Source organism: Actinokineospora fastidiosa, from assembly GCF_014648415.1.
GTDB classification, from domain to species: domain Bacteria; phylum Actinomycetota; class Actinomycetes; order Mycobacteriales; family Pseudonocardiaceae; genus Actinokineospora; species Actinokineospora fastidiosa.
Window position 1 is genome coordinate 1,172,907 of the sequence record NZ_BMRB01000002.1, and the last position, 55,675, is coordinate 1,228,581.

At 72.7% G+C, this 55,675-nt stretch carries 54 protein-coding genes (2 of these 54 only partly in view); 27 read left to right on the forward strand and 27 right to left on the reverse strand.

Annotated elements, in window-relative coordinates; genetic code table 11:
- On the forward strand, nt 1-14 hold the final stretch of the coding sequence (locus tag IEY98_RS15315) for a MoxR family ATPase (protein ID WP_229786931.1). 1,558 nt of this gene lie to the left of the window's left edge; only the last 14 of its 1,572 coding nucleotides appear in the window; the start codon falls outside the window, past its left edge; it ends in the stop codon at nt 12-14.
- Nucleotides 1-961, forward strand: partial view of a hypothetical protein gene (locus tag IEY98_RS15320; protein ID WP_189211095.1) — the 3' portion only. Its footprint begins 8 nt before the window's first position; 961 of the gene's 969 nt are visible here — the last part of the coding sequence; the start codon falls outside the window, past its left edge; it ends in the stop codon at nt 959-961. Before IEY98_RS15315 ends, IEY98_RS15320 begins: the two co-directional genes overlap by 22 nt.
- Entirely contained in the window at nt 958-2,640 is a 1,683-nt protein-coding gene (locus IEY98_RS15325; protein WP_189211096.1) for a vWA domain-containing protein, read from the forward strand. Before IEY98_RS15320 ends, IEY98_RS15325 begins: the two co-directional genes overlap by 4 nt.
- Nucleotides 2,637-3,176 (forward strand): hypothetical protein, encoded by a 540-nt coding sequence (locus IEY98_RS15330; protein ID WP_189211097.1) that lies wholly within the window; start codon nt 2,637-2,639, stop codon nt 3,174-3,176. Before IEY98_RS15325 ends, IEY98_RS15330 begins: the two co-directional genes overlap by 4 nt.
- Nucleotides 3,173-4,480 carry an AMP-binding protein gene (locus IEY98_RS15335; RefSeq protein WP_189211098.1) on the forward strand — a complete coding sequence of 436 codons (1,308 nt, stop codon included), beginning with the start codon at nt 3,173-3,175 and terminating at the stop codon, nt 4,478-4,480. The genes IEY98_RS15330 and IEY98_RS15335 overlap by 4 nt, the downstream gene beginning before the upstream one ends.
- On the opposite strand, the gene IEY98_RS15340 is transcribed toward IEY98_RS15335, so the two are convergent.
- The 3 genes from IEY98_RS15340 to IEY98_RS15350 form a co-directional block, all read right to left on the reverse strand.
- Nucleotides 4,477-4,839, reverse strand: coding sequence for a ribonuclease domain-containing protein (locus tag IEY98_RS15340; protein WP_229786932.1), 363 nt, complete (start codon nt 4,837-4,839; stop codon nt 4,477-4,479). The genes IEY98_RS15335 and IEY98_RS15340 overlap by 4 nt on opposite strands.
- Nucleotides 4,840-5,371: 532 nt before the next feature.
- Nucleotides 5,372-7,528, reverse strand: coding sequence for an excinuclease ABC subunit UvrB (gene uvrB / locus IEY98_RS15345; RefSeq protein WP_189211100.1), 2,157 nt, complete (start codon nt 7,526-7,528; stop codon nt 5,372-5,374).
- Between the two features lie 29 nt (nt 7,529-7,557).
- On the reverse strand, nt 7,558-8,754 hold the full coding sequence (locus tag IEY98_RS15350; RefSeq protein WP_189211101.1) for a DUF5685 family protein: 1,197 nt from the start codon (nt 8,752-8,754) through the stop codon (nt 7,558-7,560).
- A 123-nt stretch (nt 8,755-8,877) separates the two neighbouring features.
- Between IEY98_RS15350 and IEY98_RS15355 the strand changes: the two genes are divergently transcribed.
- Entirely contained in the window at nt 8,878-9,447 is a 570-nt protein-coding gene (locus IEY98_RS15355) for a DUF402 domain-containing protein (RefSeq protein ID WP_189211102.1), read from the forward strand.
- 144 nt (nt 9,448-9,591) lie between these two features.
- On the forward strand, nt 9,592-10,110 hold the full coding sequence (locus IEY98_RS15360) for a ribonuclease FAU-1 family protein (RefSeq protein ID WP_189211103.1): 519 nt from the start codon (nt 9,592-9,594) through the stop codon (nt 10,108-10,110).
- On the opposite strand, the gene coaE is transcribed toward IEY98_RS15360, so the two are convergent.
- The 3 genes from coaE to rpsA form a co-directional block, all read right to left on the reverse strand.
- The gene (gene coaE / locus IEY98_RS15365; protein ID WP_189211104.1) at nt 10,107-11,270 is read right to left on the reverse strand and encodes a dephospho-CoA kinase; all 1,164 of its coding nucleotides are present in this window, start codon (nt 11,268-11,270) and stop codon (nt 10,107-10,109) included. The two genes, IEY98_RS15360 and coaE, sit on opposite strands and share 4 nt — an antisense overlap.
- A 12-nt stretch (nt 11,271-11,282) precedes the next feature.
- A complete protein-coding gene (locus IEY98_RS15370; protein ID WP_189211105.1) occupies nt 11,283-11,876 on the reverse strand; it encodes a hypothetical protein in 594 nt (197 codons plus the stop codon).
- Between the two features lie 106 nt (nt 11,877-11,982).
- Nucleotides 11,983-13,485: a 30S ribosomal protein S1 gene (gene rpsA, locus IEY98_RS15375; protein WP_189211106.1), complete on the reverse strand. Its 1,503-nt coding sequence runs from the start codon at nt 13,483-13,485 to the stop codon at nt 11,983-11,985.
- A gap of 190 nt (nt 13,486-13,675) precedes the next feature.
- On the opposite strand from rpsA, the gene IEY98_RS15380 reads away from it, so the two are divergent.
- The 6 genes from IEY98_RS15380 (at nt 13,676) to IEY98_RS15405 (ending at nt 19,643) form a co-directional block, all read left to right on the forward strand.
- A complete protein-coding gene (locus IEY98_RS15380) occupies nt 13,676-14,506 on the forward strand; it encodes a class I SAM-dependent methyltransferase (RefSeq protein ID WP_189211107.1) in 831 nt (276 codons plus the stop codon).
- Nucleotides 14,494-15,414: a GNAT family N-acetyltransferase gene (locus tag IEY98_RS15385; protein ID WP_229786933.1), complete on the forward strand. Its 921-nt coding sequence runs from the start codon at nt 14,494-14,496 to the stop codon at nt 15,412-15,414. Before IEY98_RS15380 ends, IEY98_RS15385 begins: the two co-directional genes overlap by 13 nt.
- 23 nt (nt 15,415-15,437) lie before the next feature.
- On the forward strand, nt 15,438-16,403 hold the full coding sequence (locus IEY98_RS15390; RefSeq protein ID WP_189211108.1) for an aldo/keto reductase: 966 nt from the start codon (nt 15,438-15,440) through the stop codon (nt 16,401-16,403).
- An 87-nt stretch (nt 16,404-16,490) separates the two neighbouring features.
- Entirely contained in the window at nt 16,491-17,072 is a 582-nt protein-coding gene (locus IEY98_RS15395; protein ID WP_189211109.1) for an ABC transporter ATP-binding protein, read from the forward strand.
- A gap of 70 nt (nt 17,073-17,142) precedes the next feature.
- Complete coding sequence (locus tag IEY98_RS15400) at nt 17,143-19,071, forward strand: YhgE/Pip domain-containing protein (RefSeq protein WP_189211110.1); 1,929 nt, start codon at nt 17,143-17,145, stop codon at nt 19,069-19,071.
- On the forward strand, nt 19,068-19,643 hold the full coding sequence (locus tag IEY98_RS15405) for a TetR/AcrR family transcriptional regulator (protein WP_229786934.1): 576 nt from the start codon (nt 19,068-19,070) through the stop codon (nt 19,641-19,643). Before IEY98_RS15400 ends, IEY98_RS15405 begins: the two co-directional genes overlap by 4 nt.
- Nucleotides 19,644-19,763: 120 nt before the next feature.
- On the opposite strand, the gene IEY98_RS15410 is transcribed toward IEY98_RS15405, so the two are convergent.
- Nucleotides 19,764-20,195, reverse strand: coding sequence for a hotdog fold thioesterase (locus tag IEY98_RS15410; RefSeq protein WP_189211112.1), 432 nt, complete (start codon nt 20,193-20,195; stop codon nt 19,764-19,766).
- An 83-nt stretch (nt 20,196-20,278) separates the two neighbouring features.
- Here IEY98_RS15410 and polA point away from each other — a divergent pair, with 83 nt between their 5' ends.
- The 4 genes from polA to IEY98_RS15430 all read left to right on the forward strand — a co-directional run bounded on the left by polA (nt 20,279) and on the right by IEY98_RS15430 (nt 24,759).
- On the forward strand, nt 20,279-22,999 hold the full coding sequence (gene polA / locus IEY98_RS15415; protein WP_189211815.1) for a DNA polymerase I: 2,721 nt from the start codon (nt 20,279-20,281) through the stop codon (nt 22,997-22,999).
- Nucleotides 23,000-23,626 carry a 5,6-dimethylbenzimidazole synthase gene (bluB, locus tag IEY98_RS15420; RefSeq protein ID WP_189211113.1) on the forward strand — a complete coding sequence of 209 codons (627 nt, stop codon included), beginning with the start codon at nt 23,000-23,002 and terminating at the stop codon, nt 23,624-23,626.
- Nucleotides 23,627-23,651: 25 nt separating this feature from the next.
- A complete protein-coding gene (locus IEY98_RS15425; protein WP_229786935.1) occupies nt 23,652-24,155 on the forward strand; it encodes a Rossmann-fold NAD(P)-binding domain-containing protein in 504 nt (167 codons plus the stop codon).
- Between the two features lie 145 nt (nt 24,156-24,300).
- Nucleotides 24,301-24,759, forward strand: a complete 459-nt coding sequence (locus tag IEY98_RS15430; RefSeq protein WP_189211114.1) for an NUDIX hydrolase — start codon at nt 24,301-24,303, stop codon at nt 24,757-24,759.
- A gap of 376 nt (nt 24,760-25,135) precedes the next feature.
- On the opposite strand, the gene IEY98_RS15435 is transcribed toward IEY98_RS15430, so the two are convergent.
- The 12 genes from IEY98_RS15435 to IEY98_RS15490 form a co-directional block, all read right to left on the reverse strand.
- Nucleotides 25,136-25,849 (reverse strand): ABC transporter ATP-binding protein, encoded by a 714-nt coding sequence (locus tag IEY98_RS15435; protein WP_189211115.1) that lies wholly within the window; start codon nt 25,847-25,849, stop codon nt 25,136-25,138.
- A complete protein-coding gene (locus tag IEY98_RS15440; RefSeq protein ID WP_189211116.1) occupies nt 25,846-26,673 on the reverse strand; it encodes an ABC transporter ATP-binding protein in 828 nt (275 codons plus the stop codon). Before IEY98_RS15440 ends, IEY98_RS15435 begins: the two co-directional genes overlap by 4 nt.
- Entirely contained in the window at nt 26,670-28,436 is a 1,767-nt protein-coding gene (locus tag IEY98_RS15445) for a branched-chain amino acid ABC transporter permease (RefSeq protein WP_189211117.1), read from the reverse strand. Before IEY98_RS15445 ends, IEY98_RS15440 begins: the two co-directional genes overlap by 4 nt.
- The gene (locus tag IEY98_RS15450) at nt 28,433-29,347 is read right to left on the reverse strand and encodes a branched-chain amino acid ABC transporter permease (RefSeq protein WP_229786936.1); all 915 of its coding nucleotides are present in this window, start codon (nt 29,345-29,347) and stop codon (nt 28,433-28,435) included. Before IEY98_RS15450 ends, IEY98_RS15445 begins: the two co-directional genes overlap by 4 nt.
- A gap of 87 nt (nt 29,348-29,434) precedes the next feature.
- Nucleotides 29,435-30,670, reverse strand: coding sequence for a branched-chain amino acid ABC transporter substrate-binding protein (locus tag IEY98_RS15455; protein ID WP_189211119.1), 1,236 nt, complete (start codon nt 30,668-30,670; stop codon nt 29,435-29,437).
- Between the two features lie 629 nt (nt 30,671-31,299).
- A complete protein-coding gene (locus IEY98_RS15460) occupies nt 31,300-31,902 on the reverse strand; it encodes an ANTAR domain-containing response regulator (protein ID WP_189211120.1) in 603 nt (200 codons plus the stop codon).
- Nucleotides 31,903-32,049: 147 nt separating this feature from the next.
- On the reverse strand, nt 32,050-32,538 hold the full coding sequence (locus IEY98_RS15465) for an ATP-binding protein (protein WP_189211121.1): 489 nt from the start codon (nt 32,536-32,538) through the stop codon (nt 32,050-32,052).
- A gap of 7 nt (nt 32,539-32,545) precedes the next feature.
- Nucleotides 32,546-32,968, reverse strand: coding sequence for an anti-sigma factor antagonist (locus IEY98_RS15470; RefSeq protein WP_189211122.1), 423 nt, complete (start codon nt 32,966-32,968; stop codon nt 32,546-32,548).
- 22 nt (nt 32,969-32,990) lie between these two features.
- A complete protein-coding gene (gene ctaD / locus IEY98_RS15475; protein ID WP_229786937.1) occupies nt 32,991-34,763 on the reverse strand; it encodes an aa3-type cytochrome oxidase subunit I in 1,773 nt (590 codons plus the stop codon).
- A 119-nt stretch (nt 34,764-34,882) separates the two neighbouring features.
- On the reverse strand, nt 34,883-35,797 hold the full coding sequence (locus tag IEY98_RS33125) for a glycosyltransferase family 9 protein (RefSeq protein WP_189211124.1): 915 nt from the start codon (nt 35,795-35,797) through the stop codon (nt 34,883-34,885).
- Nucleotides 35,794-36,942, reverse strand: coding sequence for a glycosyltransferase family 9 protein (locus IEY98_RS15485; protein WP_229786938.1), 1,149 nt, complete (start codon nt 36,940-36,942; stop codon nt 35,794-35,796). The genes IEY98_RS33125 and IEY98_RS15485 overlap by 4 nt, the downstream gene beginning before the upstream one ends.
- Nucleotides 36,943-36,980: 38 nt before the next feature.
- Entirely contained in the window at nt 36,981-38,333 is a 1,353-nt protein-coding gene (locus tag IEY98_RS15490; RefSeq protein WP_189211125.1) for an NAD(P)/FAD-dependent oxidoreductase, read from the reverse strand.
- A 131-nt stretch (nt 38,334-38,464) separates the two neighbouring features.
- Between IEY98_RS15490 and IEY98_RS15495 the strand changes: the two genes are divergently transcribed.
- The 3 genes from IEY98_RS15495 to IEY98_RS15505 are packed head-to-tail and all read left to right on the forward strand — an operon-like array spanning nt 38,465 to nt 39,630.
- A complete protein-coding gene (locus tag IEY98_RS15495) occupies nt 38,465-39,085 on the forward strand; it encodes a Rho termination factor N-terminal domain-containing protein (protein ID WP_189211126.1) in 621 nt (206 codons plus the stop codon).
- Entirely contained in the window at nt 39,082-39,261 is a 180-nt protein-coding gene (locus tag IEY98_RS15500) for a hypothetical protein (protein ID WP_189211127.1), read from the forward strand. The genes IEY98_RS15495 and IEY98_RS15500 overlap by 4 nt, the downstream gene beginning before the upstream one ends.
- A gap of 15 nt (nt 39,262-39,276) precedes the next feature.
- Nucleotides 39,277-39,630 (forward strand): DUF8129 domain-containing protein, encoded by a 354-nt coding sequence (locus IEY98_RS15505; RefSeq protein WP_189211128.1) that lies wholly within the window; start codon nt 39,277-39,279, stop codon nt 39,628-39,630.
- Nucleotides 39,631-40,334: 704 nt separating this feature from the next.
- Here the strand turns inward: IEY98_RS15505 and IEY98_RS15510 are convergent.
- Nucleotides 40,335-40,769 carry a MarR family winged helix-turn-helix transcriptional regulator gene (locus IEY98_RS15510; RefSeq protein ID WP_189211129.1) on the reverse strand — a complete coding sequence of 145 codons (435 nt, stop codon included), beginning with the start codon at nt 40,767-40,769 and terminating at the stop codon, nt 40,335-40,337.
- A 71-nt stretch (nt 40,770-40,840) separates the two neighbouring features.
- On the opposite strand from IEY98_RS15510, the gene IEY98_RS15515 reads away from it, so the two are divergent.
- Entirely contained in the window at nt 40,841-41,350 is a 510-nt protein-coding gene (locus IEY98_RS15515) for a hypothetical protein (protein ID WP_189211130.1), read from the forward strand.
- On the opposite strand, the gene IEY98_RS15520 is transcribed toward IEY98_RS15515, so the two are convergent.
- Together IEY98_RS15520 and IEY98_RS15525 are read right to left on the reverse strand one after the other, a co-directional pair.
- Nucleotides 41,316-42,233, reverse strand: a complete 918-nt coding sequence (locus IEY98_RS15520) for a ribonuclease Z (protein WP_189211131.1) — start codon at nt 42,231-42,233, stop codon at nt 41,316-41,318. The genes IEY98_RS15515 and IEY98_RS15520 overlap by 35 nt on opposite strands.
- A 243-nt stretch (nt 42,234-42,476) precedes the next feature.
- Nucleotides 42,477-44,288 (reverse strand): S8 family serine peptidase, encoded by a 1,812-nt coding sequence (locus IEY98_RS15525; protein WP_189211132.1) that lies wholly within the window; start codon nt 44,286-44,288, stop codon nt 42,477-42,479.
- 127 nt (nt 44,289-44,415) lie between these two features.
- Here IEY98_RS15525 and IEY98_RS15530 point away from each other — a divergent pair, with 127 nt between their 5' ends.
- A complete protein-coding gene (locus IEY98_RS15530) occupies nt 44,416-45,387 on the forward strand; it encodes a helix-turn-helix transcriptional regulator (protein ID WP_189211133.1) in 972 nt (323 codons plus the stop codon).
- Between the two features lie 3 nt (nt 45,388-45,390).
- On the opposite strand, the gene IEY98_RS15535 is transcribed toward IEY98_RS15530, so the two are convergent.
- Entirely contained in the window at nt 45,391-45,798 is a 408-nt protein-coding gene (locus IEY98_RS15535; protein WP_189211134.1) for a PPOX class F420-dependent oxidoreductase, read from the reverse strand.
- Between the two features lie 33 nt (nt 45,799-45,831).
- Nucleotides 45,832-46,479: a transcriptional repressor LexA gene (gene lexA, locus IEY98_RS15540; protein ID WP_189211135.1), complete on the reverse strand. Its 648-nt coding sequence runs from the start codon at nt 46,477-46,479 to the stop codon at nt 45,832-45,834.
- 195 nt (nt 46,480-46,674) lie between these two features.
- Between lexA and IEY98_RS15545 the strand changes: the two genes are divergently transcribed.
- Genes IEY98_RS15545 through IEY98_RS15560 form a run of 4 tightly spaced genes read left to right on the forward strand, consistent with a single transcriptional unit; the run spans nt 46,675 to nt 50,166 of the window.
- Nucleotides 46,675-47,958 carry an extracellular solute-binding protein gene (locus IEY98_RS15545; RefSeq protein WP_189211136.1) on the forward strand — a complete coding sequence of 428 codons (1,284 nt, stop codon included), beginning with the start codon at nt 46,675-46,677 and terminating at the stop codon, nt 47,956-47,958.
- Entirely contained in the window at nt 47,955-48,836 is an 882-nt protein-coding gene (locus IEY98_RS15550) for a carbohydrate ABC transporter permease (protein WP_189211137.1), read from the forward strand. Before IEY98_RS15545 ends, IEY98_RS15550 begins: the two co-directional genes overlap by 4 nt.
- Entirely contained in the window at nt 48,833-49,666 is an 834-nt protein-coding gene (locus IEY98_RS15555) for a carbohydrate ABC transporter permease (RefSeq protein ID WP_189211138.1), read from the forward strand. The genes IEY98_RS15550 and IEY98_RS15555 overlap by 4 nt, the downstream gene beginning before the upstream one ends.
- Nucleotides 49,667-49,719: 53 nt before the next feature.
- Complete coding sequence (locus IEY98_RS15560; RefSeq protein ID WP_189211139.1) at nt 49,720-50,166, forward strand: hypothetical protein; 447 nt, start codon at nt 49,720-49,722, stop codon at nt 50,164-50,166.
- Between the two features lie 3 nt (nt 50,167-50,169).
- Here IEY98_RS15560 and IEY98_RS15565 read toward each other — a convergent pair whose 3' ends face one another.
- On the reverse strand, nt 50,170-52,497 hold the full coding sequence (locus tag IEY98_RS15565) for a hypothetical protein (protein WP_189211140.1): 2,328 nt from the start codon (nt 52,495-52,497) through the stop codon (nt 50,170-50,172).
- 103 nt (nt 52,498-52,600) lie between these two features.
- Between IEY98_RS15565 and IEY98_RS15570 the strand changes: the two genes are divergently transcribed.
- The gene (locus IEY98_RS15570; protein WP_229786939.1) at nt 52,601-53,281 is read left to right on the forward strand and encodes a DJ-1/PfpI family protein; all 681 of its coding nucleotides are present in this window, start codon (nt 52,601-52,603) and stop codon (nt 53,279-53,281) included.
- A gap of 261 nt (nt 53,282-53,542) precedes the next feature.
- On the opposite strand, the gene IEY98_RS15575 is transcribed toward IEY98_RS15570, so the two are convergent.
- Together IEY98_RS15575 and IEY98_RS15580 are read right to left on the reverse strand one after the other, a co-directional pair.
- Nucleotides 53,543-54,328, reverse strand: coding sequence for an RICIN domain-containing protein (locus tag IEY98_RS15575; protein ID WP_189211142.1), 786 nt, complete (start codon nt 54,326-54,328; stop codon nt 53,543-53,545).
- Nucleotides 54,329-54,553: 225 nt separating this feature from the next.
- Nucleotides 54,554-55,627: an FAD-dependent oxidoreductase gene (locus IEY98_RS15580; protein ID WP_189211143.1), complete on the reverse strand. Its 1,074-nt coding sequence runs from the start codon at nt 55,625-55,627 to the stop codon at nt 54,554-54,556.
- Between the last annotated feature and the right edge of the window lie 48 nt (nt 55,628-55,675).

Below are 55,675 nucleotides of genomic sequence, written 5' to 3' on the forward strand. Positions count from 1 at the left end.
GGTGGAAGGGCTGACGCCGTTCCAGCGGGTGCTGGAGGCCCGCCGCGAGCAGTACAACGCGCGGTTCCGGATGGCCAGGCACCGCAACCGGTCCCTCTCCCCCGCCGACGTGCTGGCCCACCTGCACACCCGGGTTGGCCCGGTGGTCGCCGCAGCGGGCGGGGACCCGGTCGAGGTGACCGACGCGCTGGTCGAGCTGTCGTTCGCCGCCGCGGAGCGCGACGCGCTGTCCTCGCCGGTGTTCGACGTGCTGCCCGCGCTGGCCGGATTCGTCGGCGCGGCGCCCCGGCGGGTGCCCGCCGCGGTGTTCAACGCCGCGCTGCACCTGGCCGACGCCGACCTCGCGGGCTGGCTGCGCACGCTCGGCACGCTGGGGCGGCTGATCGCGCCGTCGGCGCCGGACCGGCTGCTGGCCGCGGGCGCGGTGGCGGCGTGGCGGCACGGCCTGGCCCGGCTGCGCGCGTCGGCGCTGACGGCGGCGGCCGGGTTGGCGCCCGACCTGCGGGCGGTGGCGCTGGGGGTGTCCTCGCCGGTCTCCGACGCCGCGCTGGCCGCGCTGGCGGCCGACCCGTGGGCCGAGCCGAACGCGCGGGGCGCGGTCGCCGTGCGCGCGGTGCGGCGGGTGGGCGCGTTCACCGGGTTCGGCGGGCGGTTCCGGCGGCCGCCGGTCGTGCAGGCCGTCGGCGGGCGCTGGTTCGCCGTGGCCGACCAGACGTGGGAGCTGGTGGCCGACCGCTTCGGCGCCGCGCTGCTGCCGGTGCCGGGGCTGCCGCCGGGCCCGCCCGGGGTGCCGGAGCTGTCGCTGCGGCCGGGCGGGCTCGTGGTGGACGACGCGGGGCCGGGCGGTGCGCTGGCGCTGCCGGAGCTGGCGTCGGCGACGAGCGTGGCCGGGCACGGCGGGACGCTGGCGGTGACCACGGCGTACTCGCACGCGGTGGTGTTCGTGGCGAGGACGACATGAGCGACCAAGCGGCGGCGGACGGGGCCGTGACGCAGTGGGCCGCGCTGTGGCCGGAGGCGCTGCGGGCGTGGGGCCGGTTCGTCGCCGTGCACCCGCCGATGCTGTGCGAGACCGGGGACGAGGCCCGCGCGGCGGGGCTGACCGGCAGCTTCGCGATGTTCCGCCTCGACGACCGCACGGTGGTGCTCGACCTGGCCGCGCTGTCCGCGCTGGGGCTGTCCGACCTGGGGCTGGAGGTGCTGGCGCACGAGGTGGGCCACCACGTGCTGTGCCCGGCGGACCTTGCCGACAACGGCAGGCTGCTGGCCCGCGTCCGGCGCGGGCTGCCCGAACTGGAGCGGCACGCGCCGATGGTCGCCAACCTCTACGCCGACCTGCTCGTCAACGACAGACTGCAACGCAGCAGGGGCTTGCGGATGGACGAGGTGTACCGGCGGATGCCGGGGCCCGCGAGTCCACTGTGGTCGTTCTACATGCGCGTCTACGAGATCCTGTGGGCGCTGCCGACCGGGACGCTCACGCCCAGGGTGGCCGCCGACGTCGACGCCGACGCGCAGCTGGGCGCCCGGCTGGCCCGGGTGTACGCCGCGGACTGGCTCGCGGGCGCGGGCGGGTTCGCCATGCTGTGCTACCGGTACCTCACCGACGCCGAGGCGCTGGTGGCGTTCACCTGCCGCAGCGCGGTCGGCGCGGACGCCCAGGTCCCGGGGCTGGCGCTGGACGACGACGGGCCGCTGCGGCACCCGGCGTTCGACCCGCTGGTCAACGACTTCACCGAGCCGCCTGCCGAGGAGCCGGAGCTGCCGTCGGGCGGGCAGTACCGGGAGCCGTTCGAGTACGGGCAGATCCTGCGGCAGCTCGGCGTGGACGTCTCCGATGAGGACGCCGCCACGCGGTACTACCGGGAGCGGGCCGCGCCGCACCTGGTGCCGTTCCCCACGCGGGAGCGGCCGGTGGTGCGCGAGCCGCTGCCGGAGGGGACGGCGGCCTGGGACGTGGGCGAGCCGCTGGACCGCGTCGACTGGCTGGCCACGGCGCTGCGGTCGCCGCACGTGGTGCCCGGGGTGACCACCGAGCAGCGGGTGATGGGCTGGATGGACGGGCAGGCCGCCGACCCCGAGCCGGTGGACCTCGACCTGTACGTGGACTCCTCCGGCTCGATGCCCGACCCGCGGCGGACGGTGTCGTACCTGACGCTGGCGGGCGCGATCCTGGCGCTGTCGGCCCTGCGCGTGGGCGCGCGCGTGCAGGCGACACTGTGGAGCGGCACGCGGCAGGTGCTGCGCACCGACGGGTTCGTCCGCGACGAGCAGGCGGTCCTGCGCGTGCTGACCGGCTTCTTCGGCGGCGGCACGGCGTTCCCGCTGCCGGTGCTGCGCGACACGTACCTGGAGCCGCGCAGGCCGACGCACATCGTGGTGATCTCCGACAACGGCGTCGACACGATGATCAAGGCGGTCGATGAGCGGGGCAGGCCGGGCGGCGACATCGCCGCATCGGCGCTCGCCGCGGCGGGCGCGGGCGGGACGCTGCTGCTCAACCTGTGGTCGGACGCCGAGGAGGCGCGCATCGCCGCGCTGACGCCCGGGTGGGACCTGCACCGGGTCGCCGACTGGGCCGACCTTGTCGACTTCGCCGCCGCGTTCGGCAGGCGCGCGTACGAGAGGAGCCCGGGGTGATCCCCTGCACCGTGGCCGACATGACCCGGCGGCTGGCCGACACGCCGCCGGACTTCCTGGCCGACCCGGCGGCGCTCGCGCCCGCCGCGATCGTCTCGGACACGCTGGTGCGCCTCGGCGGCAGGCCGCTGACCGACCGGCTGGCCGCGCGGTTCGCCTCCGGCGAGCCGAACTGGACGCGGCTGGTGCTGGTGACGTGCTGGCTGGCGGCGGACTCCGGCGGCTCGCCGGAGCGCCTGCACGACCTGCTGGCCACCGGTCTGGCCGACCTCGCCGCGCTCGTGCCCGCCGAGCGGTTCGCCACCGACCCGGACCGGCGCGAGGAGCTGGCCCGGGTGCTGCTGCGCGCGCTGGGCGTCGTGCCGCTGGGCGAGACCGCCGAGCAGGCAGCGGACCGGCTGGACACCGTCGACAGCGTCCGGCGGCACCGGCTGCTGGCGGACGCCAAGGCCGCCGAGGAGCGCGCCGAGGCGATCCGCAGGGCGATGGCGGAGAAGCGGGCCCGCGAGGCGGCGGCGCGGTACAGCCAGGTATGAGCGACTACCCGATCCCGGCGTACGAGCCGATGGCCGCCGCGGTGCTCAGCGACGCGGAGCGGTGGCCCGCGATGACGGCCGAGGGGGCGCGCCGGTTGGCCTGGCTGCGGTCGCACCCGCGCGCGCCGCTCTACAACCACGCGTGCGGGGACCGGCTCTCCGCCGAGGCGGTGGCCCGGTTGCGGGCGTATCCGCTGGAGTACGGGCCGCCGGACTGGGTGCCGTCGCTGCTGGCGTACGCGCGGGAGCGGGTGCCGAGGTATCGGGGCCGCACGTGGACGTCGTTGGCCGATGTGCTGCCGATCGGGCGCCATGAGCTGCTGTCGCAGGTGGAGCTGTCGGTGCCGGACGACGTCGATCTGGACGAACTGATCGTGCACAGCACGTCGGGTTCGCGGGGTCCGGCGGCGACGGTGCCGATGACGCCGGAGTTCTGCGCGCTGGACCTGCCGCTGCTGGAGCACGTCGTGGGGCGGGCGGGCATCCGGGTCCGGGGTGACGGGGTCGCGCTGGTGACGGTGTACCTGATGCCGGTGACGTACCAGTTCGCGTCGGTGTCGTCGTACTGGGGCGGGGCGGGGGTGGTGAAGGTCAACCTGCACCCGTCGGCGTGGCGGTCGCCGTCGGACGCGGTGGCGTTCCTGGAGGACTGCGACCCGGAGCTGTACTCGGGGAACCCGGTGTCGCTGGCGGCGCTGGCGGACCTGGGGCTGCGCACGCGCCCGTCGGCGGTGATCTCGGGCGCGATGGCGCTGGACGACCCGGCCGCGCTGTCGTCCCGCCTGGGCGCGCCGGTGTTCGACGTGTACGGGACGACGGAGACGGGGCTGATCGCGTACCGGGACGGCGACGCGCACACCCTGCTGCCGCGCCGCATGCACGTCGAGGTCCTGGACCCGGCTGGGCAGCCGTGCCCGGACGGCGTGCGCGGGGAGATCACCGTGACGTGCGGGGAGAACCCGATGCTGCCGCTGCTGCGCTATCGGACCGGCGATCACGCGTCCCTGGAGTGGCGGGACGGGGTGCGCGTGCTGGTGGGCCTGGAGGGCAGGGCGCCGGTCCGCTTCCGCGCGGCGGACGGGCGGTGGGTGGAGTCGATCGAGGTGACGCAGGTGCTGTCGCCGTTGGGGCTGGTGGCGTACTCGGTGCACCAGAACGGGGACGGCTCCGTGGTGGTGACCGTCCCCGTCGACGCGCCGGTCGGCCTGGTGTCCGCCGCGGCCGCGTCCCTGCTCGGCCCGGTGTCGGTGGTGCGGGCGGAGATCGGCGGCAAGGCCCAGCGGTACAGCAGCGACCTGGTCTAGACGATCCGGTAGAAGTTCCCGTAGTGGTCGGGCGAGTACCAGACCACCCCGGTCGTCACATCCCGCACAATCCGCCGCGCGTCCCGCGAGGCGCCGTAGGGGCGGGGGTGGGTGTCGTACTCGTAGAAGGTGTGGCCGGAGGGGAGCTGGCCCTCCCGGTTGTAGAACCGCCCGCCCGCGAAGTTGTACTGCCCGTACGGCCACGCATACCACCCGCGGGAGGTGGGGAAGCCCAACTCCCGCCACCCGCTGTACGCGGTGCGGGCGGCGTCGCAGCCGGAGATGGTGCAGCTGGAGTAGACGGCGGCACTGGCAGGCGCGACCACAGTGGACAACAGCGCGGCCAGCAGGGCAAACAACGCAACACCCCGACGAAACACGACAACCTCCCCGATCCGATGTTGATCGGCACCATCGTGACCATGCACCTGGAAACCGATCAACATCCGGGAGGTGAACCACGGGAAACTGTCGGACCTCTGAGCTACGTTACTGCTCTGAACGGCCTAGCTTGATGTTCCCTTTGGGCGAACGCCAGTTCGATAATGAAACCAAGATCGACAACGATGGCGAGAAAGGAGGTCGCGGTCGCCGGGCCAACGGCAGCCGTCCGCAGGGGTTCGGGAGAGCTGAAGCGCCCTACTGGTTGGCCTTGGTGAGACCGGTCGCAGCCGCACACCAGCCGACCAGAAGACGACGATCACGCACCGGCAGACATAGGAGCACGCACCGGTCGACGGAGGAAGAAGGGGAGGCGGCCGGGGGACACGAATGGTCAGGCAGACGCCCGCCGGACACGGATGGCCCGAGCCGTGGGCGGTGTGGGCGAGCCCAGCAGGCGGACTCGTCGCAAGGGCGGTCCGCCTGCTGGGGGCGTGTGGGATGCGCGGATTACTTGATGCCTGCGGCGTCCATGCCGCGGAGTTCGCGTTTGAGGTCGTGGATCTCGTCGCGGAGGCGGGCGGCCAGTTCGAATTGGAGGTCCCGGGCGGCGTTCATCATCTGGTCGGTCATGGATTGGATGAGGTCTGCCAGTTCGGCGCGGGGCATCTTGGAGGGGTCTTTGCCTGTGATGCCCGCGGACTTGGCGGCGCCCGGTTCGCCTGCGGCTCGTTTGCCTCGGGAGGTGTTGCGGCCGGAGCCGCCGACGGGGACGGTGTCGTCGGGTTCGGCCTCGGAGTAGACGCGGTCGAGGATGTCGGCGATCTTCTTGCGGAGCGGCTGGGGGTCGATGCCGTTGGCCTCGTTGTACGCGCGCTGCTTCTCGCGCCTGCGGTTGGTCTCGTCGATGGCGTGGCGCATCGAGTCGGTGATCTTGTCGGCGTACATGTGGACCTCGCCGGAGACGTTGCGGGCGGCGCGGCCGATGGTCTGGATCAGGGACGTGCCGCTGCGGAGGAAGCCCTCCTTGTCGGCGTCGAGGATGGCGACCAGGGACACCTCCGGCAGGTCGAGGCCCTCGCGCAGCAGGTTGATGCCCACCAGGACGTCGTAGTCGCCCAGGCGGAGCTGGCGCAGCAGCTCGACCCGGCGCAGGGTGTCCACCTCGGAGTGCAGGTAGCGGACCCTGATGCCCAGCTCCAGCAGGTAGTCGGTCAGGTCCTCGGCCATCTTCTTGGTCAGCGTCGTGACCAGGACGCGCTCGTCGCGGTCGGCGCGGAGGCGGATCTCGTGGACGAGGTCGTCGATCTGGCCCTCGGTCGGCTTGACCACGACCTCCGGGTCGACCAGGCCGGTCGGGCGGATGACCTGCTCGACGAACTCCCCGCCGGTCTGGCCGAGCTCGTACGGGCCCGGCGTCGCCGACAGGTACACCGTCTGCCCGATGCGGTCGGCGAACTCCTCCCAGGTCAGCGGCCGGTTGTCGACCGCGCTGGGCAGCCGGAAGCCGTGCTCGACCAGGTTGCGCTTGCGGGACATGTCGCCCTCGTACATGCCGCCGATCTGCGGCACCGTCACGTGCGACTCGTCGATGACCAGCAGGAAGTCCTCGGGGAAGTAGTCGAGCAGGGTCGCGGGCGCCGACCCGGCCGGGCGGCCGTCGATGTGCCGGGAGTAGTTCTCGATGCCCGAGCAGAACCCGACCTGGCGCATCATCTCGATGTCGTAGCTGGTGCGCATGCGCAGCCGCTGGGCCTCCAGCAGCTTGCCCTTGCGCTCCAGGTCGGCCAGCCGGGCCTCCAGCTCGCCCTCGATGCCCTTGATCGCCCGCTCCAGCCGGTCGGGACCGGCCACGTAGTGCGTCGCGGGGAAGATGCGCAGCTCCTGCTCCTGCCGCACTACGTCGCCGGTCAGCGGGTGCAGGTAGTACAGCGAGTCGATCTCGTCGCCGAAGAACTCGACCCGGACGGCCAGCTCCTCGTACGCCGGGATGATCTCCACCGTGTCGCCGCGCACCCGGAACGTCCCGCGCGCGAAGGCGATGTCGTTGCGGCTGTACTGCACGTCGACCAGCGCGCGCAGGAACACGTCGCGCTCGACCGTGTCGCCCACGCGCAGCGGGATCGAGCGGTCGAGGTACGACTGCGGCGTGCCCAGGCCGTAGATGCAGGACACCGACGCGACCACCACGACGTCGCGCCGCGACAGCAGGCTCATGGTCGCCGAGTGGCGCAGCCGCTCGACGTCGTCGTTGACCGAGGAGTCCTTCTCGATGTAGGTGTCGGTCTGCGGGATGTACGCCTCGGGCTGGTAGTAGTCGTAGTAGCTGACGAAGTACTCCACCGCGTTCTCGGGGAAGAACTCGCGCAACTCGTTGGCCAGCTGGGCGGCGAGGGTCTTGTTCGGCGCCATCAGCAGCGTGGGCCGCTGCAGCCGCTCGATCAGCCACGCCGTGGTGGCCGACTTGCCGGTGCCGGTCGCGCCCAGCAGCACCACGTCCTGCTCGCCCGCCCGGATGCGCCGCTCCAGCTCGTCGATGGCCGCGGGCTGGTCGCCCGCGGGCTGGTAGGACGCGCGCATGCGGAAGCGCCCGCCGGTGCGCGGGATGTCGCCCACCGGCCGGTACTCGGAGTGGGCCAAGACGGGGTGCTCGGTCGCGAAAGCCACGTCCCGAGGCTACGCCCGCCCACCGACAATCAGCAGTCGCAGCCGCAACAGTCACAATCGCAGTCGCAGCTGTCGCACCACGCGTCCCGCCGCTTGTCCGACCACGGCCCCGGGTACGGGTCGCGGCAGCACTGCTGGCACGTTCCGCACTCGTACAGGCACGCGCCGCAGCCCACGAACACTCCGCGCGGCCTGGGCTGCGGGTTCAGCCTGGGCCAGCGCCAGCACAGGCACCGCGACGGCCGGTCGGCGCGGTGCCGGTGGCCGTGCGGCGGCACCGGCCCGTGCGGGCCGTGCCCGTGCGCGGCGGGCGGCCTGCCCTCCGGCGGCAGCCACTGCGGGTGCAGGTGGCCCGGCTGGTGCCCGCCCGGCGGGTGGTGGGCCGCGAAGGCCCGGTGCACGGCCATGCCCAGCTCGTGCACCAGCAGGGCGTGCACCAGCTTCTGGTCGCGGAACTCCGCCTCGGCCAGCGCGAGCCGCACGCCCATCACGGCGTCGTCGCAGAGCCTGCGGATCTCGCCGAGGTCGGACCCGGTGGCGGTGATCGGGTTCCACTGGCCCGCGGCGCGGTCGGCGTCGAGGTCGTCCACGGCGTCGAGCAGGTGGGCGATGCGGCCGAACAGGCGCCCGGCCTCGGCCAGCGGCCCGGTGTTGCCCGGCCTGCCCGCCAGCACGGCGGTGTGGGCGAACGCGGCGGCCGTCGCCGTCTCGGTGGGCTCGGTGGCGGTCAGCACGGACGACCCGACGCCGACCGCGGCCTCGACCTCGCCCTGGCGGCCGACGGCGTCGAACAGGACCGCGGTGCCGAAGCCGAGGTCGGCACCGGTCCGGGCGCCCTGCCGCGCCCAGCGCCGGGCGACGGTGCGCGCCGCGGCGGCGACGGGCCTGCTGGCCAGCACGCCGTCGCGGTCCTCGACGTGGTCGCGCACCTTGGCCGAGGCGAGCACGAGCGACACCGCCGCGGCGAGCCGCGCGCCCGCCCCCTCGGCGACGGGCGTGCTGCGCATCGCGCGCAGCGGGCACGGCCCCGCGACCCGCCGGTCGTCGCGCTCGGCCTGGGCCTCCACGAGCGCGGAGATCGCGAGTCCGTCGTAGTTGGTCACGGTGCGGGCGAACTGGCCGTGGTCGTCGCGCAGGGCGAGGCAGAGGCCGCAGAGGTGGGCGAGCCACGACGTGGCGAGGTCGCCGGGCAGGCGGTGGCGGCAGGGCCGCAGGATTCCGAACATCGGGGGGTGGCCCTTTCCGGCACGGTGATCGCGCGGGAGCCTAGCCGGTATTCACCCGTTCGGGTGGGCAGTTCGGCGCGAAAGGACTGGGCTGCCGCGGGTCCTTGTGGGCACGATGGCGGCATGTCCGCCGAAACCTCGGTCCCGCTCGCCCGCCGGGACCACACGACCCACGCCCCCAAGGTCGAGGTGTTCGATCCGGCCGCGAGGACCAACGTCGATCCGAAGGGCTTCGTCCGCCTGGTCGACGAGTACCGGCACATCGGTCCCGGGCTCTACATGGCCCGGCCGGTGGACGGCCACCGCCGCATCGCCTACTTCGAGTCCGCCCTGCTGCCCGCGATGGGCCTGCGCGTCTCCCGGTGGCGCGGCCACCCGGGTGTCGATCTCGGACACGACTTCTACATCGACGTCGTCGACATCTCCGTGCACGGCGACCCCGCCAAGCACACCGACATCTGGCAGACGGTCGACCTCTACCTCGACGTCCTCGTCCGCACGGGACGGTCGGTGTGGGTGGAGGACAACGACGAACTGCTCGCCGCCGTGCGCGCCGGGGTCCTCGACCTGGGCGCTGGCGAACGCGCCCTGTCCCGCGCGCAGCGGGCGGTCGCGGGCATCGCGCACGCCGGGTACGACGTGAACCGCTGGCTTGCCGGTCACGAGATCGTGGTGCCCTGGCATCCCCTTTAGTGGGGGATGCGCGCCACGGTCAACCGCGGGTATTCGGTCGAGTCCGATTTTCGCTCGACCGATACCGCAGAGCGCACGAGTCGTGACATAACGAATCGGTTGGCGTGGTCACAGTCAGCGCGCTTGCGGCTACCCTCGGGCGACGTGGGCACGACCATCACGCCGCAGCTGGTCGACATTGTCGACACGGTCACCGCGGTTCGCAGCTACTCGTCGGGAACCTCGCGCAGCCTGCGGGTCTGCCAGATCGAACGGTGGGGCCTGCGGTTGGAGTGCCCGACGCCGGAGGACCCGTTCGCCGACTCCGAGGTCACCTGGCTGCTGCCGGAGCTGAACCTGCGGCTGACCCAGCAGCGGCCGAGGTCCCGGCACGCCCGCACCGGCCCGAGCGTGCTCAGCGCCGTCCGGGTGCGCACGGACGGCAGGCTCTGGCGCACCACCGACCTGCTGCTCGGCCTGGCCGCGCCGGGCGGCACGTCCGCGCGGATCGTGCGCTCGGAGGAGTTCGCCGCCGCCGTGGCCGGGCGCGTGCTGCGCGCGGCCGACGCCGACCTGGCGCTGTGCACCGTCCACAAGACGCTGGAGGAGCTGAGCCGCTTCCGCCACGACCTGTCGGCGTGGTTGGCCTACAAGCACATCTTCGAGGTGTGGCCGCCCTTCTAGGGCGTCCAGCCGGTCTCCCGCGCCCACGCCTCGGCGCGTCCGTGGGCCTGCTCGAACCAGGGCGTCTTGGCGTCGCCGTACTCGATGATGGTCCCGGCCCGGGCCGCGAGCGTCCGCTTGAGCTCCTCGTACTCCGCGCGCGCGGCGGCGTCGGCGCGCAGCCAGGCGGGGAACAGCAGGCCGTAGCGCCAGTTGGGCATGCCCTCCTGGCGGATGTGGACGTTGACCCACCGGTCGGGGTCGGCGCCGACGTGGGTGCGCTTGCGCCAGCGGGCCGGGTCGTCGTCCGCCGGGTACGGGGTGTCCTCCAGGCCGGGGTAGTGCGGGAAGCCCGCGTCGGCCAGCGGCGTCTCCAGCGCCTCGGCGGTGGCCGGGTCGGCGGTGACCTGGAAGTCGAGGACGTCCTTGGCGGCCAGGCCGGGCACCGACGTGGAGCCGACGTGGTCGACGCGGCAGCCGGTGGCCGCGGCGAGCCGGGCCCGGACGCGCTCGGCCTGCGCTGGCCAGGTCGGGTCGTACTCGACCAGCCGGGGCGCGCCGCGCGGGGTGTGGCGGCGCAGCCGCACGTTGGCCTCGTAGCGGACGATCCGGTCGGCCCAGAGCGCGTCGACCTCGGCGAGCACGAGGTCGGGGGTGCCGGAGTTGTCCAGCCAGACGTCGGCGAGGGCGCGCCGGGCCGCCTCGTCCGCCTGGGCGGCGATGCGGGCGCGGGCGTCGGCCTCGGCGAGGCCGCGCCCGACGAGCCGCTCGACCCTGGTCTCGACGGGAGCGTCCACGATGATCACCAGGTGGTAGAACGGGGCGAGGCCGTTCTCGACGAGCAGCGGCACGTCGTGCACGACGACGGCGTCGGCGGGGGCGGTGGCGATCAGCTCGGCGGTGCGGGCGGCCACGCGCGGGTGGACGATCGCGTTGAGCCGCTTGCGGGCGTCGTCGTCGGTGAAGACGCGGGCGGCGAGGGCGGCGCGGTCGAGCGCCCCGTCGACGATGACGTCCCGGCCGAACTCGGCGGCGATCTCGGCGAGGCCGTCGGTGCCGGGCTCGACGACCTCCCGGGCGACGCGGTCGGCGTCGATGACGAGCGCCCCGTGTTCGGCGAGCCTGCCCGCCACCGTCGACTTGCCTGACCCGATCCCGCCGGAGAGCCCGATGCGCAGCACCGGGGCATTGTGTCAGGAGCCGCCGCCGGGCGCGGTCAGCGCCCGGTCCGCGATCGCGGGCAGGACGCGTCGGGCCTGGTCGTCGGGCAGCAGCCTGGGCGAGGCGTCGACGACCACGGTCACGCGCCCGTGGCGGGCCACGACCATCCGGGACGCGCCCTCGATGTAGTGGCCGCGGCCCGCGCCGACGGCGACCTCGGTGACGGCCGCGCCCAGCTTGCGCTCGTCGCCGATGGTCAGCTCGACGCGCGCCTGCGCGGCGGCGGGCGTCTCGTAGGAGGCGAGGGTGACGATGAGCGCGGCCTTGGACCGGTCACCCGAGGGGACGCCGAAGTAGCAGTCGACGCGGGCGGTGCGCTTGATGTCGGGGACGGGCACGCCCGCGACCTCCTGCGTGCCGCCGCCGACCTTGACCTTGAGCGCGGCGAGGTCGTCGTCGGTGATCACCAGCCCGCAGTCGCGCGGCACCTTCCGCTCGGCCCTGGGCGTCGGCTTCGGGGTCGTGGTGGTGAACAGCGGGATCTCGGGCATGGTGGCGGGCTCGGTCGGGCCGGACCCGCAGCCCGCGAGCAGCAGGAGCGGTCCCCACAGCCACCTGGCGCGCATGGCACAACGGTAGGCCCGAGCCCGGGCTGTCCGCGACGGATCGACCGGGTGAAACGGCCAGTGGCCCCGCACCGGATCGGTGCGGGGCCACTGGCGGTGGAAACGATCAGACTCCGCCGGAGAGCTTCTCGCGGAGCGCGGCGAGCTGCTCGTCGCTGGCCAGGGTGCCGCCGCTCTGCGCGGCCTGCTCCCCGCCACCGGACGAGTAGTTCTGCTCGCCACCGGCGCTGCCACCCGTGGCCGCCTCGGCCGCCGCGGCGGCGTCGAGCTCGGCGGCCTTGGAGACCTGGCGCATGTGGGCCTCGTAGCGGGTGTGGGCCTCGGCGTACTGCCGCTCCCACTCCTCGCGCTGCTTCTCGAAGCCTTCCTGCCACTCCTGGGTGTCCGGGTCGAAGCCCTCGGGGTAGATGTAGTTCCCCTCGGTGTCGTACTCGGCGGCCATGCCGTACTGGGTCGGGTCGAACTCCGAGTCCGGCGTGAAGCCCTCGTTGGCCTGCTTCAGCGACAGCGAGATGCGGCGGCGCTCCAGGTCGATGTCGATGACCTTGACCATGACCTCGTTGCCGACCTGCACGACCTGCTCCGGGATCTCCACGTGGCGCTCGGCCAGCTCGGAGATGTGGACCAGGCCCTCGATGCCCTCGTCCACCCGGACGAACGCGCCGAACGGCACCAGCTTAGTGACCTTGCCCGGCACGATCTGGCCGATCGCGTGGGTGCGGGCGAACTGGCGCCACGGGTCTTCCTGGGTGGCCTTGAGCGACAGCGACACGCGCTCGCGCTCCATGTCCACGTCCAGGACCTCGACCGTGACCTCCTGGCCGACCTCGACGACCTCGGAGGGGTGGTCGATGTGCTTCCAGGACAGCTCGGAGACGTGCACCAGGCCGTCGACGCCGCCGAGGTCCACGAACGCGCCGAAGTTGACGATCGAGGACACGACGCCCTTGCGGACCTGGCCCTTCTGCAGCTGGTTGAGGAACTCGCTGCGGACCTCGGACTGGGTCTGCTCCAGCCACGCCCGGCGAGACAGGACCACGTTGTTGCGGTTCTTGTCCAGCTCGATGATCTTGGCTTCGAGCTCGCGGCCGACGTAGGGCTGCAGGTCGCGCACGCGGCGCATCTCGACCAGCGACGCGGGGAGGAAGCCCCGCAGGCCGATGTCGAGGATCAGGCCGCCCTTGACGACCTCGATGACCGTGCCACGAACCGGCTCGTCCGCCTCCTTGAGGGCCTCGATCGTGCCCCACGCCCGCTCGTACTGCGCGCGCTTCTTGGACAGGATGAGGCGGCCCTCCTTGTCCTCCTTCTGGAGAACCAGGGCCTCGACCTCGTCGCCGACCGAGACAACCTCGGCGGGGTCGACATCATGCTTGATCGACAACTCACGAGAGGGGATGACACCCTCGGTCTTGTAGCCGATGTCGAGCAGGACCTCGTCCCGGTCGACCTTGACGATCGTGCCCTCGACGATGTCGCCATCGTTGAAGTACTTGATCGTCGCGTCGATCGCGGCGAGGAACTCCTCCTCAGTCCCGAAGTCGTTGATGGCGACCTGCGGCTTGTTCGCCTGCGCGGCAGTCGGGACGGTGGTGGTGTCGGTGGACATCAGGTAGGTGGCTCCGCTACGGATTTGGGGTCGTTGTGGACAATGTGCGGCGCGCGGCGGACAACACGTCGCCGACGGACACCCAAATGCATGGAGATAGGCAGGCCAGCACGAAATCCACTGCGCGGGCGATATCCTACGCGGCTGGCCGCTGCCTGGGCAAACCTGGGGTGGCTGCGAAGATGGACCGGTGTCCAGCGACAGCCACGTCAGCGCGGAACGGGCCCTCGGCACCGCCGGGATCGCCCGCAGGCCGGTCGGGTCGACGGAGTCCCAGGCGGCGAATATCGCCTGGTGGGACGCCGACGCCGACGATTACCACGCCGAGCACGGCGAGTTCATCGGACCGGCGGAGTTCCGCTGGTGCCCGGAGGGGCCGACCGAGGCCGAGGTCGGCTTCCTCGGAGAGATCGCGGGCCGGTCGGTGCTGGAGGTGGGCTGCGGCTCGGCGCCGTGCGCGCGCTGGCTGACCGCGCAGGGAGCCTATGCCGTCGGGCTGGACCTGTCCGCGGGGATGCTGGCGCACGCGCGCCGGATGAACGCGGCGACGGGCATCGCCGTGCCCCTGGTCCAGGCGAACGGCGAGCGGCTGCCGTTCGCCGACGGCTCCTTCGACCTGGCCTGCTCGGCGTTCGGCGCGGTGCCGTTCGTGCCCGACGTCGGGGCGGTGTTCGCCGAGGTGGCGCGCGTCGTGCGGCCGGGCGGGACGTGGACGTTCGCGGTGACCCACCCGATGCGGTGGATCTTCCCGGACGACCCGGGGCCGGACGGGCTCACCGCGCGGACCTCCTACTTCGACCGGACGCCGTACGTCGAGGTGGACGCGGAGGGGCGCGCGACGTACGTGGAGCACCACCGGACCCTGGGCGACTACATCAGCGCGCTCGACGACGCCGGGTTCCACCTGTTCGACCTGGTGGAGCCGGAGTGGCCGGAGGGGCACACCCGCGAGTGGGGCCAGTGGAGCCCGCTGCGCGGCAGGCTGTTCCCCGGGACCGCGATCTTCCGGTGCGTGCGGTGATCCTGGACGCCCTGACGCGCGCGCAGGCGGCCCGGTTCGCCGCGCTGGACCCGCTGCTGCCCGAGCCCGCTCCCCCGCCGGACGGCGCGGTGCTGACCGCGGCGCTGCCCGGCGGCGAGCGGGTGGCCGGGGTGGTGGTGCGGACGCTGCACCAGCCCGGGGCGGCGCAGACGCTGTGGTCGGCGCGCGATGTGCGCGAGCTGCACCCGATCGTCGGCGGGACCGGGGGTGCGGGCGTGGACGCGCTGCTGAGCCGGTGGCGGCAGCGGCTGGAGCCGTCGGGGCCGGACTCGTCGTGCGTGGTGACCTGGCCCAGCCGGGACGCGGAGGCGACCGCGCCGCTGCTGGCGCACGGGTTCGTGCCGCTGACCGTGCTCGCGGCGCGGACCGGGCGGCTGCCGCTGGGGACGAGCGTGTGCTCGGTGCGCAGGGCGACGCCCGCGGACCTGGACGCGCTGGTGGACCTGGCGATGGCCGAGGTCGAGTACGCGGCGCTGGTGGGCGGCGGGATCGTGCGGCCGGACGCGCGGGCGATCAAGCGCGCGACGGTGTCCGGGCACCTGGAGCGCGGCGACCCGACCTGGATCGCGGAGCTGGAGGGCGTCGCGGTCGGCATGGTCGAGGCGTGGGAGACCGACGCGCAGCCGGGCAGCTGGGCGCGCACCCGGGTGCGGGCGGGGCGCTGGGTGTTCGTGAACTGCCTGTCCGTGCTGCCGTCGGCGCGCGGGCTTGGGGTGGGGCGGACGCTGATGGACGCGGTGCACGGCGCGCTGCTGGGGCCGCGGTCGGCGGGGTCGTTCCTGTACTACAACCCGCCGAACCCGCTGTCGCCGACGTTCTGGGCGCGCCAGGGGTACCGGCCGCTGTGGACGGTGTGGGAGCTGCGCCCGGCCGACGCCCTGCGCTGAGCCTTCCGGGCATAGTCGGGATCATGCGATACCGACTCTTCGGCACTACCGGGCTGCGCGTCTCGGAACTCCTGCTGGGCACGATGGCGTTCGACGACGCCGACCAGGCGCGCCGCCTGATCGGGGCGTACGCCGACGCGGGCGGCAATGTCCTGGACACCGCGTCCGCCTACGGAGAGGGCGAGGCGCTGCTCGGCTCGGTGGTCGCCGACCGGGACCGGTTCGTGATCGCCACGAAGTACACCCTCACCCGGGACGCGACCGACCCCAACGGGGGCGGGAACCACCGCAAGAACCTGGTGCTGTCGCTGGAGCGGAGCCTGCGCAGGCTGCGCACGGACTACGTCGACATCCTCTGGGTGCACGTCTGGGACCGGCACACGCCGGTGGAGGAGACCATGCGGGCGCTGGACGACGCCGTCCGCGCGGGCAAGGTGCTCTACATCGGGATCTCCGACTCCCCCGCCTGGCTCACGGCGCGGGCGAACACGCTGGCGGAGTGGCGCGGCTGGACGCCGTTCGCGGGGCTGCAGGTGCCGTACAGCCTGCTGAACCGCGACGCCGAGCGCGAGCTGCTGCCCATGGCCGACGCGCTCGGGCTCAGCGTCGCGGCGTGGGCCCCGCTCGCGGCGGGCAAGCTGGCGGGCGGCACCAGGCGCAGCGACCCGGGCTCGCTCACCGGGCGGGAGCGCGCGGCGGCCGACGCGGTGCGGGCGGTCGCGGACGAGCTCGGCGCGACCCCGGCCCAGGTCGCCGTCGCGTGGACGCGGCGCCGGTCGCGCTCGGTGCTGCCGCTGGTGGGGGCGCGCGATGTCGACCAGCTCACCGACGTCCTGCGGTCCGTGGACCTGACCCTGCCCGACGAGGCGGTCGCGCGGCTGGAGGCGGCCGTGGAGTTCCGGCTGGGCTTCCCCGCCGACTTCATCGCCGAGTGCGAGCCCAGCCCGTTCGTCTTCGGCGACGCCGCCACCCGGGTCGACGGGCGGTAGCGGGCGTCACCCGTCCTCCGGTTGCCCCTCGGTCCCGCGCGGCGCAGAATGTGAACTGACCGGTCAGTCTAAATCGGGGGTCGGGTCATGGAGATGCGCGCCGACGCGGTGGCCGTCGCGGGGATGCTCGCGGCGACGTCGCTGCGGGTGGGGTCGGGCCAGCTCGCGGTGGTCGCCGGGGAGCCGGGCGACGGGCACACCGCGTTCGGGCTGGCGATCACCGGCAGGCTGCGGCCCACGTCGGGCACGGTGACCGGGGTCGAGCCCCGCCGGGCCGCGGTGGTGGACGCGCCCGGGGTCAGCGAGCCGGAGGGGAAGCTGCGCACCGCCGACGTCATCGCCGAGGCGCTGGCCCTGGCCGGGAGGCGGGCCGACGCGGACGAGATCGCCCGCGGGCACGGCCTCGATCCCCGCGCGCGGTTCGAGGCGGCGCCCGCCGAGGCGCGCACGGCGCTGCTGACCGACCTCGCGGCCGCCGACCTGCTGGTCCTCGACTCCCCCGACCGCCACAGCGGCGACCCGCAGGCCTGGTGGCCCACGGCGCTGCGCCACGCCCGCCGCGGCCGGGCCGTCGTCGTGCTCTGCGGCGGCGCGGCCGCCCGGCTGCTGCCCATCACCCCCGCCCTGCTCGGCGAGACCGAGCAGCCCGAGCCCCTGGAGACCCGGTGAGCGAGCTAGCGAGCGAACCAATGTCACAGGGCCGCCGCGAGCGGCGCCTCGGAGCCTGCGAGGAGGCGTCGTGAGCGCCCTCCGTCTCGCCCGCACCGAGCTGCGGCGGATCACCTCGGGCACGCTGCCGAGGCTGGCGGTGCTCGCCCTGGTGCTGGTCCCGCTGCTGTACGGGTCGCTGTACCTCTACGCGAACGCCGACCCGTACGACCGGCTCGACCACATCCCGGCCGCGCTGGTCGTCGAGGACACCGGGGACGCGGGCGCGAAGGTGGCCGCCAGCCTGCGCGAGTCCGGCGCGTTCGACTGGCACGAGGTGGCCGCGCCGGAGGCCGTCGACGGCGTGCGCGCGGGCCGCTACACCTTCTCCCTCACCCTGCCCGCCGACTTCACCTCGGCCCTGACCTCCGCCGAGGGCGAGACGCCCCGGCAGGGCCTGATCACGGTCACGACGAACGACGCCAACAACTACCTGGTCGGCACGATCGCCGACCGGGTGGTGGCCGAGGTGCGGCGCTCGGTGGCGACGGAGGTGGGCACGGCCGCCGCCGAGAAGTTCCTGGTCGGCTTCGGCACCATCTACGACCGCACGCGCGAGGCCGCCGACGGCGCGACCCGGCTGACCGACGGCGCCACCCAGGCCGGGAACGGCGCGGCCGAACTCGCCAAGGGCCAGCGCGCGCTGCTGGACGGCGCGCGCTCGCTGGCCGCGGGCGCGGACAAGGCCGCCACGGGCGCGGCGACGCTGTCGGACGGGCTGGCGACCCTGCGCGCCAAGACGGCCCAGCTGCCCGCGCAGACGCGTGCGCTGGCCGACGGAGCCGCGCAGGTCGCGGCGGGCAACGAGAAGGTGGCCACCGCGGGCGAGGCCGTCGCGTCGGCGGCCGACAGGGTCGTCACCCGGCTCGACACCGAGGTGGAGAAGCACCTGCGGGAGGCGGGCGTCCCCGAGGACGTGATCGCCGAGACCGTCGGCGAGCTGCGCGCCCCGATCGATCAGGCGAACGCCCAGCTCCAGACCACGGCGGCCGACCTGCGGAAGCTGGCGGACGGGGCCGGGAAGGTCGCGCGCGGCGCGGACACGCTCGCCGACTCCACCCCCGCGCTCACCCAGGGCATCGCGAAGGCCGCCGACGGCGGCGCGGCGCTGGCGAGCGGCACCGCCGACCTCCGCGACGGCGCGGTCAGGCTGCGGGACGGCGAGGCCACCGCGGTCGACGGCGCCGACCGGCTCGCCTCGGGCACGCGGCAGGTCGCGGGCGGGGCCGCCGAGCTGCGCGACGGCCTGGCGGCCGGGCTCGGCGAGATCCCGCACCCGGACGCGGCCGCCCGCGACGCCGCCGCGCGCGCGATCGGCGACCCGGTGGCGGTGCGGACCATCGGGGAGAACGCCGCGGGCAGCTACGGCGCGGGGCTGGCGCCGTTCTTCCTCGGGCTGGCGACCTGGATCGGGGCGTTCGTGCTGTTCCTGCTGCTGCGCCCGCTGTCGTCGCGCGCGCTGGCGGCCGGGCACAACGCGGTGCGCACGGCGCTGGGCGGGTGGCTGCCCGCGGCGGCGCTGGGGGTGGCGCAGGTCGTGGTGATGTTCGGGGCGGTGTCGTTCCTCGTCGACATCCAGCGGCCGCTGGGCGCGCTGGCGTTCCTGGCGCTGACGACGCTGGCGTTCACCGCGATCGTGCACGCGCTCAACGCGCTGCTCGGCGCGGTCGGCAAGTTCGTCGCGCTGGTGGTGCTGATCCTGCAGCTGATCAGCGCGGGCGGGACGTTCCCGTGGCAGACGCTGCCCGAGGCGCTGTACCCGCTGCACGCGGCGCTGCCGATGGGGTACGTCGTGGACGGGCTGCGGCACCTGATCTACGGTGGCTCGCTGTCCGGGCTGGGCGTCGACGTCGGCGTGCTGTGCGCGTACCTGATCGGAGGACTCGTGGTGTCCACTGTGGCCGCCCGGCGGCAGCGGGTGTGGACCCCGTCGCGGCTGCGTCCGGAGCTGGTCCTGTGAGCCGCACGGACGCGACCCGCCGCAGGCTGTTCGAGGCGACGCTGCGGCTGGTGGGCACGCGCGGGATGGTCGGGCTCACGGTCGACGAGATCGCCGCGGAGGCGGGCGTCGCGAAGGGCACGGTGTACTACAACTTCGGCAGCAAGGACGGGCTGATCGACGCGCTGCTGCGCTACGGCGTCGACGTGCTGGCGTTCCGGCTGTCCGATGCGGGCGACGGGGACGCGCGCACGACCCTGTCGCGGCTGGTCGAGGGCATGCTCGACTTCTTCGCCGAGTACCCGACGTTCGCGCAGCTGCTGGTCAGCGAGCTGTGGCGCACGCCGAGCCAGTGGCAGGCCACGCTGTCGCTGCTGCGGGAGCGGATCACCGCCCTGATCCGCGCCCAGTTCCAGCGGCTGGCCGACTCCGGCGGGCTGCCCGCGGGCGTGCGGGTGGCCACTGCCGCGTCGGCGCTGTTCGGGACGGTGCTGGTGGTCGCCCTGGACTGGCAGGTGTTCACCCCGGACCAGACCCGCGACGAGGTCCGCGACAACGTGCTGAACCTCATCCAGGGCCTGCGGGAGGGATGAGGGTGACGACCAGGGGCTGAGGCTCGGCGGGTGGCTGACTTGGGCGGCGCCGCACGACCTCGGCCCGGTCCGTCGTCGGCGGGGTGGCGTCGCGGCGCGGCCCGCCGCGAGCGCCTCACCTCACCTGGCGCCGGGGGCGCGGTCCAGGACCATGCAGGTCAGCCGGGCGGTGCAGGTGCGCCTGCCGGTGTCGTCGTAGATCGCGATCTCGAAGGTCGACGAGCTGCGGCCCACGTGCAGCGGGGTGCACACGCCGGTGACCTCGCCGTCGCGGACGGCGCGGTGGTGGGTGCAGGACAGCTCCAGCCCGACGACGGTCTTGCCCTCGGGCGCGTGCAGCGCCCCGGCGATCGAACCCAGCGTCTCGGCCAGCACGCCGTTCGCGCCGCCGTGCAGGAGCCCGTACGGCTGCAGGTTGCCCGCCACGGGCATCGTGGCGACCAGCCGGTCCTTGTCCCACTCGGTGATCTTGATGCCCATCCGGTCCTCGAGCAGCTGACCGGCGAGGTCCTCGCGGACCGGGTACCAATCCGGCACCGAAGACTCGCTCATTGACCCTCCTACGGGTGACGGCGACGTGCCGCGGGGTGACTGTCGGTGCTCCACCCTAGACTCGGGCCGTGCCTGCGAAGACCGTGCCCGCCAAGTCCGAGACGCCCGCCCCGACGGCCGTGCGCCGCCTGCTGCTCATCGACGGCCACTCGATGGCGTACCGGGCGTTCTTCGCGCTGCCCAAGGAGAACTTCTCCACCGGCACCGGCCAGCACACCAACGCGGTGTACGGCTTCACCTCCATGCTCATCAACCTGCTGCGCGACGAGGCCCCCACGCATCTCGCGGTGTGCTTCGACCTGTCGCGGCAGACGTTCCGCTCGGAGGCGTTCGCCGACTACAAGGCCAACCGCAGCGCATCGCCCGACGAGTTCAAGGGCCAGGTCAGCCTCATCCAGGAGGTGCTGACCGCCCTGCAGATCCCGATGCTGTCCAAGGAGAACTACGAGGCGGACGACTGCATCGCCACGCTGACGACGCTGGCCACCGCCCAGGGCTACCACGTCGCGATCTGCACCGGCGACCGGGACGCGCTGCAGCTGGTCACCGACCAGGTGACGGTGCTCTACCCGGTCAAGGGCGTCTCCGAGCTGGCCCGGTTCACCCCCGAGCTGGTGCTGGAGAAGTACGGCGTCAGCCCCGGCCAGTACCCGGACTTCGCCGCGCTGCGCGGCGACCCGAGCGACAACCTGCCGAAGATCCCCGGCGTCGGCGAGAAGACGATCGCCAAGTGGATGCAGCAGTTCGGCTCGCTGGACGCGATCATCGACCGGGTCGACGAGGTCAAGGGCAAGGTCGGCGACGCGCTGCGGGCGAACCTGTCCAGCGTGGTGCTCAACCGCCAGCTCACCGAGCTGGTGCGCGACGTGCCGCTGGGCGTCGAGCCGGACGAGCTGGCCGTGCGGCCGTGGGACCGCGACGCCGTGCACCGGCTGTTCGACGAGCTGGAGTTCCGGGTCCTGCGCGACCGGCTGTTCGAGACGCTGTCGACCGCCGAGCCCGAGGCCGAGGAGGGCTTCGAGGTCAGCGGCGGCGCGCTGGCCCCCGGCGCGCTGCCGGGCTGGCTGGCCGAGCACGCCGGGCCGGGCACCCGCGTCGGCCTGTCGTTCCGCGACCAGCAGGTCGGCGTGTCCGGGCAGGCCGTCGAGCTGCGGTCGATCGCGCTGTCGGGGGTCGACGGCGCGGGCGCGTACGTCGACGTCACGTCGCTGGACGAGGGCGACGAGACGGCGCTGCGCGCGTGGCTGTCCGACCCGGGGCGGCCGAAGCTGGCCCACGACGTCAAGCGCTCGCTGCACGCGCTGCGCCACCGCGGCTGGGAGCTGCACGGCCTGGTCACCGACACCGCGCTGGCGGCGTACCTGGTGCGGCCGGGGCAGCGCACGTTCAGCCTCGACGACCTCGTGCTGCGGTACCTGCAGCGCGAGCTGCGCGTGGAGCAGAACGACGGCGAGCAGCAGCTGTCCCTGCTCGACGAGGAGGGCGACGACGAGCGCAGGCTCGCCGCGGGCGAGATCGTGCGCGCGCGGGCCATCGCCGAGCTGGCCGACGCGCTCGACGCGGCGCTCGCCGAGCTGGGCCAGGACAAGCTGCTCGCCGAGATCGAGCTGCCGCTGCTGCGGGTGCTGGCCGAGCTGGAGGCCGACGGCATCGCCGTCGACGTGGTTCGGCTGCAGGAGTTGGAGTCGCACTTCGGCGCCCGGGTGCGCGACGCGGAGCGGGCGGCGTTCGACGTGATCGGCAAGGAGATCAACCTCGGTTCGCCCAAGCAGCTGCAGGTCGTGCTGTTCGACGAGCTGCAGATGCCCAAGACGAAGAAGACGAAGACGGGCTACACCACCGACGCCGACGCGCTGACCACGCTCTACGAGCAGACCGAGCACCCGTTCCTGCGCCACCTGCTCGAGCACCGCGACGCGATGCGGATGAAGATCACCGTCGAGGGCCTGCTCAAGTCCGTCGGCGACGACGACCGCATCCACACCACGTTCAACCAGACGATCGCGGCGACCGGGCGGCTGTCGTCCACCGAGCCGAACCTGCAGAACATCCCCATCCGCACGGCCGAGGGCCGGATGATCCGCGACGCGTTCATCGTCGGTCCCGGCTTCGGCGAGCTGATGTCGGCCGACTACAGCCAGATCGAGATGCGGATCATGGCGCACCTGTCGGAGGACGAAGGGCTCATCTCGGCGTTCCGCTCCGGCCACGACTTCCACGCCGCCACCGCGGCGCGGGTGTTCTCCGCCGAGCCGTCTGAGGTCACCGGGGAGCAGCGGGCCAAGATCAAGGCCATGAACTACGGCCTGGCCTACGGGCTCTCCGCGTTCGGGCTGTCGCAGCAGCTGCGCATCTCCACCGAGGAGGCGCGCGGGCTGATGGAGGAGTACTTCGCCACCTTCGGCGGCATCCGCGACTACCTGGCCGAGGTCGTCGCCCGCGCCCGCAAGGACGGCTACACCGAGACGATCTTCGGCCGCAGGCGCTACCTGCCGGACCTGACCAGCGACAACCGCCAGCGCCGGGAGATGGCCGAGCGGATGGCGCTCAACGCCCCGATCCAGGGCAGCGCCGCCGACATCATCAAGGTCGCCATGCTGCGCGTGCAGAAGGCGCTGCGCAAGGCCGGGACCGCGACCCGGATGCTGCTGCAGGTGCACGACGAGCTGGTGTTCGAGGTGGCTCCCGGCGAGCGGGAGTCGGCGGAGGCGCTGGTGCGCGCGGAGATGGCGGGCGCGTTCGACCTGCGGGTCCCGCTGGACGTGTCGGTCGGCTACGGCCGCTCCTGGCACGCGGCCCACTAGATGGACCTCTACGAGGCCATCGGCCGCCGTCGTGACGTGCGGGCCGAGTTCACCGAAGAGCCGCTCGACGACGAGGTGCTGACCCGGGTGCTGGGCGCGGCCCACGCCGCGCCCAGTGTCGGCCTGACCCAGCCGTGGGACTTCATCGTCATCCGCTCGCCGTCGACCAAGGCCGCCTTCCACGCCCACGTGCGCTCCGAGCGCGACACCTTCGCCGCGACGCTGTCCGGCGAGCGGCGGGCCACGTTCGACCGCATCAAGATCGACGGGGTGCTGGAGTCGGCGGTGTCGGTCGTGGTCACCTACGACCCCGGCCGCGGCTCCCCCGCCGTCCTCGGCAGGCACGCCATCGCCGACGCGGGCCTGTACTCGGTGTGCCTGGCCATCCAGAACCTCTGGCTGGCCGCGACCGCCGAGGGCCTGGGCGTGGGCTGGGTGAGCTTCTACCGCGAGGACTTCGTGCGCGACCTGCTGGGCATCCCGGAGCGCGTGCGCCCGGTCGCCTGGCTGTGCCTCGGTCCGGTGTCGACCCTCCACACAGTCCCCGACCTGGAACGCCACCGCTGGCGCACCCGAATCCCCCTCGACGAGGTCGTGCACCGGGAACGCTTCCCGACGGTTGACTAGCCCATCTGGGGGTACATTCCGAGACGTGAACAGTCGACGCGGCCTCATCCTGGGCGGAACCGGAATGCTCGCGGGCGTGTCCACCACCCTGGTGGCCGCGGGCTGGCACATCGTCCTGCCGAGCAGGCGCTACGCGCCCCTCGCCGTCGACGGCACCGGCCGCGCCCGCTGGGTCCGCGCCGACTGGACCCGCCCCAACGACCTCGCCTGCCAGGCCGCCCGCGTCCTCGGCGGCCAGGCCGACCTCCTCGTGGCCTGGGTGGCCGACACCGTCCGCATCCCCGTCCTCCGCGCCGTAGGCCCCCTCCTCAAACCCCACGCCCCGGTCGTCGAGGTCCACGCGGACCGCCCCATGGACCCCGTGCTGGACACCCACCGCACCCACCAGGTCGTCCTGGGCGAGGTCGGCTACGCAGGCCGCACCCGCTGGCTCACCGACGAGGAGATCACCACCGGCGTCCTCGAGGCCATCGACCGCGCCCTCGCAGGCCAACCCCCCATGGCCCGCCGCCTGGCCGAACGCGTCTGACCCCACCCGCTCCGCTTCCCCTACGCTTCCTCACCACCCGCAACGCCGCCGTCGCCCCGCAACCCCGCCGTCACGCCACCGGACCCGCGGTAGCGGCATCACCCCGTGGCGGCATCACCCCCGCAGTCCGGAAGGCCCCCGCCCCATGGCTGACCGCCACCTCATCGACGTCCACGTCCTCCTCCTCCGCGACGACGAAGTCCTCCTAACCCAACGCAAAGGCGGCCCCTGGGACGGCATGTGGCACCTCCCCTCCGGCAAACTCGACGCGGGCGAACCCGCCACCACCGCCGCGGCGCGGGAAGCCGCCGAAGAGGTCGGCGTCCACATCGACCCCACCGACCTCACCTGCGTCCACACCATCCACGTCAACGGCTCCGGCCCCGAACCCCGCCTCGGCCTCTTCTTCACCACCACCCGCTGGACCGGCGAACCCACCAACCAGGAACCCGACAAGTGCTCCGCCCTCGCCTGGTTCCCCCTCCACGACCTCCCCCACAACACCATCGACTACCCCGCCCAAGGCATCCACGCCTACCGCGACGGCACCACCTTCAGCGAACACGGCTGGCTCCCCCGCACCCAGCACGCGCACGTCGGGTAGCACCCCGACCGTCCGCTTCTGCCGTCGAGGGTGAGCGACCCACTCGGCCGTCGAGTGTCAGCGACTGTCGTCGAGTGCCAGCACCTCCCGGGGCCTCACGCTCTCCACCGTCTAACCCTGCCAGGCACTCACCGCAGGGCTGCCACTCGTGGCTTCCGGGTGGGAGCGGTGACTTCCGGGTGGGGGCGGCCGTTGGCCCGGCGACCGCGACCTCCTTCCTCGCCATCGTTGTCGATCTTGGTTTCATTATCGAACATCCGTTCGCCCGAAGAGAACAGTCGACTAGTCCTTTCAGACCAGTAACATAGCGGGGGGTACCGACAGAGAAAGGGCCCGCGGCGGGAAGCCGCGGGCCCTTTCCGTCACGCCAGGGGACTCAGCCCTCGCCGAGGTAGGCGGCGCGGACTCGGTGGTCGGCCAGGAGTTCGTGGCCGGGGCCCTCCAGGGTGGTACGGCCCAGGTCGACGACGTAACCGCGGTCGCACAGGGCCAGGGCGGCCAGGGCGTTCTGTTCGACCAGGAGGATCGTCGTGCCCTGCGCCTTGAGGTCGGCGAGGGTGTCGAAGATCTTCTGGGTCATGATCGGCGAGAGGCCCATCGACGGCTCGTCGAGCATGAGCAGGCGGGGGCGGGACATCATGGCCCGGCCGATCGCCAGCATCTGCTGTTCGCCGCCGGAGAACAGGCCCGCCTTGTTGTGGCGGCGTTCGCCGAGGACGGGGAACAGGTCGTACACCCGTTGGACGTCGGTGGTGACGCCGTCGTCCGTGCGGGTGTACGCGCCGAGGAGGAGGTTCTCCTCCACCGTCATGCGGGCGAACAGGCGCCTGCCCTCGGGGCAGTGGGCCACGCCCGCGCCCAGGATGGCGTGCGCGGGCTGGTTCGCGATCGACTGGCCGTCGAACAGGATGTCGCCCGCGCGCGGGCGGAGCAGGCCCGAGATGGTGCGCAGCGTGGTCGTCTTGCCCGCGCCGTTCGCGCCGATGAGGCAGACGATCTGGCCCGTCTCGACGACGAACGAGATGTCCCTGACCGCCTCGATGGCGCCGTACGCGACCGTCAGACCGCGCACTTCCAGCAACGCGCTCATCGGCCCTCCTCACCTTCGGTCGCGGTCCCCGCGACGTCCTCCGGGGGCTTGCCCAGGTACGCCTCGATGACCCGGGGGTCGTCGCGGACGACGTCGGGCGTTCCCGCCACGAGCACCTCGCCCTGGACCAGCACGACCACGTGGTCGCACAGGCCGAAGATGAACTTGGTGTCGTGCTCGATCACGATGACCGACACGCCGCTGTCGCGGATCGCGAAGATCAGCTGGCGGGTGTCCTCGGTCTCCTGCGGGTTCATGCCCGCGGTGGGCTCGTCCAGCAGGAGCACCGACGGCTCGGTGGCCAGCGCCCGCGCGATCTCCAGGCGGCGCTGGTCGCCGTAGGGCAGGTTGCGCGACAGCTCGCCCTCGACCTGCGAGAGCCCGACGAAGTCGAGCAGCTCGCGGGAGCGCTCGCGGGCGAGCCGCTCCCCCTTGCGGAAGCCGGGGCCGTGGAAGATCGAGGCGATGGCGCCCTGACGCATCCGCACGTGCCTGCCGACCAGCACGTTCTCCAGCACCGACATGTTCGGGAACAGCCGGATGTTCTGGAACGTCCTGGCCACGCCCGCGGCCGCGACCTTGGCCGGGTCCGACGGCAGCGTCGTCCCGTCCAGGGAGATGCGGCCGCTGGTCGGCACGTACTGGCCCGTCAGGCAGTTGAAGAACGTCGTCTTGCCCGCGCCGTTCGGCCCGATGAGGCCCAGCACCTCCTCGCGTCCCACGGTGAGGGACACGTTGTTGAGGGCGGTGAGGCCGCCGAAGACCATGCTGACGCCGCTGGCCTCCAGCAGCGGCGCTGCCGAACGATCACTCGCGCTGCTCATGAGCGCCCCTCCGTCACACCAGTCCTGCCGAGCCGCTCGTCATCGGCCCGTTCCTGTTCGGCGACCGCGCGCTCCTCGGCCTCCTTGAGCGAGCCGCCCTCGGCGGTCTCGCCCGCCAGCTCGGCCCGCCGGACCTTGTCCGGGATGAGGCCCTGCGGGCGGAAGCGCATGATCAGCACGAGCGCGAGGCCGAACAGCATCAGCCGGTAGTCGCTGAACTCGCGCAGCTTCTCCGGCAGCACGAACAGCAGCGACGCGCCGACCACGGCGCCGGGGATGGACCCCATGCCGCCGAGGATGACCGCGGACAGCAGCGTGACGGACTCCAGGAACGTGAAGCTCTCGTAGGAGGCCGTGGTGAGCCGGTGCACGAGCACCGCGCCCGCGACACCGGCGATGGCCGCGCCGACCAGGAACGCCAGGACCTTGATCTTGCCGGTCTTGACGCCCATCGCGCGCGCGGCGTCCTCGTCCTCGCGGACGGCAATCCACGCGCGGCCGATGCGGCTGGACTTGAGGTTGGCGAACAGCACCATCACCAGCGCGACGATGACGACGGCCAGCAGGTAGTACAGGACGCCGCCCGCGAGCTCCGCGCCGAAGACGGTGATCGCCGCGTCGCCCGGGGTGCCGAGGAAGTCCAGCGGCGGGATGCCGGGGATGGCGTTGGAGCCGCCGGTGGCCCCCGCGATGTTGTTCTGCGCCGCCTTGAAGAAGATCTCGCCGAACGCCAGGGTGACGATCGCCAGGTAGTCGCCGCGCACGCGCAGCGTCGGCGAGCCGACGATCGCGCCGAACACGCCCGCGACGATCGCGGCGATCACCAGCACCAGGACGAACGGCAGGTCGACGCCGAGGCTCGCGGACGCGGCGCCGCTGAGGTTCGCCGCGACGAACGCGCCGATGCCCATGAACGCCACGTAGCCGAGGTCGAGCAGACCGGCGAGGCCGACGACGATGTTGAGGCCGATCGCGGTCGCGGCGAACACCCCGATGTTGGTGGCGGTGTAGATCCACTGCTCGGTGCCCGCCTCGGTGAACGGCAGGACGAACGCGCAGGCCAGCAGGACCACGGCGCTGAAGGCCCGGTGCCGTTCGGCCACAGCGGACACCCAGCGCAGCAGGCCGGTCCCGTTGAGACCGCCGAACACGCCGAAGAGGAACGCCACGAACGACAGGAACACCGCGCCCGCGTACGGGTTGGCGGCGCCGCCGCGTCCGCCCGCGGTCAGGGTGTCGGCGACGACCTTGAGCAGCGCCGCATAGGCCAGGACCAGGACGAGCCACTCCAGCGGCTTGGCCAGCTTCAGGTCCCAGGTCACCGGCGGGGCGGCCGGGTAGGCCGAGCCCGCGACGATGGCCATGACGGCAGCGACCGCCGAGACGACCGCGCCGAAGGCGAACGCGCCGTGCGCGGAGGTGATGGTGCCGAAGCCGCCGCCCTCGACGATCAGGTACGCGGCGTTGACCACCGCGATGGCGAGCGCGCCCCAGCCGAGCGCCTTGGTCGTGCGGCCGCGGATCGCGGCGGGCGCGAACGCCACCGCGATCACCGCGACGCCGAGGAGCATGACGTGCAGGCGGAAGCCGGGCACGCCGAAGGGGGCGTCGAAGAACTGCAGTGTGGACAGTGCCGGGTAGGGCATGATGTTCAGCTGGAACGTCGCCCACGGCAGCAGGGCGCCGACGATGAGCAGCACACCGCCCACGATGGAGAGCGGTCGGGCGAGCCCGGGTTTGCCCGCGACGAGTTTGGTGATCATGCGCGAACCCTCTCCGTCTCCCCGAAGAAGCCCTGTGGGCGGAACACCAGGACCAGGATGAGGATCACGAAGATCCACACGTAGTCGTACGCGGTGCCGCCGGGCATGTACTGGCCGGCCAGGGTCTTGATCAGGCCGATGCAGAACGCGCCGACGACCGCGCCGCGCAGACTTCCGATCCCGCCGAGGACCGCCGCGGTGAAGGCGAAGATGCCGTTCTGGAAGCCGATGGTGATGTTGATGTTGTCGTAGTGCACGCCGTAGAGCACGCCGCCGACACCGGCGAGCGCCGCACCCAGGATGAAGGTGAGGACGATGACGCGGTCGGGGTTGATGCCCATGAGCCGCGCGGTGTCGGGGTCCTGCGCCGTCGCGCGCATCGCGCGGCCCAGCTTGGAGGTGTTCACGTACAGCTGCAGGGCGCCGGTGAGGATGATCGCCATCACCACGAGCAGCAGGCCGCTCGCGGGGACGGTGACGCCGAGGAAGGTCAGCTGTCCCTCGGGAAAGACCTCGGGGAAGGCCTTGGGCCGGGTGCCGTCCGGGAAGAAGTTGCGGACGGCCTCCTGCAGGAACACGGAGATGCCGAGCGCCGTGATCAGCGGCGCGAGGCGTGGCGCGTTGCGGAGCGGCCGGTAGGCGAACCGCTCCATGATGACGGCGACCAGGACGGAGAACGCAGCCCCGGCCAGGATCACGATCGGCAGCGCGAGGTACCAGGTTGACTGGATCCCGCTCGGCAGGGCCCACAGGTACGTCGCCAGCGCGGCGTAGGAGCCCACCATGAAGACTTCGCCGTGCGCGAAGTTGATCAACTGGATGATGCCGTACACCATGGTGTAGCCCAGCGTGATGAACGCGAGCAGACCACCGAGCACGATCCCGTTGACGAGTTGTTGCAGCAGGGTCACCACTGTGCTTACTCACCCACTCAGACATGCGGTGGGGGCAGGCCGCGGAATCGCCTGCCCCCACCTGAGGTTCGCGGAACTTCGGTGTTACTCGGTCACGGTGCCGGTCTTGACCGAAGTCCACTCCCCGGACGTGACCTTGTAGACGGTGAGCAGCTTGATGGTGCTGTCGCCGAACTCGTCGAAGCCGAGCTGGCCGTTGGCGCCCGCGAGCTGGGTCGCGCCGATGTTCTTGATCAGCGCGTCGCGCAGGCCCTCGTTCCAGGTGCCGCCGCCCTCGCTGAGGGTCTTCGCCAGCGCGGTGATGATCACGTTGGCCGAGTCGTAGGAGAAGGCGCCGTACGCGCTGTACGGGTCCTTGAAGCCGCGCGCGTTGTAGGCGTCGATGAACGCCTTGGCCGAGGGCAGGCTCTCCGGCGGGGCGCCGACGGAGGTGGCGAAGTCGCCCTCCTTGCCGCCCAGCTCGATGAAGGTGTCGTCGAAGATGCCGTCGCCGCCCATCAGCGGGACGTCGAGACCGGCGTCCTTCATCTGCTTGCTCAGCGGGCCAGCCTGCGGGTACTCGCCGCCGTAGAACACCGCGTCGGGGTTGAGGGGCTTGATCTTGGCGATGACGCCCGCGAAGTCGGTGTCCTTGTCGCTGACCTGCTCCTCGGCGACGATCTTCGCGCCGTTCTTCTCAGCGGCCTTCTTGACCTCGGCGGCGAGGCCGACGCCGTAGGTCTTGCCGTCGGTGACGATCGCGATGGACTTCTTGCCCGCGTCGCCGCTGAGGTACTGCCCGATCATCTTGCCCTGGTTCTCGTCCATAGTGCAGACGCGGAAGTAGCTGTCGAACGGGCGCTTCGGGTTGTTCAGGAAGTCGGTGCCCTTGGTGAGCGCCGTGGAGGTGTTGGCCGGGGAGACCTGGACGATCTTCTTGCCCGCGAGGATCGGCTGGACCGTCTGCGAGGTGGAGGAGTTCAGGGTGCCGACCACGCCGACGATGTTGGGGTCGGTGGCGAGCTTGGTCGCGGCCTGGCCAGCGACGGTCGGGGTCTTCTGGTCGTCCTGGGCGTCAAGGACGAGCCGGTACCCGGGGACCGCGCACTTCTCGTTGGCCTCCATCACCGCGAGGTCGGCGGAGTTCTTGATGCCCAGGCCGAGAGCGGACAGATCACCGGACAGCGGGGCAATGACGCCGACCGTCAGCGCGCCTTTGCTGGTGTCACAGGCCTGCTGGCCCCCCGCCTGCGGGTCCTCGGTCTTGTTCGTGCCGCAAGCGGCGAGCACCAAGAGGCCCGCGGCCACCAAGCCTGCGGTCTTGGCGGTCTGGTTTCGCACGAGTTGTCCTCTCTTCGTACCCGGGATCCGGGCGGGTGATCGGGCACCCCCGGTAGGGGCTGCGCCCGGAACATAATGACTGGCCCCAGGTTAGTCACGCACCCTCGGTCGTTGTGACCAGACCGCAATAAACGTCCTCGGGGTTGCCGATGGCCGTTATTCCCAGGGATTCCCTGTTGGCGCGGGCAGCGCGACGCCCCGGAACCGCCGAACGGGGCAAGGGGGTCGGGCGGGCCGAGGACGGCGGGCGTAGGATCGCCGCCCCGGCTCGGCCCGAGTCGGGGCGGCAGGGCCAAACCCCAGGCCCACAGGCCATTTGTGACGGCTTTTCTTCATCCCGGGACGGTTTGTGGAGGAAGGTTTGCACCGGACGGTCGAACACCGACCGCCACGAGTCGCACGCGTTCCGTTCCCCGCACTGTCCGGATCCGACGCGAGCGGCACAGGCGGCGAACGGATGCCATTGCGCTGTTTTCCGCCATGTGCGCGCCATTGACCGCCGGGGCGCGCCGATTCCCCGATCCGATCTCGGCCGATTAACGGCGCCGCGTTGTCGGGCGCTGATCGGATCATCACGGGAAAGTGATTGCCGGATGGCAACCACCGGTGCGCGGAACGGGAACGACCGACTACGTGATGTGCTCCAGAACGGCCTCGGCGACGGCCTTCATCGTGGTCCTGCGGTCCATGGCGGTGCGCTGGATCCAGCGGAACGCCTCCGGCTCGCTGAGGCCCTGCTTGGTCATCAGCAGCCCCTTGGCCCGCTCGATGACCTTGCGCGTCTCCAGCCGCTCGGTCAGCCCGGCGACCTCGTTCTCCAGGGCGTGCAGCTCGGCGAAGCGGCTGACGGCCAGCTCGATGGCGGGCACGAGGTCGTGCTTGGCGAACGGCTTGACCAGGTAGGCCATGGCCCCGGCGTCGCGGGCCCGCTCGACGAGCTCGCGCTGGCTGAACGCGGTCAGCATCACCACGGGCGCGATCCGCTCCCTGGCGATCAGGGTGGCCGCGTCGATGCCGTCCATCCTGGGCATCTTCACGTCCATGATCACCAGGTCGGGCCGCAGCTCGCCTGCCAGCTGGACGGCCTGCTCGCCGTCGGCGGCCTCCCCGGCGACCTCGTAGCCCTCCTCGCGGAGCATCTCGACCAGGTCGAGCCGGATCAACGCCTCGTCCTCGGCGACGAGCACGCGGCGTGCGGCGGGCGCCTGCGCGTCGGCAGCCAACTCGGTCACCGGGGTCCTCCTGTTGCGCTTGGTAACCAGGAAATCGCGAGATTGCAGCCTACCGTCGCCGTGTTACCGGCAGGCGTCATGATGGAGGTGACCCGGCTGACAGCGAATGGTCGGGGTGGTTCCGGCGCATTTGGGCGGTTTCGGCAGCTAGCCGGGCGCCAATGGCGGCGGGATCGGGCGGCTCACGATGGTGACCGTGGTGCCGGTTTCGTCATGATCGATGGTCATGTGCTCGCTGCAGGCCCGCATGAGGCCCAGTCCCTTGCCTCGGTTGCCGGGCTCGGTGGGCGGGCGCCAGCGGCCCTGGTCCCGGACGACGAGCTCCACCTGGCGGTCGCCGGAGGGGTCCGTCAGGACCCGGCAGGTGATCTGGACGGCGGAGGGGGGCCTGGCGCGTTCGGCGGACAGGCCGTAGCCGTGCTCGATGCTGTTGGTGACGGCCTCGTTGACGACCAGGACGAGGTCGTCGATCTGCGCCGGGGACCAGCGCTGCCTGCGCAGCCAGGACCTCAGGCGCTCGCGGGCCAGCGACGGCGAGACCCAGTCGACCGGCAGGGTGAAGCGCAACTCGGGCTCGGCGTCCGCTTCCGAACGCGCGCCCGCCTGGCGCCTGTCCTGGTCTGAGCTGGGCGGCATGGGCGGGTCACCGCGGCTCTGCCGTGAGTGCGTCCTCCACCGTGTGGAAGAGCGCCAGGACCTGGTCGAGGCCGACGATCTCGATCGGCCGGATGACGGGCCGGGCGTGGTCGACGACGACGCGGAGCTGGGCGAGGCCGCGGTGGCGGACGGCCTCGGTGGCGCTCTCGCGCAGGACGCGGAGCCCGGAGGAGCCCATGAAGCCCACCCGGCTCAGGTCGACGACCAGGGGCCGGGCGCCGAGCCGGTCGAACGCCGCGCCGATGGCCGCCGCGAGGCGCGGGGCGGTGAGGACGTCGATGTCGCCGTCGACGGCGATGATGATGGCGTCGTCCCGGTCGGTCGGGTGCACCGCCAGCAACTGCTCGCGGCTGGGGACGGCGAACCGCGCGCTCCCGTCGGGCGTGCGTTCGTCACTTGCGGGCTTCACACGCCGCACAGTACCGCCCTGGTCACTTGCCGCGCGGGTCCTCCCGGTCGTCCTGGTCGTCCGGCTGCGTGCCCGCCGCGGCCATCTCCGACGGCGCGGGCATGCGCTCGGCGCGTTTGCGGGGCTTCTGCAGCGCCTCGGCGCGGAAGCGCTCGACCATGTGCGGGTAGTGCAGCTCGAAGGCGGGCCGCTCGGAGCGGATGGGCGGCAGTTCGGTGAAGTTGTGCCGCGGCGGCGGGCAGCCGGTGGCCCACTCCAGGGAGTTGCCGTAGCCCCAGGGGTCGTCGACGGCCACGGGCTCGCCGAAGCGGTAGCTGCGCACGACGTTCCACACGAATGGAACGACCGACGCGCCCAGGAGGAACGCCCCGATCGTGGAGACGGCGTGCATCGTGGTGAAGCCGTCGGAGGGCAGGTAGTCGGCGTAGCGGCGGGGCATGCCCTCGTTGCCCAGCCAGTGCTGCACGAGGAAGGTCGTGTGGAAGCCGATGAACGTCGTCCAGAAGTGCAGCTTGCCCAGGCCCTCGTCCAGGTAGCGGCCGGTCATCTTCGGGAACCAGAAGTAGATGCCCGCGAACGTGGCGAACACGATCGTGCCGAACAGCACGTAGTGGAAGTGCGCCACGACGAAGTAGGTGTCGGTGACGTGGAAGTCCGCCGAGGGCGCGGCCAGCAGCACGCCGGTCAGGCCGCCGAGCAGGAACGTCACCAGGAAGCCGACCGAGAACAGCATGGGTGTCTCGAAGGTGAGCTGCCCCTTCCACATCGTGCCCGCCCAGTTGAAGAACTTGATCCCGGTCGGCACGGCGATGAGGAAGGACATGAACGCGAAGAACGGCAGCAGCACCGCGCCCGTGGCGAACATGTGGTGCGCCCACACCGTCATGGACAGCCCGGTGATCGCCACCGTCGCGAACACCATGCCCTTGTAGCCGAACAGCGGCTTCCGGCTGAACACCGGGATGATCTCGCTGATGATGCCGAAGTACGGCAGGGCGACGATGTAGACCTCGGGGTGGCCGAAGAACCAGAACAGGTGCTGCCACAGGATGGCCCCGCCGTTGGCCGGGTCGAACACGTGCGCCCCGATCAGCCGGTCGGCCAGCAGCCCGAACAGCGCCGCGGTGAGGATCGGGAAGGCGAGGAGCACGAGGATGCTGGTGAAGAAGATGTTCCAGGTGAAGATGGGCATCCGCCACATCGTCATGCCGGGCGCGCGCAGGCACACCACGGTCGTGAACATGTTGACCGCGCCGAGGATGGTGCCCAGGCCGCTGACGATGAGCCCCACCGCCCACAGGTCGCCGCCGGGGCCGGGGGCGAAGGTGGCGGTGGAGAGCGGGGTGTAGGCGAACCAGCCGAAGTCGGCCGCGCCGCCCGGGGTCAGGAAGCCGAACATCGCGATGACGCCGCCGAAGAGGTACAGCCAGTACGACAGCGCGTTGAGCCGGGGGAACGCCACGTCCGGCGAGCCGATCTGCAGCGGCAGGATGAAGTTCGCGAAGCCGAACACGTTCGGGGTGGCGTAGAACAGCATCATCACCGTGCCGTGCATGGTGAACAGCTGGTTGTACTGCTCGTGGGAGAGGAAGTGCATGCCCGGCGCGCCGAGTTCGGCGCGCATCAGCAGCGCCATCAGGCCGCCGACCAGGAAGAACGCGAAGCTGGTCGTCAGGTAGAGCAGGCCGATCTGCTTGTGGTCGGTGGTCCTGAGCAGGCCGAGGAGCACCGAGCCGCGCGGGCGCGGGCGGGTGGGGTAGGGCCGGACCGGCACGGGCTTCTCGGTCAGGGTCACGACGTCCCCCGCTTGGTGCGACGACCAGGGCGCTCGCGGGTACCCGGGATCGGCGGCGCGCATGCGCCCCGTCGGCCGATCGTGCCGGGACCGCGCCGGATTCGCTCAAGCCGGAGGGTTCAGGCCGCGCGGTGGTGGTCCAGCAGGCCGGTGGCGGCGGCCACGACCTCCTCGACCGTGACGCCCAGCAGGGCCGGGTCGGGGTCGTCGGCGAACGGGTCGCCGCGGCGGGCGGTGGCGGCGGTCAGGGTGACGTGCGGGCCGGTGGCGGGCGGGCCCCACTGCTCGGGGCCGACCGGTCCGAAGAGGACGACGGACGGCGTCCGGTACGCGGTGGCCAGGTGGGCGACGCCGGTGTCGCCGGAGACCAGCAGCCGGGCGTCGGCGATCAGCGCGGCCAGGGTGTCCAGCGGGGTGTGGCCCGCCAGGCAGTCAGCGCCGGACTCGGCGGCCACGCGCTCGGCCAGCGGCCGCTCGCTCTCGACGCCGGTGACCACGACGTGGTGGCCGTCGGCGCGCAGGGCGCGGGCGACGGCGGCGAAGCGCTCGGCGGGCCAGCGCTTGCTGCCGTAGGCCGCGCCGGGGTGGACCAGGACGGCGCCGGGGGCCGGTGACGCGACGCCGGGGTGGTCGAGGGTGTAGGCGGCGGGGTCGGCCGGGATGCCGTGGGCGGTGAGCAGGCGGCACCACCTGTCGCGCTCGTGCAGGTCGTCGCGCCACTCGGGCCCGGGCCAGCCGGGAGCGTGGCCGATGCGCCGGGCTGGCGCGAGCGCGTCGAGGATCTCGGTGCTGGTGGGGCCCGCGCCGTGCATGTTGACCGCGACGTCGACGCCGCGCAGGCGCTCGGGCAGCGGCTCGAGGCCGTGCACGGGGACCAGTTCGTCGACGCTGCCGGTCAACCGCAGGACGGGCGCGAGCCAGGGCTGGCACGCGTAGAGCACGCGCTGGTCCGGCCAGTGGGCGCGCAGCGCGCGCAGGGCCGGGACGGCGACCAGGAGGTCGCCGAGCTTGAGCGCGCGCAGGACGAGGATCATGCCGCAGGCTCGTCGGCTGCCTCGCCGCGGCCGACGAGGTCCGCGGTGTCGGCCAGGACGCCCTCGACGGGGACGTCGGCGACGAAGGACACCTGGTGCGGGCAGCGGGCCAGGTCCTGGCGGGTGCAGTCGGCGCCGCACTCCGGGCAGCGCGCGGTCCAGGAGATGTGCAGCCGGTGGCGCAGCCTGCCCGGCGGCCCGGCGTTGATCACGTTGCCCATCCAGTAGACCGACACGGTCGGGGCGCCGACGGCCTCGGCGAGGTGCCGCGGCCCGCTGTCGTTGGCCACCACGGCGCGGGCGGTGGCCAGGACGCCGATGAGGGCCTTCGCGTCCAGCGCGCCCGCCACCGAGCGCACCGAGGCCCGCGCGGCAGGCGGGAGCCGGTCGTGGGCGGCGGCGACCACCGCGGCGGCGAGGTCGGCCTCGTCCGCGGTGCCGATCACGACGACCTCGGCGTCGCCCGCGAGCGCGGCGGCGACCTCGCCGAAGCGCTCGGCGGGCCAGCGCCTGCGCGGGTCGGTGGCGCCCGGGTGCACGACGACGCGGGGCCGGGCGGGTTCGCCGACGGCGCGGGCGGCGGCGGCGAGGTCGGCGTCGGTGACGGCCACGCGCGGGACCAGCGCGGCGGGCGGCGCGCCCGCCAGGCCCGCGACCTCCAGCGCGCGCATGATCTCGTGCTGGTAGTAGCTGAACGGCAGGCAGCGGGTCAGCTCGGCGGCGTCGGGGGTGCGGCAGCCGACGGTCCAGGTGGGACGCAGGCGCAGCAGGAACGGGTTGGACCAGCGGCCGCCGCCGTGCGCCTGCACGCCGAGGTCGAAGTGCCCCGCCCGGTCGGTGAAGCGCTCCACGGCGGCCTCGTCGGTGCCCAGCCCGTCGGGGTCGTGCACGCCGTGCACGCGGGGCAGCGGCAGCACGGCCGACACCGGGCCGGGGCGGTCGGCGAGCAGGTCGCGGTGGAACCCGGTGCCGAGGAGCACGATCTCGGCGTCCGGGTAGGCCGCGGCCAGCGACTCGATCGCGGGCACCGCGAACAGCAGGTCGCCGAGCCCGCCGCCGCGCAGCACGGCGATGCGGGCGACATCGGGGAACGGCGGCGGCGTCGGGCCGATGGCGAGGGCTGGTGTCACGTCGTCGGGGCGCACGCAGCGGATCTACCCGTGGCCGGGACGGGCAAACCCGCTCAGGAGGACTGCACCCGGTCCCGTTCCGCGCGCTGGTGCGGCACCCGGCCGGGGCCGTGGTCGGCCTCGGCGAGGCTGACGCCGCTGCCGGGCACGAGGCCGAACTGCACGACCTGGCGGCGGGCGACCAGGTCGGTGAACCAGTCGGCGACGACGCGCAGCCGGTTGGCCGGGAGCGCGAGCAGGTGGTAGCCGCGGGCGACGATCTTGGCGGGCAGCCCGCGCAGCGGCACGCGCAGCGGGTTGGCGACGGCGTCGCGGCCCGCGAGGTCGACGACGAACCCGAGGTCGCGGTGGCGGTAGGCGCGGGGGCGGCCGTAGCCCAGCTCGGCGGCGATGTTGCGGGCGGCGGCGCGGCCCTGCCGCTGGGCGTGCTGGGCGGTCATCGGGGTGGACTGGCCGGGGTGGAACACGTCGGGCACGGCGGCGACGTCGCCCGCGGCGTAGACCCGGGGGTGCTCGGGGACGCGCAGGTGGGTGTCCACCCTCAGCCGTCCCTTCTCGGTGGGCAGGCCCAGGCCCTCGACCAGCGGGTCGGGCCGCACGCCGACGCACCACACCACCGTGCGCGTCGGGATCTCGGCGCCGTCGCTGAGGCGCGCGCAGTCGGCGGTGACCTCGGTGACGCTGGTCTCGAGCCGCACGTCCACGCCGCGTTCGCGCAGCACCTCCTCGGCCGGGCCGGACAGGCGCTCGTCGAGGCCGGGCAGCACGCGCGGGGCGATGTCGAGCAGGATCCAGCGCACCTCGTCCTCGGTGACCTTGTGCCGGTGGCGCAGCGCCTGGCGGGTCAGCTCCTGGCCCTGGGCGACCAGTTCGGTGCCGGTGTAGCCAGCGCCGACGACGACGAAGGTGGCGCGGGCGGCGCGCTCGGCCGGGTCGTCGGACTGCTCGGCCAGCTCCAGCTGGCGCAGGACGTGGTCGCGGACGTAGATGCCCTCGGCGACCGACTTGAAGCCGATCGCGTGCTCGGCGACGCCGGGCACCGACAGCAGGCGCGTCACGCTGCCGACGGTGAGCACGAGATAGTCCCACTCCAGGGTGTTCGCCTTGCCCTCCACATCGATGACGGTGCAGGTGCGGGCGTCGAGGTCGACGGCGTCGGCGTGGCCGAGGACCAGCCGGGTGCGCGGGAGGGTGCCGTGCAGGGGCACGGCGACGCGGCGCGGGTCGAGGCTGCCGCCCGCGACCTCGGGCAGCAGCGGCACGTAGAGCATGTAGTCGGTCGGGTTCACCACGACCAGCTCGGCGGCCTCCGGCGGGAGCGCGCGTTCCAGCGCGCGGAGGCAGTGGTACCCGGCGAAACCCGCGCCGACCACCAGGATCCTCGGGCGGCGGGTCGAGTGCGACATGGACGGTCCCCTCGGTGTCGTCGGCAGTTCCGCGACGGCTACCCGAGGCGGCTCGGGGCGAATCCCCGTACGGGGGGATTGGCGCCGGGACCACCCGGGTAGGCCTGCGAACGCGCCAGAAGGAGGACGTGATGGCAAAGCAGCGTGGCCAGACCAAGGACAACCACAGCCCCACCAGGACGAAGGAGAACCACACGCCCGCCACCGCCGAGGACGACCTCGCCGGGATGTCGGTGGCGGAGCTGCGGGAGAAGGCCAAGCAGCTGGAGATCAGCGGCTCGCACTCCATGCGCAAGGACGACCTCGTCCAGGCGATCGGCGAGGCCATGGGCGGGCGGACCGCGCCTCGGCCGCGCCGGGAGGACGACAGCGCAGGCCGGGGCGGGGTGCGGAGCGGCAAGTCCTCGTCGAAGTCGCTGAAGTACGCCCAGGAGGTGACCTCGACCGGCGAGGAGCCCGAGCGGCCCGGCCGGAGCCTGGTGACCACCAACCACGACGTGATCCGGCGGTGGGCCGAGGAGCGCGACGCGGTTCCGGCCACCGTCGGCGGCACGGAGCACGGCGACCACCTCGGCGTCCTGCGCCTGGACTTCCCCGGCTACGGCGGCGACCGGCTGCGCCGGGTCGACTGGGACCAGTGGTTCGCCACCTTCGACGAGCGCGGCCTGAACTTCATCTACCAGGAGGAGCGCTCCGACGGCACGCCGAGCAACTTCTTCCGCCTGGAGAACCCGAACCGCGAGGACGCATGACGGATCCGAGGCGCGACCCGGAGGAGACGCTGGACGCCCTGGAGGAGCGCGTCTTCGGGCAGCGGCGCGACCAGCGCCGGGAGGAGCCCGACGGACCGGCGTTCGAGCAGGACATCGACCCCGAGGAGACCACGGCGGAGCACGGCGGCCACCCCGCGGGTGAGTCGCCTGCCTGAGACGGGAACCTGACGATGAGCGACATCGACCGGCGCGACCTGCCGCTGAGCGACTACGACCACCTCCCCGCGGGCGCCCTGCGCGACCGCGTGCGTTCGCTGACGGAGGGCGAGGTCCGCCAACTCCTGGACTACGAACAGGAACACGCCGCCCGCGCCCCGATCATCACGGCGCTGAGCGCGAGGTTGGAGGAACTGGCGGCGGGCGCGACCCCGTCATCCGGCACCCACGAGACCCGCCCGGAACAGCCCCCCGCCCCGAGCGCAGGCTCCCCGGTGACCCCGGCGACATCGCCGGAGCCCATCCACCCGCCTCCCCACGGGGTGCCGGGCTCACCGGGCAAGCCGAAGGGCAACCGGGCGCGCTAGGGGTTGCTCAAAGCAACCGAGCAATACCCGCTGGACTTCCGAGATTCCGAGGGAGTGCCACCGGCCCCGACACATCGCCGTGTCGGGGCCGGTGGTGGTCGCGGGGGGCGGAAGAAGGGGTATTGGTGGCAGGCGGCAGGCGGCAGGGCGAAGCGGCCAGCAACGGGGCCAAGCGGCCAGCAACGGGGCGAGGCAGCCAACGGCGGGCCGAAGCAGCCTGCCGCGGGCCGAAGCAGCCAACAGCGGGCCGAAGCAGCCTGCGGCGGGCCGAAGCAGCCTGCGGCGGGCCGAAGCAGCCTGCGGCGGGCCGAAGCAGCCTGCGGCGGGCCGAAGCAGCCTGCGGCGGGCCGAAGCAGCCTGCGGCGGGGCTAAGCAGCCAGCCGGGCCAGCTCGACCAGCTCGATCATCGATCCGCCGGAGCGACCATGCGGCGCGGTGGATCAGGCGGTGGCCGAGTCCCGCCTCCAGCCGAAGAGGGCGACTTCACCGCCGCCGAAGAGTGGTTCGGTGGCGCTGGCACACGGAGGGCGAAGAAGCGATCCGACCGCCGTCCGGATGTTCTGCCCATCCGGATGTTCTCATCATCCAGATGATGCGGTCATATGACGTGATCATCCGGATGCCGACCGGCAGGCGGCAAGGGGGCTGCGCCGCCGGGCGACCGGGGCCGGTCCCTCTCGCGCCATCCCGTCCGGTTGCGAGGGTCAGCGGGGGTGGTTGTCCGTCAGGCGTTGGGTTTGTTCGCGGAGGATGTCGATCGTGCGGGTCACCCAGTCGGCGATGGTCTGCTGTTCGGCTGGGGTGTAGGTGGCGGTCAGGGCGGACATGGCGGCGCCGAGGCCTGCCAGGAGGTCGCCGTACGCGCCGGGGTTGGCGGTCAGGAGGACTCGGCGGCGGTCAGCGGGGTCGGGGGTGCGGGTGAGGATGCCCGCGCGCTCCAGGCGGTCGGCGATGCCGGTGACGGCGCCGGGGGTGAGTGCCAGGCGCTTGGCCAGGTCGCCCGCCGACATCCGGCCCTCCCCCGCGACGATCGCGTAGGCGCGCTGGTCGACGGCGGTGACGCCCAGATGCGTGCCCACCGCCTCGTGGAACGCGACCACCGCCGTGCTCAGCCGCATGCCCAGGTGCTGCCCGTCCATGCCGCTCACTTTACCGCCCGAGATATTTCAGTAGACTGAACTAAATTGTTCAGCGAACTGAAAGGTCTGCGATGGAGTGGCGGCTGGCCGCGGCGGTACCACGATGGGCGGTCCGGTTCTACCTGCGGCACTGGAAACCGATCGTCGGGCTGTCGCTGGTGGGGTCGGTGCAGCGGCTGGCGGTGGTGGGGTGGGGTGACGCCGTGCCGTCGGGGGTGGCGGCCGCGTCCGAGGTGGTGGTCGTGGTCGCCCGGGTCCTGCTGGTGGTCGTCGTGTGGCGGTTGGCGATGCGGGGCATCACGGTGGCGTGGCCGAGGATCCAAGAGTTCGTCACCGCCCACTGGCGTTCCCTTGTGTACCAAGGGTTGGGGCTGTCGGTCGCGTTCCTGGTCTTCGACCTCGGGGCGGAGCAAGGGGTCTCCGCGCTGCTGCCGGAGGCGTGGCGGCAGGGCTACCTGGCCGCGCTGCTCTTCGTGAAGAACCCGACCGTCATCGCGTTCACCGTCGTGTGGTGGATCGGCATGGTCCGGCAGGCGTGCGGGACCGCTACCCCCGCCGCTTCGGGACGGGGACCCGCATGAGGTCCTCGGCGACCACGACGTCCCCGGAGAACACCGCCGCCGCCTCCGCGTGGAACCGGACCGGGTCGTCGTAGCGCTGGGAGAAGTGGGTCAGCACCAGCGTGCGGACCCCGCACTCGGCGGCCACGCGCCCGGCCTGGGCGGCCGTCAGGTGGCGGTACTCCGCAGCTAGGGCCTGGTCCTCCGACAGGAAGGTGGACTCGATGACGAGCAGGTCCGCGCCGTCCGCGAGGGCGAAGACCGCGTCGCACAGGCGGGTGTCCATGATGAACGCGAACCGCTGCCCCCGGCGCGGCTCGCTGACGTCGGCCAGCCGGACCGTCCGGCCGTCGACGACCACCTCCCCGTCCCGCTGCAGTCGGCCGACGATCGGGCCCGACAGGCCGTGGCGGTCCAGCAGGTCCGGCCGGATGCTCCGCCCGTCCGGCTCGACCAGCCGGTAGCCGAAGGTCTGCACGCGGTGGTCCAGCGCCCGCGCCGACAGCGTGCCGAACGCCCCCACCGCGATCGGGCCGTCGCGGTCGACCGGCTCCTCCCGCAGGTCCAGCACGTCGTGGAACGCGCAGGCGTGGCGCAGAGCGCGGAAGTGGTCGGTCCCGCTCGCCGGGTAGTGCGCGTGGACGGGACGGGCCACCCGGTCCAGCGACAGCCGCTGCACGACGCCGGGGACGCCGAGGCAGTGGTCGCCGTGGAAGTGGGTCAGGCAGATCCGGGTGATGTCGGTGGCGGACACCCCCGCCAGCGTCAGCTGCCGCTGCGTCCCCTCCCCCGGGTCGAACAGCAGCCCCTCCCCGTCCCACCGCAGCAGGTAGCCGTTGTGGTTGCGCCGCCGCGTCGGCACCTGGCTCGCGGTGCCCAGCACTACCAGTTCCCGGGGAGACATGCCCGAACCCTATGGCCTCTTCCGCGCTCCCCCAACTCGATTGTTCGTCCACAGTGGAAAGCGGGCCGCCAGGGTATGGATGGGAGACGGCCGCCCGATCGTCATCGGGCGGCCGATCCCCCCACCGGGGCGCCGGGCGCCAGCGCAGTGGTGCCCGGCGGCTCTCGTCGGCTAGCCGTAGCTCAGGGCGCGCGATGCGGGGAGCTCGGCACGCCGGGAGAGCGATCCTCGGGGCTCACCGCCTCACGGCACGGTGTAGCCGAGGGTGTAGTCGCCGCTTCCGCTGTAGGCGTGGACCCGGTAGCGGTAGTACCCGGCGGTGCCGGTGTAGTCGATGGTCTCGGTGTTGCCCGGCGTGATGCCCTGCGCGACGGTCGCCCAGCCGTAGCTGGTGTACTTCTGCAGGTACACGTCGAAGTCCGAGCCGTCGGGACCGCACAGGTTCGCCCGGTGCGCGCCGGTCGTGGTGGTGCGGTAGTAGCCGCCGGTGGGCTGGTACTGGCTGCCACCGCTGGCGAGGGTACCGGTGGCGCTGTGCTCGTGGTCGCCGCAGTCGCCGCCGCCGTCCTCGGTGATGCTCCAGGAGAACGACGCCGAGTCGGCCTTGCCCGCCGCGTCGGTCGCGGTGACGACGACCTTGTTGTCGCCGACGGTGGTCGGGGTTCCGCTGATCAGGCCGGTGGAGGCGTTGATGGTCAGGCCAGCGGGCAGGCCCTCCGCGGTCCACCGGTACGGCGCGGTGCCGCCGGTGACGCGCAGCTGCAGGTTCACCGGGGTGCCGACCGCCGTGGACTGGTCGCCCGGCTCGGCGACGTCGGGGTTGGTCGGGTCGGGGTTGCCGTCGCCGATGAACCCGGTGTAGAGCAGCAGGTTCGGCGAGCCGGTGCCGATGCCGGTCAGCTTGCCGCTGCTGGCGTTGGTGACCAGCGCGTCGCGGACCTGCTGCGGCGTGGCGCTCGGGTTGGCGCCCAGGTACAGCGCCGCCGCGCCCGCGACGTGCGGGGAGGCCATCGACGTGCCGGAGATGGTGTTGGTCGCGGTGTCGCCGGTGTGCCAGGCGGAGAGGATGCTGGCGCCGGGCGCCCAGATGTCCAGGCAGCGCCCGTAGTTGCTGGGACCGATGCCGGTGTACCGGGTGTCGCTGCTGGTGCTGTTGCCGACGGTGATGGCCTCCGGCGTGCGCGCCGGGGTGAAGTTGCACGCGTCGGAGTCGCTGTTGCCCGCGGCCAGCGTGTAGGTGACCCCGGAGGCGATGGACCGCCGGACCGCGCTCTCCAGCGCGGTCTGCGTGCCGCTGCCGCCCAGGCTCATGTTCACGACGGCGGGCTTGGCCGCGTTCGCCGTCACCCAGTCGACGGCCCTGACGACGGTGTCCCACGGGCCGCTGCCCGCGCAGTCGAGCACGCGCACCGGCACGATGCGCGCCTTCTTGGCCACGCCGTAGGTCGTGCCCGCCGCCGAGCCCGCGACGTGCGTGCCGTGGCCGTTGCAGTCGCTGGGGTTGGTGTCGTTGTCGATGAAGTCCGGGCCCGCGGTGATCCGACCGGTGAAGTCGCGGTGGGTCATGCGCGTGCCGCTGTCGATGATGTAGACGGTGACGCCCGTGCCACCCTGGGACGGGTAGGTGTAGGACTGGTTGAGCGGCCGGTCCCGCTGGTCGATGCGGTCCAGGCCCCAGGGCGGGTTGGTCTGGGTGTCCGCCGCGCGGGCCATGGTGACCTGCTCGACGAACTCCACCCTCGGGTCGGCGGCCAGGCGGCGGGCCTGCCGCTCGCCGATGACCAGCGAGAACCCGCGCATGGCGTGCTCGTAGGTGTACTTGACCTGGCCGCCGTAGGAGTTGGCCAGCGCGGCCGCGCTCGCGGACACGGCTGCCGTCCGGTCCTTCAGCGCGACGATGTAGCGGTCGGCGACGGCTCCGGGACCGCCAGCGCCGAGGATGACGCCTTCGTCCGCTACTGCGGGCGAAGCGGTTGCGGTGAGACCGGCGAGGGTCACCGCGGCCACGACTGCGGCGGAGATTTTGCCGCGTCGTCTGATCTGTGCAGGGATCATCTTTGAGTTCTCCGATGAACGAAGGAAAACGTTCGGTCAGGAACATAACGCGGATTTATGCCGATAACGTGGCGGGTTTCCGCCACTAGCCGGAACTCGCCATCACGGCGGAGTACCGTGTCGCCGCATGGACGCGATGCTGGAGCCGGTCGGCATGGGCCGGGCCGAGAGCGCGCTGTACGTCGCGCTGATCGACACCCCGCACCTGACGCTCCCCGAACTCGCCGCGCGGACGCACCACTCGACCGCGCAGGTGCGCCGCCCGCTGGCGCGGCTGCTGGACAGCGGGCTGGTCACCCGGCTGGCGGGCACGCCAGCCCGGTACGTGCCCGCGCCGCCGGAGGTCGCCATCGACGCGCTCGTGGTGCGCCGCAGGCAGGAGCTGGAGAACCTGCGGGTGGCCGCCCGCGACCTCGGCCGCCGCCTCGACGCCGCGCCCAGCGGCCGGGCCGCCGAGCTGATCGAGCTCGTCGAGGGCGAGGAGGCGGTGCGCCAGCAGCTGGCGCGCATCCAGCTGAGCGCGGAGCAGGAGGTGTGCATTGTGGACTGCCCGCCGTACATGACCGGCAGGCCGATGGACAACCCGCCGGAGTGGCAGGCGCTGGCCCGCGGCGTGGTCTACCGCTCGATCTACCACACGCCCGCGATCGCCGACCACGGCCGCATCGCCGAGATCCGCCGCTACATGGCCGCGGGCGAGCAGGCCCGCGCCCTGCCCGACATCCACATGAAGATGACCATTGTGGACAGCCGGATCGCGCTCATCCCGCTCAGCTTCGACGCCGCCGAGACCGGCGTGCGGATCATCGTGCACCAGTCGCCGCTGCTCAGCGCGCTGGTGGCGTGCTTCGACATGCTGTGGGAGCGGGCCACCCCGCTCGGCCCCGATGCGGGCAGGACCCCGATGACCGAGCCGAGCGAGACCGACCGGCAGATCCTCACCATGCTCGCGGCGGGCATGAAGGACAAGGCCATCGCCCGTGCGCTCGACATCGCCGAGCGCACGGTCACCCGCAGGCTGACCGAGCTGATGAACACCCTGGACGCGACGACCCGCTTCCAGGCCGCCCTGCAGGCCAGCAGGCGCGGCTGGCTCTGAGCGCTACCCGGCCCAGGGACCGACGCCGCCCACGCGCTCGACGCGGTAGCGCACCACGTAGCCGGGCCCCTTGGGCGCGGGGAACTCCGCGTCCGGGGCCATGTAGACCTTCGCGAGCCGGTCGAGCAGGTCCCAGGCGTCGTCGCGCGCCTCGACGGTGGCCCGCGCCCGCACCACGGCGTACTCGTTGAGGAAGACGCCGGGGTCGCGCGGGGCGTCGAAGGAGAGCACGACCCTCGGGTCCCGCCGGATGTTGCGCAGCTTCACGTACCAGGACATGTGGCCGCTGACGAGGTCGTCGCCGTCCATGCCGATCCAGATGACCGAGACCTGCGGGCTCCCGTCGGGGTTGATGGTGCTGAGGTGGGCCATCGGACCGGCGGCGATGAGCGCGCGCAATTCAGGTGACATGTCACCATCCTGCCCGAGGACGGCCCACCAAGATCAGATGTTCCGCAGGACGGACACCACGATGCCGAGGATGACCGCGTCGTCGCCGTCGATCGGGTCGTACGCGGGGTTGCACGGGTCGAGGTAGACGTGGCCGCCTCGGCGGCGGAGGACCTTGACCGTCGCGTCGCCGTCGATCATGGCGGCGACGATCTGGCCGGTGTGCGCCTCGGGCTGGCTGCGGACGACCACGATGTCGCCGTCGCAGATGGCGGCGTCGACCATCGAGTCGCCGCGCACGCGCAGGCCGAAGACGGTCCCCCGGCCGGTCAGCTCGGCGGGCAGCCGCAGGACGTCGTCCACGTGCTCGTCGGCGGTGATGGGCACGCCCGCGGCGATGTCGCCGACCACCGGCACCGCCACCGAGCCGTCGGGCCCCGCCTGCTCGGACGACCCCAGGAACAGCCGGACGTCGATCGGCCGGGACACCGCGCGCGAGCGCCGGATGAACCCGCGCTCCTCCAGGCTCGCCAGGTGCCGCGACACCGACGACGTCGAGCGCAGGCCCACGGCGTCGCCGAGCTCGCGGGTGCTCGGCGAGTACCCGTGCTCGCGCACCCAGTCCCGCACCGCGGCCAGGATCTGCCGCTGCCGGGGCGGCAGGGTGGAGGTGTCGAGGTGGTCGAGCTCGTCGAAGGTCACCGGCGGATCGTATCGAGCGCGTCCGCCGTCCGAGGACGTCACCCGATGGGGAACGTGCACCTAGGACACACCGGCGCTCCCGGTCCGAATGGTTCAGACCCTTGCCCGGCGCTGGCCCGCGCTCCTAACATCAACACCTCGCGTTGCCCTGGATAAAACGCATGTTGCGGTCTGCGCAACAGGATGGGGGTCGGGATGCGGCTGAGGCACTTGGTCTTCGCGGCGGCGGTGGCACTGGTGGCGGCCTGCGCCCCCGTGCAGTCGGGGCCCGCGGACGCGGGCGGGGACGAGCGGTCGGGGCAGCTGCGGGTGTGGCTGTTCGACGAGGTGAACCGGGACGCGAAGGACGCCGTGGTGCGGGCAGCGGTGGCCGAGTTCGAGGGGTCGCACCCCGGGGTCACCGTGGACGTGCAGTACATCCAGGTGCAGACCAGGGCGGAGCGGTTCAAGGCGGCGTTCAGCGATCCCAAGAGCGCGCCCGACGTCGCCGAGTTCGGCAACACCGACCTCGCCGGGTTCGTCGCGGCGGGCGGGTTCGCCGACGTGAGCGCCGACGTCGCCGGGTGGGCGGAGGGCAAGGACCTGCTGCCGTCCGTGCTGGACACCGCCCGGGTCGACGGGAAGCTGTACGGCGTGCCGTGGTTCGTCGGCGTGCGCGCGCTCTACTACCGCACCGACGTGTTCGCCGAGCTGGGCGTCGAGCCGCCCGCCACGCTCGGCGAGATCGCCCCGCTGGCGCGGAGGATCCGCGCCGCCAAGCCGGACATGCTGGGCATCTCCGTCGGCGGCAAGTACGTCTACGGCGCGCTGCCCTTCGTCTGGGCGAACGGCGGCGACATCGCCAAGCGCGATGGCGCCGCCTTCGTCTCCACTGTGGACAGCGCGGAGGCCAAGGCCGGATGGGCGCAGTACACCGAGTTGCTGAGCGACGACATCTGCCCGCCGCAGGCGTGCGCGGGCAACGGCGGCGACGCCAGCGTGGAGGCGTTCCGCGCGGGCAAGGCCGCGATGACGATCGGCGGCGACTTCAACCGCAAGTCCGTCGACGCCAGCGCCGCGGCGGGCAAGTACGCCGTCGTCCCGCTGCCGGGCACGACCGAGGGCTCCATCGCCCCGGCCTTCGCGGGCGGCAACCTGCTGGGCGTGTTGAGCGGCACCGGGCGGCGCACGCTCGCCGCGGAGTTCGTCCAGGTGCTGGCGGGCAAGAAGTACCAGCGCGAGATGTACGAGGCGATGGGCAACCTGCCGACCTTCGCCGACGTGCAGCGCGAGGTCGCCGAGTCCGACGCGTTCCTCGCGCCGTTCATCGCGACGCTGGAGAACGGCACCCGGTTCGTCCCGGTGACCCCGGCGTGGGCGAAGATCGACGCCCAGGCCGTGCTGCCGACGCTGATCCAGCAGGTGGCGACCGGCGCGCAGGACGTCGACACGGCGGCGGCGGCCGCGGCCGAGGCGATGAACGCCGCCTTCGCCTCGTGAGGGCGGGGCAGGGGCGCGCCGCCTACGCCTACCTCGCCCCGGCCCTGCTGGTCCTGATCGGCCTGCTCGGCTACCCGGTCTACCAACTGGTCCTGATCTCGCTGCACGACTACGGCCAGGAGCAGGTCAGCGGCGGCGCGCCGGTGGAGTTCCTCGGCCTGGGGAACTATCGGGCGCTGCTGGGCGGAGAGCAGTTCTGGACGGTGCTGACGCAGACGGTCGGGTTCGCCGCGGTGTGCGTCGGCGGCACGCTGCTGGTCGGCGCCGCGCTCGCGGTGCTGGCCACGCGCGTGCGGCCGTGGGCGCGGACGGTGCTGTTCCTTGCCGCGCTCGGGGCGTGGGCGACGCCCGCGGTGGCCGGGTCGACGATCTGGCTGTTCCTGTTCGACGCCAACCTCGGGTTCGTCAACGAGGTGCTGGGCACCACCGGGTTCTCCTGGACCTACGGGCGGTGGACGGCGTTCGGGCTGGTCGCCGCGCAGGTGATCTGGTGCTCGTTCCCGTTCGTCATGATCACCCTGTACGCGGGCATCCGGGCGATCCCGGCCGAGGTGCTGGAGGCCGCCGCGCTCGACGGCGCCTCGACGCGGCGGATCGCGCTCAGCGTGATGCTGCCGCTGCTGCGCCCGATCCTGCTGGTGGTGACCATCCAGTCGATCATCTGGGACTTCAAGGTGTTCACGCAGATCTACATCATGACCGGCGGGGGCGGGATCGCGGGCCGCAACCTGGTGCTCAACGTCTACGCCTACCAGCAGGCGTTCGCCGCCAGCGAGTACGGGCTGGGGGCGGCGATCGGCGTGGTGATGACCGCGCTGCTGCTGCTGTTCACCCTGGGGTACCTGCGGGCCCTGCGCCGGTCGGGGGAGGCGCTGTGAGGCGGGGTGTCGCGGACGCGGTGACGGTGGTGATCGCCGCCGTCGTGGCGTTCCCGCTGTACTGGATGGTGCTCACCGCGCTGAAGCCCGACGACGAGGTGATCTCCGCCGAGCCGCGGCCGTGGACCCTGCGGCCGACCCTGGACAGCTTCCTGCGCGCGCTGACCGTGGAGGACTTCGGGCGGTACCTGGCCAACAGCGTGGTGGTCGCCGTCGCGGTGGTGGCGCTGAGCATGGTCATGGCGTTCCTCGCCGCGACCGCGCTGACCCGCTTCCGGTTCCGCGGCCGCACCACGATGCTGATCATGCTGCTGGTCGTGCAGATGGTGCCGGTGGAGGCGCTGACCGTCCCGCTGTTCTTCCTCATGCGCTCGGTCGGCGACTCCGTGCCCGCGCTGGGGCTGAACCACCTGGGGTCGCTGGTGCTGGTGCACCTGGCGTTCAGCCTGCCGTTCGCCATCTGGATGCTGCGCGGGTTCGTGGCGGCGGTCCCGGACGAGTTGGAGGAGGCGGCCACGCTGGACGGCGCGAGCCGGTTCCGGTTCCTCTGGCAGGTGCTGTTCCCCTTGGTGGCCCCCGGCCTGGTCGCGACCAGCGTGCTGTCGTTCATCCACGCGTGGAACGACTTCCTGTTCGCCAAGACGTTCATCATCTCCGACGCGGACAACCAGACGCTCCCGCTGGCGCTGCAGGTGTTCCTCAAGCCGGACCAGAACGACTGGGGCGCGATCATGGCCGGGTCGACGCTGATGACGATCCCGGTGCTGGTGTTCTTCATCCTCGTCCAACGCCATCTGGCAGCGGGCCTGGGCGGCGCGGTGAAGTCGTGAGGATTGTCGGTCGGCGCCGATAGCCTCCCGCCATCCACACAGGAGGAGGAACCATGGGCGCGTCCGGCTGGGACTACTACACCGACTACGACCCCGATCCGCGGGCCGTCCTGGCCCGCCTGCACGAGCGCGTGCTGGCCGAGGGCGACTACTACTGGGCCGACGACGACGTGCCCAGGCCCGCGACGCGCGCGGAGCTGCACTCCTTATACGAGGCGCACGAGCACCTCGCCGAGGAGGGCACCCACTCCATCCTGGACATCGACCGGATCGCGCCCGCCGGGACGCGCGACGACTTCGGCACGATCGTGGCGCTGTCGCCGGAGCGGCTGCGCGCGGCGCTGGGCACCGAGCGGCCCACCCGGGCGCAGTTCGACGCGGTGTACCGGGGCGGCGCGGACCTCCTCGACGACTTCCCGCGCTGGAGCGGCCGGTGCGCCGTCCTCTACGACGACGACGCCCCGGCGCAGATCGTCCTCTGGGGGTACTCCGGCGATTAGCGGCTATCCGCGGACGAGGTCGGCGGTGATCGGGCCGGGGCGGCGGTCGGGGACGAAGCGGTAGCTCAGGCCGGTCGGGGTGGCGGTGATCGTGGTGTGGCCCGCCGTGCGGCAGCGCTCGCTCCGGTCGGCCGGGTCCGGCTCGCGGGTCTCGCGCAGCACGATCGCCTCCTGGGTCGAGCGCTCCAGTTTCAGCGACCCCGTGCAGCCCAGGCCCGGGTAGCTCGCCGTGCCCACGGCCTCGCCGAATCCGCCCTGTCTGATCGTGATCTCGGCGGAGTAGTCCACGGCGCGCGGGTCCTGGGCGCCCATCGGGTCCTGCACGCGCTCGGCCTTCCACGTGCCCACCCAGTCCTTCGGCACGCGGCCGACCTGCTCGGTGCACGGCGACGTGCTCAGCAGGGCGGACATGTCGCGCTTCGGGTACGGGCCGAGGATGCCGCTGTTGTAGCTGATCAGACCCATGTCGCCCCACCAGCCCCGGTAGCCGTACCAGGGCTGCGTCCGCAGGTCGCGCACGTCGGTCCAGGTCGGCCAGCGGATCTGCCTGCGGGTCGAGTCGGTGCCGAGCTGCTGGCCGTCGGTGCGGGAGAAGTCGCCCTCGAACGCGTAGGACGCGTGCGAGCCCTTCGCGGAGAGCACCACGGGACGGCCCTCGTGGGTGTCCAGGCGGTCCCAGACGACCTGGCAGGCGGGCACGTTGTGCTTGGAGAACGCCACGCCGGTCGCGCGGTCGCCGTCGACCTGCACGCCGACGCGCTCCCAGTCGGCCTCGTGCTTGTTGTTGAAGTCGTTGTAGGCGTAGAAGAACCAGTACACGTACACGCCCCGGCCCGGCCGGTCCCCCGGCCAGTACTCCCAGTACACCGGCGCCGTCACCACGCCGTCGACGGGCTTGTTGCCGTCCCGCGCGTCGTCGTCGTCGAGGTCGAGGATGAAGCCCTTGCCGCCGCCTTCCTTAACCACCACGTCGGACCGGTACACGACATCGTCGCGGTGCGGGCAGTCGCGGCTGTCGAGGCGGGCGGCCGGATGGGTGTGCTCGCCGCTGCCCAGCTTGGCCTCGTCCGGGGGCGCGGCGACGAGCTCGGGGTCCCCGCACGGCGCGCCGTGGTCGAACCGCAGGGTCGAGCGGCGCACGAAGTCCGAGGCGTCGGCGGGGAAGTTCGCCTCGTCCCCGTGCAGCCACACCTCCGGGGCGAACCGCTCGGCCATGGCCTGGCTGCCCGGCTCGACGGGGGCCGCGGGCAGCGCCGGGGTCCACAGCCGCTCGACCTCGCTGGCGAGCGGTTTCCGTTCGCCGTCCACAAGGAACAGCCGCCCGTCGCGGTCCAGCTCGACGGACGTGCCGTTCGCCAGGTCGCGGACGGTGGCCAGGTCGCGGTCGTCGGTGCGCGTCCAGTCGACGCCGTCGTAGCGCCATTGCTGGCGCGGGAGCAGGTCCGTGCAGGTCGGCCTGCTCAGCGGAGCGCCGGACTCGCACTTCCAGGTGTGGGCCGTCGTGCGGATCGTGCCGTCCGCTGCCCACCACAGGTCCGACCGGGCGCTGCTCCACGCCGCGTCGCGCACGTCCGGGGACTCCGCGCGCAGCTGCCGGTCGGTGGTGACCACCTGGGGCGCGGGACTGGTCGGGTCGAACCACACGACGGTCGCGGTCCCGGTCCACGCGCTGGTGGTCCCGGTGGCGATGTAGGCGTACACGGGCGCGTCCCGCCAGCCGCGCGGGGTGTACGCGCTGTCGGACGGGCTCCCGATGTCGCCGGTGTTCCCGACGGTGGTGGTGGCGCCCGTGGCGGGGTCGAACACGACGACGTCGCTGATCGGGCGCGCGCCGTCCGCGACGATCCGGAACTGGACCAGGCGCTCGCCCGCGCCGTCGACGGAGAGGAGGCCCCTGGCCCCGCCGAGGTCCGGCCGCACCGTCCCGTCGGGGCGCAGGGTGGCGAGGTCGTAGCGGGCCATCTCGGTGGCGCTGTACCCGCCGATGGCGTAGACCTTCGCGCCCACCACCGCGATGCTGTCGCACTCGCAGCGGGCCGTCGCCATCTCGCCGCTGGTGGTGTCCACCGAGAAGAGGCGGGTCGAGGTGGCCACGAGCAGCCGGGCGGCGTCCGGGGTCCACTCGGCGTCGGTGACGTACTCGTCGGCGGTCAGGTCGACCTCGGCGATGGTGGCGGAGCCGTGGACCACGCGGATGGCGGTGGACGTGGCGTAGGCGAGGACCGGCGGGACCGCCGCCTGCCGGGCGGGGACGGGCTCGGTCCTCGGCGTCGGCGGCGACGTCGTGCACGCCGCCAGGAGCAGTACCGCGATTCCCGCCAACAGCCGCATAGCGCCTCCCCCAGCGATGTCCAGACCGTACGCCCTCTTCGGGAACTTCGCGGCCGTTCGGGCCGACTGGGAGGAACAGGAAACGATGTCTGGGGAGGCAAGGGTGGAACGACGCACGTTCCTGCGGGCTTCGGCCCTGTCCGTCGGCGCGGCGACCGGCGGCGCGCTCACCGCCGAGGCGTCCGGCCCGCTGCGGGTGCAGGTGCTGATGTTCGACGGGGTGGAGGAGCTGGACTTCGTCGCGCCGCTCGAGGTGCTCAGCCTGGCGGGCCAGATGAGCGGCGGGGCGATCACCACGAGGATGGTGACCACGGGCAGGCCGGGCACCGTCACCTGCTCCTACGGCACCCGGGTGGCGGTGCCGGGCCGGTGGTCGCCCGAGGACGCCGACGTGCTCGTGGTGCCCGGCGGCGGCTACACGGACCGGACCGGCCCCGGGGTGCACCGCCTCATCGCCGACCGCGCCTTCCTGCGCGAACTGGCCGCCGCCGACGTCCTGCCGGTGGCCATCTGCACCGGCACGATGGTCCTGTCGGCCGCCGGGATGACCAGGGGCCGCAACGCGACCACCCACTCCGGAGCCAAGGCGGACCTGGCCGCCCAGGGCGCCACGGTGATCAACGCCCGGGTGGTCGACGACGGCGACCTCATCACGGCGGGCGGCATCACCTCCGGCCTGGAACTGGCCCTCTGGCTGATCGAGCGCTTCGTGGGCGCCCGCCTGGCCCAACGCGCGGAAACGGTCCTGGAGTACGAGCGCCGAGGCACGGTCTGGCGCGCATAACCGGCACCGCCGCCGCGACGGGAACCCGCCCGCCGCCCGGGCTGAGGAACCACGACCGACAGGCGCCTGCCCAGAACCCGGCCGCTGGCGGCGGTCCGGGTTCGCGGGGGTCTACCCGGGACCCGACCGCTGGTGCCGGTCCGCGTTCGCGGCGGCAGGCATCTGCCCGGCGGGCACCCGGGACGGCGGCGATCCCGGGAGCGCGGGCGTCAGCGTCTGCCCGGCGGGAACCCGGCGCGGCGGCGGGCGGGGGTGTGGGTGTCAGGCGTCCGGTGTGGCGAAGGTCTGGTGCACGTCGGTGATGTCGCATCCCCGCAGGGCCAGGCCCGTTGGGGGCGGGGCGGCGGGGCGGGGCTTGCCGACCAGCACGACCAGGCAGTCCTCGGTCGCCGCTGAGGCGATGAGCCAGTGGCGGTTGTGGTCGTTCTCGTGCAGCGCGGTCCGCTTCCAGAGCTGCTTGCGGTCCGACTGCCCGCACGGCAAGTGGACGATGTCGGGGGCCGCCAGGGCCAGGCAGGTGCCCGTGCTCTGGTTGACGATCCGGTACGTGTCCGGGCCGTATCCGCCGCGCCACGTCCACAGTTCGGTCGTCCGTCCCTCGCATCTGGCCACGATCACGGCCTCGACGTCCGCCGTGAGGCAGTGGCCCGTGGCCAGGTTCGTCAGCGGCAGGTAGCGCGGTGCCTCGGCGGGCTGCCCGGCTGGCCGGACGTCGGGCGAGGTGGTCTCGGGCGAGGTGGTCTCGGCCGATGTGGTTGTGGCCGAGGTGGGTGCGGCTGAGGTGGGGCCGGTCGCGGTCGGGAGGGAGGTGGTCTCCCCCGCCGTGGGGGCGGTCGGGTGGTCGTCCCGGTCCCAGGCGGCCACGACCGCGAGCGCGGCCAGGACGATCGCGGCCATCGCGGTGGCGAACCACCGGCCCCCGCCCGACCGCGCGACGACGTGGATCTCCTTGGCCGAGCCGACCTGCACCACGGCGCCCTCCACGGCGCCGGACACCGTGTTGGACACGCCGCTGGCGGCCGCGTCGTCCGGGCGGTCCGGTGGCACGCGATCATCATGGCACGCCGGGGGAAGGAGACGGGGCCGGTGGGCCAGGGCGTCGGCATGGTCGCGGTCACCGACGTGGACGACACCTCCCGCCCCGGCCGGCGGGGCTGCCGTGCTCGCGGCGGTCACCTTCGCCAACGGGGGCGACAACATCGGCGCGCCGCCGTCGGGACCGACGGGCCGGTGGTGTTCACGGCGGTCTTCCTCGTCCTGGCCGGGGTCTGATCAGAGCCGTGCGGGCACGTCGGGGAACGAGCCGTCGCCGAAGAGGACGCGGGCGGCGGCGGACCGTCCGGGAGGCGTGCGCAGCAGGGTGAACGCCGCCTCGGCCGCGGCCGGTCCCCGGACCAGGGAGAGGGCGTCGCGCAGCAGGAGGCGGACGCGGAAGCGGGCGCGCAGCGCGGCGCCGTCGTAGTGCCGCAGGACGTCGGCGTCGCCCGTGCGGAGGTAGTCGCCGGTGACGGTGGCGGCGAGCTCGGCCATGCGCAGGCACGGGTCGAGGCCGCCCGCGGTCAGCGGGGACACCGCGCCCGCCGCGTCGCCGACGAGCAGGCCGTCGGGGCAGGCTATGCGGCGCAGGACGCCGCCGACCGGGATCGGTCCGCCTCGGCGGCGCACCGGTCCGGCGGGCTCGGGCAGGTCCGGGAATCCGGCGCGGAACGCGCGCAGCAGCTTCGGTAGCGGCGCGGATAGGCGCTCGGGCAGTCCGGCGAGGCCGACGTGCGCGTGGTGTCCGTCGTCGACGACCCAGGCGAGGTAGCCGGGGGCGAGGCGTGGGTCCACGACGCAGTGGAACGTCGGCGTCCCCCCTCCCCCGACCGGGTACACCTCCTCCGCCCCGATGAGCAGCCGCCGGTTGGTGTCGAGCCCGAGCCTGCGCGCCACCGTCGACCGCGCGCCGTCCGCGCCGATGGTGAACCGGCCCGTGACCTCAGTGGACGGGTACGCGACCCCGAGCCGCACCCGCGCACCCGCCGCCGTGGCCTCGGCGAGCGCGTGCGCGTACATCCCCTCCATGTCAGCGACCCTGAACTCGTCCCGCTCACTCACCACCTCGACCGGCCCCCGCAGCGAGGGCGGATACAACACGACCCGCCGCACGGCAGGCCCGAGATGCCGGTCCGGCACGGCGAAGTCCACCAACGTCCGCCGCACGAAGATGCCGGTGGTCCTGATCCCCACCCCCAGATCCCCGCGCCGCTCGCACACCACGACGTCGAACCCCTGCTCCGCAAGCGACCGCGCCGTCCGCAACCCCGCCAACCCAGCCCCCACGACAACCACGTCCACCATCTCCATGACGCCCGAACGTATTGCCCCACCCCAGCCCGCGCCGCCCGCCGCACA

What these genes read in the sequence shown, in the direction of transcription:
- IEY98_RS15515 (WP_189211130.1), top strand. Translation starts at nt 40,841, where the DNA reads ATGGAGTGGCGGCTGGCCGCGGCGGTACCACGATGGGCGGTCCGGTTC.
- bluB (WP_189211113.1), top strand. Translation starts at nt 23,000, where the DNA reads ATGGACCTCTACGAGGCCATCGGCCGCCGTCGTGACGTGCGGGCCGAG.
- IEY98_RS15510 (WP_189211129.1), bottom strand. Translation starts at nt 40,769, where the DNA reads ATGGACGGGCAGCACCTGGGCATGCGGCTGAGCACGGCGGTGGTCGCG.
- IEY98_RS15465 (WP_189211121.1), bottom strand. Translation starts at nt 32,538, where the DNA reads ATGCCGCCCAGCTCAGACCAGGACAGGCGCCAGGCGGGCGCGCGTTCG.
- IEY98_RS15525 (WP_189211132.1), bottom strand. Translation starts at nt 44,288, where the DNA reads ATGATCCCTGCACAGATCAGACGACGCGGCAAAATCTCCGCCGCAGTC.
- rpsA (WP_189211106.1), bottom strand. Translation starts at nt 13,485, where the DNA reads ATGTCCACCGACACCACCACCGTCCCGACTGCCGCGCAGGCGAACAAG.
- IEY98_RS15490 (WP_189211125.1), bottom strand. Translation starts at nt 38,333, where the DNA reads ATGTCGCACTCGACCCGCCGCCCGAGGATCCTGGTGGTCGGCGCGGGT.
- IEY98_RS33125 (WP_189211124.1), bottom strand. Translation starts at nt 35,797, where the DNA reads ATGATCCTCGTCCTGCGCGCGCTCAAGCTCGGCGACCTCCTGGTCGCC.
- IEY98_RS15410 (WP_189211112.1), bottom strand. Translation starts at nt 20,195, where the DNA reads ATGAGCGAGTCTTCGGTGCCGGATTGGTACCCGGTCCGCGAGGACCTC.
- IEY98_RS15430 (WP_189211114.1), top strand. Translation starts at nt 24,301, where the DNA reads ATGGCTGACCGCCACCTCATCGACGTCCACGTCCTCCTCCTCCGCGAC.
- IEY98_RS15325 (WP_189211096.1), top strand. Translation starts at nt 958, where the DNA reads ATGAGCGACCAAGCGGCGGCGGACGGGGCCGTGACGCAGTGGGCCGCG.
- IEY98_RS15500 (WP_189211127.1), top strand. Translation starts at nt 39,082, where the DNA reads ATGACGGATCCGAGGCGCGACCCGGAGGAGACGCTGGACGCCCTGGAG.
- IEY98_RS15445 (WP_189211117.1), bottom strand. Translation starts at nt 28,436, where the DNA reads ATGATCACCAAACTCGTCGCGGGCAAACCCGGGCTCGCCCGACCGCTC.
- IEY98_RS15495 (WP_189211126.1), top strand. Translation starts at nt 38,465, where the DNA reads ATGGCAAAGCAGCGTGGCCAGACCAAGGACAACCACAGCCCCACCAGG.
- IEY98_RS15560 (WP_189211139.1), top strand. Translation starts at nt 49,720, where the DNA reads ATGGGCGCGTCCGGCTGGGACTACTACACCGACTACGACCCCGATCCG.
- IEY98_RS15520 (WP_189211131.1), bottom strand. Translation starts at nt 42,233, where the DNA reads ATGTCTCCCCGGGAACTGGTAGTGCTGGGCACCGCGAGCCAGGTGCCG.
- IEY98_RS15355 (WP_189211102.1), top strand. Translation starts at nt 8,878, where the DNA reads ATGTCCGCCGAAACCTCGGTCCCGCTCGCCCGCCGGGACCACACGACC.
- IEY98_RS15505 (WP_189211128.1), top strand. Translation starts at nt 39,277, where the DNA reads ATGAGCGACATCGACCGGCGCGACCTGCCGCTGAGCGACTACGACCAC.
- IEY98_RS15535 (WP_189211134.1), bottom strand. Translation starts at nt 45,798, where the DNA reads ATGTCACCTGAATTGCGCGCGCTCATCGCCGCCGGTCCGATGGCCCAC.
- IEY98_RS15545 (WP_189211136.1), top strand. Translation starts at nt 46,675, where the DNA reads ATGCGGCTGAGGCACTTGGTCTTCGCGGCGGCGGTGGCACTGGTGGCG.
- IEY98_RS15390 (WP_189211108.1), top strand. Translation starts at nt 15,438, where the DNA reads ATGCGATACCGACTCTTCGGCACTACCGGGCTGCGCGTCTCGGAACTC.
- IEY98_RS15395 (WP_189211109.1), top strand. Translation starts at nt 16,491, where the DNA reads ATGGAGATGCGCGCCGACGCGGTGGCCGTCGCGGGGATGCTCGCGGCG.
- IEY98_RS15335 (WP_189211098.1), top strand. Translation starts at nt 3,173, where the DNA reads ATGAGCGACTACCCGATCCCGGCGTACGAGCCGATGGCCGCCGCGGTG.
- IEY98_RS15435 (WP_189211115.1), bottom strand. Translation starts at nt 25,849, where the DNA reads ATGAGCGCGTTGCTGGAAGTGCGCGGTCTGACGGTCGCGTACGGCGCC.
- IEY98_RS15565 (WP_189211140.1), bottom strand. Translation starts at nt 52,497, where the DNA reads ATGCGGCTGTTGGCGGGAATCGCGGTACTGCTCCTGGCGGCGTGCACG.
- IEY98_RS15370 (WP_189211105.1), bottom strand. Translation starts at nt 11,876, where the DNA reads ATGCGCGCCAGGTGGCTGTGGGGACCGCTCCTGCTGCTCGCGGGCTGC.
- IEY98_RS15350 (WP_189211101.1), bottom strand. Translation starts at nt 8,754, where the DNA reads ATGTTCGGAATCCTGCGGCCCTGCCGCCACCGCCTGCCCGGCGACCTC.
- IEY98_RS15440 (WP_189211116.1), bottom strand. Translation starts at nt 26,673, where the DNA reads ATGAGCAGCGCGAGTGATCGTTCGGCAGCGCCGCTGCTGGAGGCCAGC.
- IEY98_RS15530 (WP_189211133.1), top strand. Translation starts at nt 44,416, where the DNA reads ATGGACGCGATGCTGGAGCCGGTCGGCATGGGCCGGGCCGAGAGCGCG.
- IEY98_RS15580 (WP_189211143.1), bottom strand. Translation starts at nt 55,627, where the DNA reads ATGGAGATGGTGGACGTGGTTGTCGTGGGGGCTGGGTTGGCGGGGTTG.